Annotated in this window: 46 protein-coding genes, 8 tRNA genes, 1 rRNA gene and 1 pseudogene (1 of these 56 running past the window's edge); 42 read left to right on the top strand and 14 right to left on the bottom strand. The window is 37.6% G+C overall.

What is annotated here, in order from left to right; translation table 11 throughout:
- The first annotated feature begins 70 nt into the window (after positions 1 to 70).
- The 3 genes from rrf (at position 71) to GHC26_RS11440 (ending at position 620) form a co-directional block, all read left to right on the top strand.
- Positions 71 to 186 (top strand): 5S ribosomal RNA (gene rrf / locus GHC26_RS11430).
- A gap of 279 nt (positions 187 to 465) precedes the next feature.
- Positions 466 to 540, top strand: a tRNA-Asn gene (locus GHC26_RS11435).
- A 7-nt stretch (positions 541 to 547) separates the two neighbouring features.
- A tRNA-Thr gene (locus GHC26_RS11440) sits at positions 548 to 620 on the top strand.
- Positions 621 to 863: 243 nt separating this feature from the next.
- On the opposite strand, the gene GHC26_RS11445 is transcribed toward GHC26_RS11440, so the two are convergent.
- Positions 864 to 1,580: a YwaF family protein gene (locus GHC26_RS11445; RefSeq protein ID WP_163971412.1), complete on the bottom strand. Its 717-nt coding sequence runs from the start codon at positions 1,578 to 1,580 to the stop codon at positions 864 to 866.
- A gap of 322 nt (positions 1,581 to 1,902) precedes the next feature.
- Positions 1,903 to 2,676, bottom strand: a complete 774-nt coding sequence (fabI, locus tag GHC26_RS11450) for an enoyl-ACP reductase FabI (RefSeq protein WP_163971413.1) — start codon at positions 2,674 to 2,676, stop codon at positions 1,903 to 1,905.
- Between the two features lie 219 nt (positions 2,677 to 2,895).
- Here fabI and GHC26_RS11455 point away from each other — a divergent pair.
- The 11 genes from GHC26_RS11455 (at position 2,896) to rocF (ending at position 10,350) form a co-directional block, all read left to right on the top strand.
- A tRNA-Glu gene (locus tag GHC26_RS11455) sits at positions 2,896 to 2,970 on the top strand.
- Positions 2,971 to 2,973: 3 nt separating this feature from the next.
- Positions 2,974 to 3,049 (top strand) — tRNA-Val (locus GHC26_RS11460).
- 219 nt (positions 3,050 to 3,268) lie between these two features.
- Positions 3,269 to 3,344: transfer RNA gene (locus tag GHC26_RS11465), tRNA-Thr, on the top strand.
- Between the two features lie 41 nt (positions 3,345 to 3,385).
- Positions 3,386 to 3,470: transfer RNA gene (locus GHC26_RS11470), tRNA-Tyr, on the top strand.
- 79 nt (positions 3,471 to 3,549) lie between these two features.
- A tRNA-Gln gene (locus tag GHC26_RS11475) sits at positions 3,550 to 3,624 on the top strand.
- Positions 3,625 to 4,089: 465 nt separating this feature from the next.
- Positions 4,090 to 4,162 (top strand) — tRNA-Lys (locus tag GHC26_RS11480).
- Positions 4,163 to 4,560: 398 nt separating this feature from the next.
- Positions 4,561 to 5,850 (top strand): hydroxymethylglutaryl-CoA reductase, degradative, encoded by a 1,290-nt coding sequence (locus GHC26_RS11485; RefSeq protein ID WP_163971414.1) that lies wholly within the window; start codon positions 4,561 to 4,563, stop codon positions 5,848 to 5,850.
- Positions 5,847 to 6,809 (top strand): mevalonate kinase, encoded by a 963-nt coding sequence (mvk, locus tag GHC26_RS11490; RefSeq protein ID WP_163971415.1) that lies wholly within the window; start codon positions 5,847 to 5,849, stop codon positions 6,807 to 6,809. The genes GHC26_RS11485 and mvk overlap by 4 nt, the downstream gene beginning before the upstream one ends.
- 41 nt (positions 6,810 to 6,850) lie before the next feature.
- Entirely contained in the window at positions 6,851 to 7,828 is a 978-nt protein-coding gene (gene mvaD, locus GHC26_RS11495; RefSeq protein WP_163971416.1) for a diphosphomevalonate decarboxylase, read from the top strand.
- Positions 7,829 to 7,840: 12 nt separating this feature from the next.
- Positions 7,841 to 8,941 (top strand): phosphomevalonate kinase, encoded by a 1,101-nt coding sequence (locus GHC26_RS11500; protein WP_163971417.1) that lies wholly within the window; start codon positions 7,841 to 7,843, stop codon positions 8,939 to 8,941.
- 506 nt (positions 8,942 to 9,447) lie between these two features.
- Complete coding sequence (gene rocF / locus GHC26_RS11505) at positions 9,448 to 10,350, top strand: arginase (protein WP_163971418.1); 903 nt, start codon at positions 9,448 to 9,450, stop codon at positions 10,348 to 10,350.
- Between the two features lie 546 nt (positions 10,351 to 10,896).
- Here the strand turns inward: rocF and GHC26_RS11510 are convergent.
- Positions 10,897 to 11,052, bottom strand: coding sequence for an aspartyl-phosphate phosphatase Spo0E family protein (locus GHC26_RS11510; protein WP_163971419.1), 156 nt, complete (start codon positions 11,050 to 11,052; stop codon positions 10,897 to 10,899).
- Between the two features lie 148 nt (positions 11,053 to 11,200).
- Between GHC26_RS11510 and sigW the strand changes: the two genes are divergently transcribed.
- The 6 genes from sigW (at position 11,201) to GHC26_RS11540 (ending at position 19,562) form a co-directional block, all read left to right on the top strand.
- Positions 11,201 to 11,764, top strand: coding sequence for an RNA polymerase sigma factor SigW (sigW, locus tag GHC26_RS11515; protein ID WP_163971420.1), 564 nt, complete (start codon positions 11,201 to 11,203; stop codon positions 11,762 to 11,764).
- A gap of 14 nt (positions 11,765 to 11,778) precedes the next feature.
- Entirely contained in the window at positions 11,779 to 12,417 is a 639-nt protein-coding gene (locus GHC26_RS11520; RefSeq protein ID WP_163971421.1) for a zf-HC2 domain-containing protein, read from the top strand.
- 1,201 nt (positions 12,418 to 13,618) lie between these two features.
- Entirely contained in the window at positions 13,619 to 14,440 is an 822-nt protein-coding gene (cdaA, locus tag GHC26_RS11525; RefSeq protein ID WP_163971422.1) for a diadenylate cyclase CdaA, read from the top strand.
- On the top strand, positions 14,433 to 15,656 hold the full coding sequence (locus GHC26_RS11530; RefSeq protein WP_163971423.1) for a CdaR family protein: 1,224 nt from the start codon (positions 14,433 to 14,435) through the stop codon (positions 15,654 to 15,656). The genes cdaA and GHC26_RS11530 overlap by 8 nt, the downstream gene beginning before the upstream one ends.
- Positions 15,657 to 15,744: 88 nt before the next feature.
- Positions 15,745 to 17,091, top strand: coding sequence for a phosphoglucosamine mutase (gene glmM / locus GHC26_RS11535; protein WP_163971424.1), 1,347 nt, complete (start codon positions 15,745 to 15,747; stop codon positions 17,089 to 17,091).
- A 680-nt stretch (positions 17,092 to 17,771) separates the two neighbouring features.
- Positions 17,772 to 19,562, top strand: a complete 1,791-nt coding sequence (locus GHC26_RS11540; protein ID WP_163971425.1) for a S9 family peptidase — start codon at positions 17,772 to 17,774, stop codon at positions 19,560 to 19,562.
- 46 nt (positions 19,563 to 19,608) lie between these two features.
- On the opposite strand, the gene GHC26_RS11545 is transcribed toward GHC26_RS11540, so the two are convergent.
- Entirely contained in the window at positions 19,609 to 21,261 is a 1,653-nt protein-coding gene (locus tag GHC26_RS11545; RefSeq protein WP_163971426.1) for a M4 family metallopeptidase, read from the bottom strand.
- Between the two features lie 678 nt (positions 21,262 to 21,939).
- On the opposite strand from GHC26_RS11545, the gene glmS reads away from it, so the two are divergent.
- Both glmS and GHC26_RS11555 read left to right on the top strand, forming a co-directional pair.
- Positions 21,940 to 23,742: a glutamine--fructose-6-phosphate transaminase (isomerizing) gene (glmS, locus tag GHC26_RS11550; RefSeq protein WP_163971427.1), complete on the top strand. Its 1,803-nt coding sequence runs from the start codon at positions 21,940 to 21,942 to the stop codon at positions 23,740 to 23,742.
- A gap of 250 nt (positions 23,743 to 23,992) precedes the next feature.
- Positions 23,993 to 24,136 (top strand): hypothetical protein, encoded by a 144-nt coding sequence (locus tag GHC26_RS11555; RefSeq protein WP_163971428.1) that lies wholly within the window; start codon positions 23,993 to 23,995, stop codon positions 24,134 to 24,136.
- A 53-nt stretch (positions 24,137 to 24,189) separates the two neighbouring features.
- On the opposite strand, the gene GHC26_RS11560 is transcribed toward GHC26_RS11555, so the two are convergent.
- The gene (locus GHC26_RS11560) at positions 24,190 to 24,399 is read right to left on the bottom strand and encodes a hypothetical protein (protein WP_163971429.1); all 210 of its coding nucleotides are present in this window, start codon (positions 24,397 to 24,399) and stop codon (positions 24,190 to 24,192) included.
- Between the two features lie 173 nt (positions 24,400 to 24,572).
- On the opposite strand from GHC26_RS11560, the gene GHC26_RS11565 reads away from it, so the two are divergent.
- The 4 genes from GHC26_RS11565 (at position 24,573) to GHC26_RS11580 (ending at position 28,466) form a co-directional block, all read left to right on the top strand.
- The gene (locus tag GHC26_RS11565; RefSeq protein ID WP_163971430.1) at positions 24,573 to 24,875 is read left to right on the top strand and encodes a phasin family protein; all 303 of its coding nucleotides are present in this window, start codon (positions 24,573 to 24,575) and stop codon (positions 24,873 to 24,875) included.
- Positions 24,876 to 24,977: 102 nt separating this feature from the next.
- Positions 24,978 to 26,657, top strand: a complete 1,680-nt coding sequence (locus GHC26_RS11570; protein ID WP_205599220.1) for an AarF/UbiB family protein — start codon at positions 24,978 to 24,980, stop codon at positions 26,655 to 26,657.
- A 460-nt stretch (positions 26,658 to 27,117) separates the two neighbouring features.
- Entirely contained in the window at positions 27,118 to 27,801 is a 684-nt protein-coding gene (locus tag GHC26_RS11575) for an RluA family pseudouridine synthase (RefSeq protein ID WP_163971432.1), read from the top strand.
- Between the two features lie 35 nt (positions 27,802 to 27,836).
- Complete coding sequence (locus GHC26_RS11580; RefSeq protein ID WP_163971433.1) at positions 27,837 to 28,466, top strand: NUDIX hydrolase; 630 nt, start codon at positions 27,837 to 27,839, stop codon at positions 28,464 to 28,466.
- Positions 28,467 to 28,742: 276 nt separating this feature from the next.
- On the opposite strand, the gene GHC26_RS11585 is transcribed toward GHC26_RS11580, so the two are convergent.
- The gene (locus tag GHC26_RS11585) at positions 28,743 to 29,903 is read right to left on the bottom strand and encodes an MFS transporter (RefSeq protein WP_163971434.1); all 1,161 of its coding nucleotides are present in this window, start codon (positions 29,901 to 29,903) and stop codon (positions 28,743 to 28,745) included.
- Positions 29,904 to 30,071: 168 nt separating this feature from the next.
- Between GHC26_RS11585 and ytxJ the strand changes: the two genes are divergently transcribed.
- Together ytxJ and GHC26_RS11595 are read left to right on the top strand one after the other, a co-directional pair.
- On the top strand, positions 30,072 to 30,416 hold the full coding sequence (gene ytxJ / locus GHC26_RS11590) for a bacillithiol system redox-active protein YtxJ (RefSeq protein ID WP_163971435.1): 345 nt from the start codon (positions 30,072 to 30,074) through the stop codon (positions 30,414 to 30,416).
- A gap of 12 nt (positions 30,417 to 30,428) precedes the next feature.
- A complete protein-coding gene (locus GHC26_RS11595) occupies positions 30,429 to 30,836 on the top strand; it encodes a secondary thiamine-phosphate synthase enzyme YjbQ (RefSeq protein ID WP_163971436.1) in 408 nt (135 codons plus the stop codon).
- A 298-nt stretch (positions 30,837 to 31,134) separates the two neighbouring features.
- Here the strand turns inward: GHC26_RS11595 and GHC26_RS11600 are convergent, their stop codons facing one another.
- Genes GHC26_RS11600 through GHC26_RS11610 form a run of 3 tightly spaced genes read right to left on the bottom strand, consistent with a single transcriptional unit; the run spans position 31,135 to position 34,275 of the window.
- On the bottom strand, positions 31,135 to 32,181 hold the full coding sequence (locus tag GHC26_RS11600) for an ABC transporter permease (protein ID WP_163971437.1): 1,047 nt from the start codon (positions 32,179 to 32,181) through the stop codon (positions 31,135 to 31,137).
- Positions 32,168 to 33,121, bottom strand: coding sequence for an ABC transporter ATP-binding protein (locus GHC26_RS11605; RefSeq protein WP_226376924.1), 954 nt, complete (start codon positions 33,119 to 33,121; stop codon positions 32,168 to 32,170). Before GHC26_RS11605 ends, GHC26_RS11600 begins: the two co-directional genes overlap by 14 nt.
- Before the next feature lie 2 nt (positions 33,122 to 33,123).
- Positions 33,124 to 34,275 (bottom strand): COG1470 family protein, encoded by a 1,152-nt coding sequence (locus GHC26_RS11610; RefSeq protein WP_226376925.1) that lies wholly within the window; start codon positions 34,273 to 34,275, stop codon positions 33,124 to 33,126.
- 273 nt (positions 34,276 to 34,548) lie between these two features.
- On the opposite strand from GHC26_RS11610, the gene GHC26_RS11615 reads away from it, so the two are divergent.
- The 5 genes from GHC26_RS11615 to helD all read left to right on the top strand — a co-directional run bounded on the left by GHC26_RS11615 (position 34,549) and on the right by helD (position 41,869).
- Positions 34,549 to 35,124, top strand: coding sequence for an RNA polymerase sigma factor (locus tag GHC26_RS11615; RefSeq protein ID WP_163971439.1), 576 nt, complete (start codon positions 34,549 to 34,551; stop codon positions 35,122 to 35,124).
- The gene (locus GHC26_RS11620; RefSeq protein WP_163971440.1) at positions 35,121 to 35,852 is read left to right on the top strand and encodes an anti-sigma factor domain-containing protein; all 732 of its coding nucleotides are present in this window, start codon (positions 35,121 to 35,123) and stop codon (positions 35,850 to 35,852) included. Before GHC26_RS11615 ends, GHC26_RS11620 begins: the two co-directional genes overlap by 4 nt.
- Positions 35,853 to 37,288: 1,436 nt before the next feature.
- Complete coding sequence (locus tag GHC26_RS11625; RefSeq protein WP_163971441.1) at positions 37,289 to 38,341, top strand: 2,3-butanediol dehydrogenase; 1,053 nt, start codon at positions 37,289 to 37,291, stop codon at positions 38,339 to 38,341.
- A gap of 308 nt (positions 38,342 to 38,649) precedes the next feature.
- Positions 38,650 to 38,976 carry a DUF3817 domain-containing protein gene (locus tag GHC26_RS11630; RefSeq protein ID WP_163971442.1) on the top strand — a complete coding sequence of 109 codons (327 nt, stop codon included), beginning with the start codon at positions 38,650 to 38,652 and terminating at the stop codon, positions 38,974 to 38,976.
- A gap of 604 nt (positions 38,977 to 39,580) precedes the next feature.
- Positions 39,581 to 41,869, top strand: a complete 2,289-nt coding sequence (helD, locus tag GHC26_RS11635) for an RNA polymerase recycling motor HelD (protein WP_163971443.1) — start codon at positions 39,581 to 39,583, stop codon at positions 41,867 to 41,869.
- Positions 41,870 to 42,842: 973 nt separating this feature from the next.
- Here helD and GHC26_RS11640 read toward each other — a convergent pair.
- Together GHC26_RS11640 and GHC26_RS11645 are read right to left on the bottom strand one after the other, a co-directional pair.
- Positions 42,843 to 43,805 carry an AEC family transporter gene (locus GHC26_RS11640; protein ID WP_226376928.1) on the bottom strand — a complete coding sequence of 321 codons (963 nt, stop codon included), beginning with the start codon at positions 43,803 to 43,805 and terminating at the stop codon, positions 42,843 to 42,845.
- 94 nt (positions 43,806 to 43,899) lie between these two features.
- On the bottom strand, positions 43,900 to 44,901 hold the full coding sequence (locus tag GHC26_RS11645; RefSeq protein WP_163971445.1) for an LLM class flavin-dependent oxidoreductase: 1,002 nt from the start codon (positions 44,899 to 44,901) through the stop codon (positions 43,900 to 43,902).
- Between the two features lie 130 nt (positions 44,902 to 45,031).
- On the opposite strand from GHC26_RS11645, the gene GHC26_RS11650 reads away from it, so the two are divergent.
- The 5 genes from GHC26_RS11650 (at position 45,032) to GHC26_RS11670 (ending at position 50,515) form a co-directional block, all read left to right on the top strand.
- Positions 45,032 to 45,679, top strand: coding sequence for a TetR/AcrR family transcriptional regulator (locus GHC26_RS11650; RefSeq protein WP_226376926.1), 648 nt, complete (start codon positions 45,032 to 45,034; stop codon positions 45,677 to 45,679).
- Between the two features lie 21 nt (positions 45,680 to 45,700).
- A complete protein-coding gene (locus GHC26_RS11655) occupies positions 45,701 to 46,621 on the top strand; it encodes an ABC transporter ATP-binding protein (RefSeq protein ID WP_163971446.1) in 921 nt (306 codons plus the stop codon).
- Positions 46,614 to 48,215: an ABC transporter permease gene (locus tag GHC26_RS11660; protein WP_163971447.1), complete on the top strand. Its 1,602-nt coding sequence runs from the start codon at positions 46,614 to 46,616 to the stop codon at positions 48,213 to 48,215. Before GHC26_RS11655 ends, GHC26_RS11660 begins: the two co-directional genes overlap by 8 nt.
- Before the next feature lie 594 nt (positions 48,216 to 48,809).
- Positions 48,810 to 49,613, top strand: coding sequence for a DUF6612 family protein (locus GHC26_RS11665; protein ID WP_163971448.1), 804 nt, complete (start codon positions 48,810 to 48,812; stop codon positions 49,611 to 49,613).
- Between the two features lie 179 nt (positions 49,614 to 49,792).
- On the top strand, positions 49,793 to 50,515 hold the full coding sequence (locus GHC26_RS11670; protein WP_163971449.1) for an EcsC family protein: 723 nt from the start codon (positions 49,793 to 49,795) through the stop codon (positions 50,513 to 50,515).
- 163 nt (positions 50,516 to 50,678) lie between these two features.
- On the opposite strand, the gene GHC26_RS11675 is transcribed toward GHC26_RS11670, so the two are convergent.
- Positions 50,679 to 51,446 carry a DUF3891 family protein gene (locus GHC26_RS11675; protein WP_163971450.1) on the bottom strand — a complete coding sequence of 256 codons (768 nt, stop codon included), beginning with the start codon at positions 51,444 to 51,446 and terminating at the stop codon, positions 50,679 to 50,681.
- Positions 51,447 to 51,587: 141 nt separating this feature from the next.
- On the opposite strand from GHC26_RS11675, the gene GHC26_RS11680 reads away from it, so the two are divergent.
- From GHC26_RS11680 to GHC26_RS11690, 3 genes are all read left to right on the top strand, one after another.
- On the top strand, positions 51,588 to 52,679 hold the full coding sequence (locus GHC26_RS11680) for a mechanosensitive ion channel family protein (RefSeq protein WP_163971451.1): 1,092 nt from the start codon (positions 51,588 to 51,590) through the stop codon (positions 52,677 to 52,679).
- A 15-nt stretch (positions 52,680 to 52,694) separates the two neighbouring features.
- Entirely contained in the window at positions 52,695 to 52,982 is a 288-nt protein-coding gene (locus GHC26_RS11685; RefSeq protein ID WP_404821791.1) for a DUF3219 family protein, read from the top strand.
- Between the two features lie 399 nt (positions 52,983 to 53,381).
- Positions 53,382 to 54,230 (top strand): VOC family protein, encoded by an 849-nt coding sequence (locus tag GHC26_RS11690; RefSeq protein WP_163971453.1) that lies wholly within the window; start codon positions 53,382 to 53,384, stop codon positions 54,228 to 54,230.
- Positions 54,231 to 54,378: 148 nt separating this feature from the next.
- On the opposite strand, the pseudogene GHC26_RS11695 reads toward GHC26_RS11690, so the two are convergent.
- Positions 54,379 to 55,312, bottom strand: a pseudogene (locus GHC26_RS11695) (aldo/keto reductase).
- Between the two features lie 64 nt (positions 55,313 to 55,376).
- The gene (locus GHC26_RS11700; protein WP_163971454.1) at positions 55,377 to 56,516 is read right to left on the bottom strand and encodes a conserved virulence factor C family protein; all 1,140 of its coding nucleotides are present in this window, start codon (positions 56,514 to 56,516) and stop codon (positions 55,377 to 55,379) included.
- Between the two features lie 174 nt (positions 56,517 to 56,690).
- Between GHC26_RS11700 and GHC26_RS11705 the strand changes: the two genes are divergently transcribed.
- Positions 56,691 to 57,671, top strand: partial view of a cytochrome P450 gene (locus tag GHC26_RS11705; RefSeq protein WP_163971455.1) — the 5' portion only. 282 nt of this gene lie beyond the right edge of the window; 981 of the gene's 1,263 nt are visible here — the first part of the coding sequence; it begins with the start codon at positions 56,691 to 56,693; its stop codon lies off the right edge, out of view.

Raw genomic sequence — 57,671 nt, forward strand, 5'->3', positions numbered from 1 at the left:
GCCCTTGCATTTCTATCAAAAAATAAATATAATATATCTTGTCTTTGAAAAAAGTAAAGATGTATAAATGTCTGGTAGCAATAGCGGAGAGGTCACACCTGTTCCCATTCCGAACACAGAAGTTAAGCTCTCCAGCGCCGATGGTAGTTGGGGCTTTGCCCCTGCGAGAGTAGGACGCCGCCAGGCTTTTATCTAATTAAGTTTCTGAAAAAATACAATGTATTTGTATATAATATTAAACACATAGCAATACTAAATATAGATATTGGTTCTGAATAAAATTACGATATAATAATAATTACTTGAAATACTCATTATGATTATTCCACAGTAGCTAGCCGCAAGCATCGGCGAGTAAACTACTATGTGTAGGCTTGTGAGGAGTGCAATAACACTGTAAAGCATGCAACACGACGAACACAACAACATTAGATTATAATGCAATGAAATACTCATTATGATTATTCCACAGTAGCTCAGTGGTAGAGCAATCGGCTGTTAACCGATCGGTCGTAGGTTCGAATCCTACCTGTGGAGCCATTTTTATGCTTCCATAGCTCAGTCGGTAGAGCACTACCATGGTAAGGTAGGGGTCAGCGGTTCAAGTCCGCTTGGAAGCTCTTCGTAAAACGCTTGTCTCATATGGGATTAAGCGTTTTTTTAGGCTCTTTTCGTATGCTTTGTTGATTTACTGCCATCGGAGTTGGTATAAAATTTGGCATATTTGCCATGTTGATTTCCGCTTCAAGCTGTCGCTTTTTTAGGGGAGAACCCTTCAGTTTCCCGTGGGATCTTTAGCTGTTGAATCCCCCTGTTATTACACATCAAGTCATCATTTGTCGTGGGCCAATTAAGATAATTTATTATTTCCGAGAAAATATCTTATGAAATACAACAAGTAAACTGAAAAGTATAAGTGCGAGAAGACAAAGATTAGCATAATAGAAAATTCCATCTCCTAGTAAAGTGAGCAGTGTATGTCCAGTTGGAGACTCATTAAGAAATAAATAATTTGCATTTAACATAGGATTAAGAAGGAAACCAATAACCGCTGCATATCCTATTAGATACCCATAAGAATGAAACATATCACGCCAGCTGATTTTTAATGGAATTGTTATGATTAAAAAAATTGCGGACCAAGATATGGCCATATGATGAATGAAAAACTTCCAGTAGCGAAAATGAGGATAATCATATGGTAAAACTGGTGTTAACAATGCTAAAAGTGGAGGAATAAAACCAATGAAATAGGTTAGTAAAATTAATTTTTTGTTATTCGTTACTAAAGCAACAGCAGCGGTAATTCCCGCAATACCACATAAATGAAGCGGTATGAACTCTTGTGGATTCCAAATGTTATTCTTAAGTGCCCATAGTTGATAAACTAATTCAGCTGTAATTAGAATAATAAAAAGAGAGTATCGGATGGCTTGGTATAAAAAAAGATTTGTACGTATATTTTTTCTAAAATTAATAATTAATAATATTCCGATAAAAGAGACGGTTATTGCTAAAAGATGACTGGTACCGAAAGTATTAAATGGTTCTCCTCCTACAGTTGTAAACCATTCTTTCATCGAATATCCTCCTCGGTAATTGGGGTTTATACCAGATTATATGCAACTAAACAAAAAATAAAAATTACTGTAACATTTTAATGCAGAAAATCAAGGCTATTTCAAGAGGATCGTTGCTTGTTTAGAAACTAATGATGATTATGGATATTTACAGTAGCTATTTCATTATGATAAGTTAATGTGTTCTATGAAAATGAAGTAATAAATAAAATGCTTGTACATAAAAGTTATTAAAATAAACGAACTATCACAAGTGAAGGCAAAATACGATAAAACGCTTGAACTGCTATATTTTAGTTCAAGCGTTTTAAGATTAATTTCATTATCCACCAATTATGTGAAAACCAGAATCAACATGAAGCACATCTCCAGAAACTCCTCTGGAAAGATCGCTTACAAAGAAAAGTGTCGCATCCCCGACCTGATCTTGGTCAACATTCTGCCGTAATGGTGCCTTTTCTTCTATGACAGAGAACTTTTCGTTAAAGCCAGATACTCCTTTTGCAGATAATGTACGAATTGGCCCTGCTGATACGGCGTTTACACGTATTCCGTATTTCCCAACATCTTCTGCCAAGTAGCGTACACTAGCCTCTAAGGATGCTTTTGCTACCCCCATGACATTGTAGTCTTTTATAACGCGTTCTGCCCCTAAGTATGTTTGGGTAACAATACTACCACCTTCTGTCATAACTTCTTTAGCTGCTCTTGTTACCGCAACCAATGAGTAAGCACTGATTTCCTGTGCTAATAAAAAGCCCTCTCTGGAAGTATCTGCATATTCACCCTGTAATTCCTCTCTATTAGCAAATGCAACAGAGTGTACTACGCCATGAATAACACCTACTTTTTCTTTTATTTTTTGGAATGCTGCTTGGATGCTATCATCACTAGCAACATCACATGTAACCATTAAGGTAGGTTCTATATTATGTTTCTCTAGTAGCTTTGTTAATTTTCGGTAAGAACGTTCTTGTCTATTTGTAAAAATCAAATTTGCTCCTGCATTATGTAATGATTTTGTTATCCCCCAAGCTATACTACGCTCATTTGCTACACCCATTATCAAAATAGTTTTACCCTTAAGTAATGACATTTTTAGCACCTCCAATTAGTAGTTGCTCTTATATTATAACCTAACTTGTCTACTATGAGAAACAACTTTATTATATTGGACTACAAGACTTACACTGCTGTGTAAATAAACATAAAAAGACAAGATGAATTTTAAAAAAAGTTTTGATTATCTCTTTACAAATTGAATGTAACTGTATATAATAAATTTTGTCGGTTTGAGAAAAATGACATATAGTTTGGCCCGTTGGTCAAGTGGTTAAGACACCGCCCTTTCACGGCGGTAACACGGGTTCGAATCCCGTACGGGTCACCAAATGGAGGATTAGCTCAGCTGGGAGAGCACTTGCCTTACAAGCAAGGGGTCGCAGGTTCGAGCCCTGCATCCTCCACCATAGAATCAATTTAAATAAATAAAGAGAATAAGAACTCCATAAATGAAGTAGAATTCATATTAAATGCTGGCTCAACTTAATTGGTAGAGACAACGAACAGATCTTCACCGAATAGACTTACTAGTTGCCAGGAGTGAGACACCACTAAGTGACCTTACAACACGACGAAAATACAAAGAATAAAAAGTGAATATAATGAAATACAATTATATTAAAAATGCCGGCCTAGCTCAATTGGTAGAGCAACTGACTTGTAATCAGTAGGTTGGGGGTTCAAGTCCTCTGGCCGGCACCATTTTTTATGAATAAAAAGTTTAATTAGGTTAAAATTATGATGGAGGGGTAGCGAAGTGGCTAAACGCGGCGGACTGTAAATCCGCTCCCTCAGGGTTCGGGAGTTCGAATCTCTCCCCCTCCACCATTAATTTTTTATTTAGTGTATAAATAAAAGAATTGTTGTCCATATTATTGGATGGACAAGATAATAATATAAATCATGTTGGGCTATAGCCAAGCGGTAAGGCATCGGGTTTTGATCCCGTGTACCCCAGGTTCGAATCCTGGTAGCCCAGCCATTTTTATGTCTTATACATACTTAGATAATGGTGTAGCAAGATTAAATGAGCCATTAGCTAGCCGCCCGCATCATCGAAAAGCCAACTAAGTACAGGCTTGCGAGGAATGCGACTTCATCAAAACAAACATGCAACATGACGAGCACCAATGAACACTCACCATCCAATAAGAAAGTATATTTTAAATGAGCCATTAGCTAGCCGCCCGCATCATCGAAAAGCCAACTAAGTGCAGGCTTGCGAGGAATGCACTTCATCGAAACAAACATGTAACATGACGAGCACCAATGAACGCTCGCCATCCAATAAGAAAGTATATTTTAAATGAGCCATTAGCTAGCCGCCCGCATCATCGAAAAGCCAACTAAGTGCAGGCTTGCGAGGAATGCGACTTCATCGAAACAAACATGCAACATGACGAGCACCAATGAACGCTCGCCATCCAATAAGAAAGTATATTTAAATGAGCCATTAGCTCAGTTGGTAGAGCATCTGACTTTTAATCAGAGGGTCGGAGGTTCGAATCCTCCATGGCTCATCACAGAAGAAAACGGTCGGATTCTCACCTCCGGTTCCCCTTGCTCCCGATTAGGAAGCAAGGACTAGCTAAAGCGTCGGAATCCTCCATGGCTCATCACAGAAGATATGACTGGGACGCTATGTTTATTAAGGAAGTTTTCCGCGTTTTATCATTGAGGTAATTAGTTTTGTTTAGGTGTTGATATATCATAAATATTTCATTTTTTTAAACAAGGTTCTTATGACTGTAAACAACCTTGTTTATTTGCATTTTAAGGCGTTTTTTTACATAATAGATACAGTAATTTTTATTTATAATCGTTATATATGTGTAACCTTTAGTTTTTAAGAGGTATATCTATTTATACTAGTTTGGTCTCGGTCGATCCTATATTCGAATATAAAGGGTGAAATGGCATGAAGTCTTCTAGAATTCCAGGCTTTTACAAAATGGCAGTTGAGGAAAGACGTGAGCTACTTCAAAATATGGAATGGATTTCTGATGATGAAACGGAGTATTTATTTTCAAAGGAACCATTGCAGGTTGAAACAGCTGATAAAATGATTGAAAATGTAATCGGTACATTCCCATTACCATTAGGGCTAGGATTGAATTTTCTTATTAATGAAAAAGAATACGTTGTACCAATGGCTATTGAAGAACCATCAGTAGTTGCATCAGCAAGTCATATTGCTAAAATTGTTAGGGATGCAGGAGGATTTTCGACAGAAGCAACAGAAAGAGATATGATAGGGCAAATTCAAGTTGTTGGCTGTTCTGACTACCGTGCTGCCAAACAGGTATTATTAGATGCAAAAGAAACCTTGATTAAGGAAGCGAATGCTGCATACCCTAGTATAGTAGCTAGAGGTGGAGGAGCAAAAGATATTGACGTACGTATACTAAATGAAGAAGCAGATTCTCTTTATAATCAAATGCTTGTTTTTCATTTATATATCAATACATGTGATGCCATGGGTGCGAATATTATTAATACAATGGCAGAATCATTGGCACCAACTATAGAAGAATTAACAGGTGGTAAAGTATATTTACGGATCCTCTCCAACTATGCAGATCGTTGTTTAGCAAAAGCAAGATGTGTGATACCGCCTAAGCTATTGGCAACAGGTGATTTCACTGGTGAAGAAGTGCGAGATGGTGTCATCCATGCATATGAGTTCGCTGCGTCAGACCCATATCGTGCAGTGACACATAATAAAGGAATTATGAACGGGATTGACCCTGTTGTTATTGCTACAGGTAATGACTGGCGTGCGGTAGAGGCAGGTGCACATGCATATGCTGTTCGTCATGGACAGTATAGTTCGATGACAACATGGAAAGCCGATGAGAATGGAAATTTAGTAGGAGAACTTGAATTACCGATGTCAATCGGAACGGTGGGTGGAGCCATTCGGGTTCATCCTATTTCACAAATGGCTCATAAATTATTAGATATACACTCTGCTCAGGAATTATCACAAGTTATTGTGGCGGTTGGCTTAGCGCAAAATCTCGGGGCATTAAAAGCATTGGTTACAGATGGTATTCAAAAGGGCCATATGGCTTTACATTCTCGATCTGTTGCAATCGCAGCAGGTGCCACAGGGGAGATGATTGATATCATTGCAGAACGTTTAAGAGATGAAAAAGAAATCCGTGTTGGAAAAGCTAAAGAATTGGTGGAAGAATATAAAAAATGAATTTAGAAAAAGCAACTACATCAGAACAAACAGCTATTGGTATAGCTCATAGTAAATTAATCTTGATTGGGGAGCATGCAGTTGTACACGGACAACCTGCAATAGCCATCCCATTTCCGTTAGTAGGAATTGAGGCAGAAGTAGAACACGTGCCTGGTACAATTAAGTTAGACAGTACATTCTACCACGGCCCATTAGAATTAGCCCCTGAGACACTAAGTGGATTAGTCAATTGTGTAAAAGCAACAATAGATCATCTAGATATGCCCAATAAAGATCTGTTGATTCGTATAAAGTCCTCTATTCCTCCAGGGAAAGGATTGGGTTCTAGTGCCTCTGTTGCTATAGCGGTTATTCGTTCATTATTTGCCTATGTCAATTACCATTATACAGATGATGAGTTACTAAAATTGGCTAACATAGCAGAAACGTATGCACATGGGGCACCGAGTGGAATTGATACATTAACTATTACGTCAGAGTCACCAATTTGGTATGAGAAAGAAAAACCGATGGAATTAATTAAGCCATCAAATGATTTTCACTTTGTCGTAGCAGATTCAGGTAGAATGGGGGATACGAAGCTAGCTGTTGATTCTGTTGCTGGATTACTTAGATCAGCACCTAAGAGAATTCAATCACGTCTTGAACGAATTGGGGAGCTCACCCATCAAGCAAAAGAAGCACTTGAAAAGGCTAGTAAACAGTTACTCGGTAATATGTTAAATGAAGCACAAAAGGAGTTAGAAGCACTAGGTGTAAGTGATGCAGGATTAAATCGCTTAATTTACTTTGCAAGACAGGAAGGTGCATTAGGAGCGAAATTAACTGGTGGTGGTAATGGTGGATGCATCATTGCATTAGCTCGTAATGAAATCCATTCCAGACAGCTTTCCGAAAAGCTAAAGAATTTTGGAGCACATGCAGTCTGGTCTTTTGTATTACGTAAACAAGACTAAACGTTTTAAAAGAAGTATATTATAGATAAAGGGGATTCACGATGAAGGCAACAGCAAAAGCACATACGAACATCGCGTTAATAAAGTATTGGGGGAAGCGTGATGAATCATTGATATTGCCAATGAATAATAGCCTTTCCCTTACGTTGGATGGTTTTTATACAACTACAACGGTAGAGTTTAGGGATAATTTAAAAGCAGATCAGTTTTATTTAAATGATAAGCCCATAACAGGTCCAGAATATACCCGTGTTACAAAATTTATGGATCTCATTCGAGGTTATGCGGAAAAGCCATCTATCTATGCTGTTATTCAATCTATAAATCACGTCCCTACTGCTGCTGGATTTGCCTCATCTGCCTCTGGATTTGCTGCATTAGCTGCAGCTGCAACACGCGCATTAGAAATGGATTTATCTAATCAAGCATTATCACGTATTACCCGACAAGGCTCAGGATCTGCCTGCCGGTCTATATTAGGTGGTTTTGTGGAGTGGGAGCAAGGTGAAAAGGAAGACGGATCAGACTCTTACGCTGTTCAAGTTGCACCACCTGATCATTGGGATATTCGGGTTGCAGCAGTTGTCCTCTCTTCGAAAATGAAAAAGGTTTCCAGTAGAAAGGGAATGAAACGTACTGTAGAGACTTCGCCATTTTACTCGAGTTGGGTAGATAGTATTCCACATGACTTGAAGCAAATAAAAGAAGCCATACATGTTCGTGATTTTGAGACAGTCGGCAGGATTGCAGAAGCAAATTGCTTACGAATGCATGCAACGACATTAGGTGCCAATCCACCATTTACTTATTGGCACGATACAACAATGGCGGTTATGCAAACAGTTAAGGATATGCGTGATAAAGGGATACCTGCCTATTTTACAATTGATGCTGGTCCGAATGTAAAAGTAATTTATTTACCAGAAAATGAGGCAGAAGTAGAAAAAACACTCCGTACCATACCTGGTGTAACGGATGTTAGACTAAGTCGATCAGGTCAAGGAGTAACCTACCTATAGGGGTTGAACATTTTGTCACATACACCTTTAACAATAAAAGTTCCAGGAAAATTGATGCTGGCAGGTGAATTCGCTGTACTAGAAGCGTATCATCAATCGGTAGTAATGGCGGTTGATCGATTTGTCTACGCAACAATTGAAGAAGAAGAGAAGAATGCAATAACATTAGAGAACTTTAACTTAGTAGCATTAGATTGGGAATTTGCGAATCAAGATGTCACGATTAATACAAATGATTCCCGAACTCACTTTGCTGAAAAAGCAATGACGGTTGCTCTTACATATGTACAGGAATGTGGAATTTCATTAGGAAGTTTTCACTTAACAATTAGAAGTGAATTAGATGATCAATCTGGTGTAAAGTATGGCCTAGGTTCTAGTGCAGCTGTGGTCACCTCTGTCATTGCAGCTATACTACATTACTATCCGTCAACAAAACCTTCTGCAGAGCTCATTTATAAATTAGCTGCTATTACACATGTGAAAACACAAGGAAATGGTTCGGGAGCAGATGTAGCTGCCTCCTCTTATGGTGGCATATTGCAATATACATCCTTTCAGGCGGATTGGTTAAGAAACGCATATACAAATGCAGACCGATTAAGTGACCTTATAGATGAAGATTGGATTTATTTTACGGCTACACCTCTAGCGTTACCAGACTCTATTCATATTTGTATTGGTTGGACTGGAAAACCAGCATCTACAGGAAAGTTAGTGGATCAAATTGGTCAATTGAAAGCTATTAAACCAGACTTATATGAACAATTTCTTTCAGATAGTGAAAATGCTATTAATCAATTCTTGGGTGGTATAGCAAAAGAAGATAAAGCATTGTTATTAAATGGGATACGACAAAATAGACATGCGTTATCCACTTTAGGAGATCATGCAAATGTATCAATAGAAACACCTAGCTTAAGTACTTTATGTGATTTAGCAGAAAGGTATGGTGGTGCAGGGAAACCATCTGGAGCTGGTGGTGGAGACTGTGGTGTTGCATTTATGCCATCACAAGAGAAAGCTGATGCATTACGAAATGCTTGGGAACAACATGGTATCAAACCGCTGGATATTCAAGTGTCTTCATTTGGAGCAAAACCATTATTGTAAGATTAGGTTGCTTGTTAGATACATAAGAAATAATCGTTTTAATTCGTTTTAACTGAGCTTAGGGAAAAATTCTCTAAGCCTTTAATTTGGCTACTTTCGTATTCGTTTTTGTTTCTAACGTTGCATCTCTAGCCTTATTAAATTGATACTCGAAAAATGTTTGTCTTCCAATTGGCTTGATGAAGTTCCTATAAATATATGGATTTTTTCACTATTAACAGAATGAGGAATCGCCTAATTTATTGATGCTTTATTATTACGCTTTCTCCTGCAAGTTCGGTTTGGCACCCCCTTCCAATTATATATTTAAGCAGAAATCAATTTTAACGACGCAGAATACATCAACTATGTATGCTTTAGTATTTTTACTTGAAAAAGCAACAATCTTTTAGAAAACAGCCTAATTTTTAAAACTACATTAGCTTTTGCATATATATACATTTATGTGTCAAGTTGAGTCATTCCTATTATTTTGGCTAAAATAAAGGGATAGGGAGGTTGATGAAATGAATAAGAAAATGTCAATTATTGGAGTTCCAATGGATCTTGGTCAAAACCGTCGCGGTGTTGATATGGGACCCAGTGCGATGCGTTATGCAGGAATAATTGAAACATTACAACGTTTAGACTACAATACACACGATTTAGGCGATATTTCCATTAATCGTCCTGATAGTAAATATTCAAAGCAAGAAGATAATTTACGTAATTTACATCAAGTAGCTGAGGGAAATGACACCCTAGCCAAAATGGTCAAAGAGGAAGTAGGAAAGAATCGCTTTCCCTTAATTCTTGGTGGTGACCATAGTATTGCAATAGGAAGTTTAGCAGGTATTTCTCAAAACTATGATAATTTAGGCGTTATTTGGTATGATGCTCATGGAGATTTAAATACAGCAGATACCTCTCCATCAGGAAATATTCATGGGATGCCACTTGCAGTTAGCCTAGGATTAGGTCATGACAAACTGACCAATATTTTAGAATACCAACCAAAAGTAAAACCAGAAAATATAGTAATAATAGGTGCACGTATGCTTGATCCCGAAGAAAAAGAACTAATTCAAGAAATGGGTATCAAAGTATACTCAATGCATGAAATCGACCGTATGGGGATGTCAGCTGCAATGACAGAGGCCATTGATTACCTAAAAGAGAAGACAGATGGGGTACATTTAAGTTTAGACCTTGATGGTTTAGACCCTGCTGAGGCACCTGGTGTGGGAACACCAGTACTAGGTGGACTATCTTACCGAGAAAGTCATTTAGCAATGGAGATGCTTGCAGAAGCAGAAATAATCACCTCTGCAGAATTTGTGGAAGTGAATCCGATTTTAGATGAGAAGAATAAAACAGCAACAATGGCTGTTGGATTAGTTGGCTCATTATTCGGTGAAAAACTTAAATAGTTTCAGTAGAAAAAAGACATTAAGTTTTGCCAATACCAAAATTTAATGTCTTTTTTAAAAGATAAGAATGTATAAAAAGTTGGCTTTATTTTGTTCATATACAGGAACAGCCACGTCCAGCTTCGAGCGATTGACGTCCTAGTGCCGATAGACCTAAGGACGCACGAGTTTTCATCGGCCAGCGCCTACCCCCTCGAGGTCATAAGCCAATCCACATTACGCACAAAAAGTGCCACGTCGAGGCTTGGCTTATGCTTGGCAGATAAGAAACAAAACGTTCTTACTGCATAAGTGCAACTAAGGCTTTCGCCATAAGAACTTGGCGAAAAGCCTAGTTTTCTAATAGGGGGTGATCAAGGCGCTTCTAGCTTTTGTTCCACGTTAGGAAAGTATAAAGTTTTAGCAAAGAAGTGGACTCGACGTGCTAAAATTTTAATGTCCCAAGTATAGAAAAGCTAACACCTTCGCTAAAAGACGAGCGAATGCGAGTTTTTCTAATATGATTTAGGTCTTTTAGATCTTTCTTACGCTTAAGTGTTTGTTATACTATCTGTCTGTATTGTTTTGATATTCATTTATTAAGGCATCTAATTTTTTACTAGATTGAACGACAATCTCGGATGTCATTTCATAGGAACTACTTAACATGATCATTTCTTTCCGGCAATCTTCAATTTTTTGTAATAAACCAGCGTTTCCCACAAAAATGTCCTCCCATCTAGTATACTATACTAAGAAAATACCCAATTTTTTGCAATACATAAAGGAATTTTTCAAATAAAGTTCAAAATGAAACCTTTTACTAGACCTATTCGTAATTGAAATACCGCAATAAGCGGAGGTAGCTAATATGGAACAACTGATAAAGGATAAAATAATACAGGTAAAAAGAGGTAACCGCGCCGCTTTTGAAGAAGTGGTCGCTTTTTTCCAAGACCGAATTTATCACCATTGTCTTCGTATGATTGGAAATGCACACGAGGCGGAGGATATCGCACAAGAGGTGTTTATTCGTGCATACGTTAATATCCATTCATTTGATGAGCGTCGAAAATTCTCAACGTGGTTATATCGGATTGCAACAAACTTGACGATTGATCGAATCCGAAAACGAAAACCAGACTATTATCTTGATGCAGAGATTAAAGGAACGGATGGATTGGATATGTATTCACAGCTAGCATCTGATCATCGACAGCCAGACGAAGAAGTAGAAGGCCTTGAATTAAAACAGTTTATTCATAATGAAATAGCAAATCTTCCTGCAAAATATCGAAGTATCATTATGCTTCGATACATAGAGGAGTTTTCACTTAATGAAATAAGTGAAATTATGGATATGCCACTAGGAACTGTTAAAACACGAATTCATCGAGGTAGAGAGGCCTTGCGGAAAAAACTTCGTCACGTGTAAGGAGTGAGGTTGACGTGAAATGTAAAAAAGAAGCTATTGAATTAATGCATCGATATTTAGATGGAGATATTTTAAAGGAAGAAGAGACTACTTTACGAAAACACCTTGAGGAATGTGAAACCTGTCAACAACATTTTCATGAGTTGAAACGAACGGTTACACTTCTTCAAAGTACGGAAAATATTCAAGCACCAGATCATTTTACAGCTAGTGTCATGGCAAAATTGCCTCCAGAGAAAAAACATGTGAAATATATAAAATGGTTCAAATTACATCCAGTGTTAACGGCTGCAGCGATCTTTTTCATTTTCATGTTTGGTGGTGTTTTAACATCTTGGAATCAGGATAATCAATTAGTGGTTTCCAAGCAAGAGGATTTAATTATTGATGGAGAGACGGTTATTGTTCCACATGATGTTACGGTAGAAGGGGACCTTGTTGTAAAAAACGGTAATCTCATTATTGAAGGGACAGTGGATGGAAATGTGACCATTATTAATGGCCAATTAATAGATGAACAACCATTTGACCAAGAGGGCTTAATGGCATCTGTTGGAGAAGTGAATGGCGAATTGACCCATGTGGATCAAGTATTTGAATGGATGTTATATCATATTAAGTCCTTTTTCAAAAATGTCTTTGCCGTTGATTAATGGTTTACCACGGCTTTTTCCACATTCATTGTTGTTTTCTACTGCGTATAATCTATAGTATGAGCAGTAACTTGAGGTGATGGTTGGAGCATTTACCCGCTCCGGAAATACACTTCGCTTTCACCAGGGGCATAAGTGCGACATCTGTTCAAACTTTACGTTTTCACAGTGTCTACTTTACCGCGGGTGGCTGTTGAGCCTCCTCAACTCGTTCCTCGTTTGCGGGGTCTCACCTAGGCCTTTCCTCTCGCAGGAGTCTACGTGTATTTCCTCCACTGATAGGATCAACACTTCTTATTATATATTATGTTTTTATGATAGTTGATTGGAGTGTAGGACAGTCGACTCCTGCGGAAAAAACAACAGCTGAAGATCCCACCGGAAGCGGTTTTTGCTTCCGGTGTCTAGCTCCAGCGCCTACCCCCTCGAGGTCTTAAGTCAATCCTCTTTGTGGCAAAAACCGCCACACTGAGGCTTGGCTTAAGCTTGGCAGATAAGAAAAACATTCTTACTGCATAAGTGCAACTAAGGCTTTTGCCACTTGGCGAAAAGCCAAGTTTTCTAATCGGGTGTGACCAAGGCGCTTCCGCTTTCTATAGAGGAAGCTAAAAGCGTCTGTCCGTGGTAAAGAAGACACTGTGAAAACGAACAGAGAGAGTTTGAACAGATGTCGCACTTATGCCCGTGGTGAAAGCGACTGTCCGGAGCGGAAATCAACAGCACTATTTTATTGCGCATAATACATCTTATACGCAAGATGTTTCATTCTGAAAGTAACAATTTTTTAGAAAAAAACAGCCTTCACTAAGAACTTGGAAGTGTAAAAGCATTTCCGAGTTTTTAGTTATACATATTCGTTAGAAATCTCGACATCTGTTCAACTATCGTTTTATAGGGTCTTCTTTGCCGCGGACAACGAAGTATTTTTCCGAAGTGGTAATTATAATTCATTTATGCCAAACATTTACGTCGCAATCTATAAAGATCCTGTCACAGTATAGTTCACTGGTAATGTGAGAAAATAGCAAAGCATGCAAAATGAGGCTTATGAAAAACTATAAATTTCACGCTTAATGAATAGCAATTATGGGTAATGTTTATTATTGATTACTTCACATGTTATCGCTTTAAATATGATATACTAATAATGGTATTATATGTATAGATGGGAAGAGAACTATGGATAAAAGGAAGTGTGAACATGCTTGATGGGGGATATGATTTCTTAAACCTGTTACGAATCGGCGTAGACATTGCTCTCGTCTGGTATGTTTTATATAAATTAATAATGCTAATTAGAGGTACCAAAGCAATTCAGTTATTAAAGGGAATAATTGTCGTATTTATTGTTCGGTTATTAAGTAGTGTATTTAATTTACAAACGATACAATGGATCACAGACCAAGCAATATCTTGGGGTTTATTAGTTATCATTATCCTTTTTCAACCAGAACTACGTCGAGCTTTAGAACAGCTTGGAAGAGGTAATTTATTCTCAAGAAGTACAAGGTCGGAAGAGGAACAGCTAGATCAAACCATTGAGGCGATTATTCAATCATGTAATTATATGGCAAAACGTCGTATTGGTGCACTAATTACCATAGAACGAGAAACAGGTATAGGAGATTATGCAGAAACAGGAATACAAATAAGTGGAAAATTAACACATCAATTATTAACAAATATCTTTACACCGAATACGCCGCTACATGATGGTGCCGTTATTATGAAGGGTAATGAAATTGTGGCAGCGGCATGTTATTTACCTTTATCCGAAAGTCCGTTTATATCTAAGGAATTAGGTACAAGGCATCGAGCAGCAATGGGGATCAGTGAGGTTACAGACGCCCTAACGATTGTAGTCTCCGAGGAAACGGGTAGTATTTCGTGTACGAAAAATGGTGAATTGCATAGGGAGTTAGACCAGGACACATTACGTAAATTTTTAAGAGAAAATTTATCTGTTAGTTTAAGAACCCCTGAGTCAAGAACATGGAATTGGAGGGGGAAAAAGGATGGATAATTGGTTTAATAGTAAATGGTTTGTACGTGTTATTTCATTAGCGTTTGCTATCTTGCTTTACGTAGTTGTTTATGTTGACATCAATGAGACACAATCCGATTCCCGCATTCCAGATGGAAGTGGTGAAATCCAAACACTTGATGATGTTCCAGTAGGGATCGTGATTGATGAAGAAAAGTATGTTGTTCGTGGAGTACCTGAATATGTTAGTGTCACTTTGGAAGGACCGCAAAGTACTCTAACGTTAACCACAACACAACGAAATTTTAATGTCTTCGTTGACTTAGAAGGATTAGGGGAAGGCGAACATACAGTAGATATCCAGCATGAAAATATATCAAATGATTTAGGCGTTTATATCGAACCGAAGACGATCGATGTAACGATTGAAGAACGAGCTACACAATCCTTTGATGTGAGCGTTGACTTTGTTAATACAAACCAGCTTCCAGAAGGATATGAACTTGGTGATGTTGAAGTGAATCCTGATACTATAACGATCACTAGCTCAAAAAGTACTATTGAACAAATTGCTCTTGTAAAAGTATTCGTAGATGTAGCTGGTGCAACAGAATCCATAAATAACCGGGAAGTACCAGTAAATGTATATGATAGCCAAGGTAATGAACTCGGTGTTCGAGTTGAGCCTGCTAGTGTAAATGTATCGGTGGAAGTGGATAACCCAAGTAAAATCGTTCCTGTGAGTGTAGAAACAACAGGTGATTTACCTGATGGTTATTCCCTTCTATCGGTAACTCCACATTTAGAAGAGGTTGAAGTTTTTGCAACGAGTGATGTTTTAGAAGGCATTGAGGGAATCACTACAGAAGAAATAAACCTAGAAGAGTTAACAAGCTCACAAACTATTAATGCTAGTTTAGTGTTACCAAGTGGCGCAAGTGTCCCTAATGGTGATACAATACAGGTTGATGTAAAGTTAGAACAAACAAGGACCATTGAAGATGTATTGGTAGATGTGGAAAATGTTCCAGATGGACAAGAAGTCACATTTGTACAACCTGATGAAGACAGAATGGGAATTACGATTGTTGGGAATGAAGAAGATGTAGGCGATTTATCAAGTGAAGATTTCCGATTAGTAGCAGATGTATCTGGATTAGGAGAAGGAGAACATCAAATTCCTGTCACTGTAGAAGGACCAGATGATATTTCAACCGAGTTAGAATTTGAAGAAATAACAATCGATCTTTCGTAAAGTAGAAAACGATAAATAGAGAGAACCTTGGGTAGAGGAAACATGTTTAGAAGTATGGTTTAAATGGGGAATAAAGGAGAGGTACTACATGGGAAAATACTTTGGAACAGATGGTGTTAGAGGAATAGCGAACCAAGAACTAACACCTGAGTTAGCATTTAAGTTAGGCCGTTTTGGAGGCTATGTGTTAACGAATGGTACAGATAAACCAAAAGTATTAATTGGTAGAGATACTCGAATTTCAGGACATATGCTAGAAGGTGCTTTGGTTGCTGGATTATTATCCATTGGTGCGGAAGTTATGCGTTTAGGTGTTATTTCTACACCAGGTGTTGCCTACTTAACAAAAGCAACAAGCTCACAAGCAGGTGTGATGATTTCTGCGTCACATAATCCTGTAGAAGATAATGGTATTAAATTTTTTGGTTCTGATGGTTTTAAATTAAACGATGCAACAGAAGCGGAAATTGAACGATTAATGGAAGAAGGCGATGATCTTCCAAGGCCAACAGGAGCAAATATAGGTCTCGTCAATGATTACTTTGAAGGCGGACAGAAATATCTTTCTTTCTTAAAAGAGACGATCGATAATGACTTTGAAGGAATGCAAATTGCATTAGACTGTGCGCACGGATCAACCTCCAGTTTAGCAACCCATTTATTTGCCGATTTAGAAGCAGATATTTATTCAATTGGGAGCTCACCAGATGGGCTAAACATTAATGATGGGGTAGGTTCCACTCATCCAGAAGCGTTACAGGAATTTGTGAAGGAAAAACAAGCAGATATAGGTCTTGCCTTTGACGGGGATGGGGATCGTCTTATTGCTGTCGATGAAAACGGCGAAATTGTAGATGGCGACAAAATCATGTATATCTGTGGAAAATATATGAATGAAAAAGGGTTCTTACGAAAAAGTACCGTTGTTTCCACTGTTATGAGTAATTTAGGCTTTTATAAAGCATTAGAGGAAAATGGAATGCGTAGTGATAAAACAGCCGTAGGTGACCGTTACGTTATGGAAGAAATGCGTAAAGGTGGTTATAATCTTGGAGGAGAGCAATCCGGACACATTATCTTCCTAGACTACAATACAACAGGAGATGGGATGTTATCTGCCTTACAATTGGTTAATGTGTTGAAAGAGACCGGGAAGCCACTTTCTGAATTAGCCAGTGAAATGACGGTTTTTCCACAAGTATTAAAAAATGTCAAAGTAACCGATAAACATGAGGCATTAAATCATCCAACCATCAAACAAGAAATTGATGCTGTGGAAAAAGCAATGGGAGAAGAGGGACGTGTTCTTGTACGTCCATCTGGTACAGAGCCACTAGTTCGTGTCATGGTGGAAGCACCAACAAAAGAAGACTGTGAACGTTATGTCAATCAAGTCGTCAAGGTTATTGAGGAATTAATGGGAAGAAACGACTAAAATAATTTGCAAAACTGCTTTCTTTATGGAGAGCAGTTTTTTATTTTAGTTACAACAGCCATTGATAATTTCTTCTGCAATCTAACACATAGTCAACGAATATTGTATTATCTCTAATCTGATAAATAAGCATGAAACGCTTCTTAACTATCATTTTACGATATTTATTTGCTGGGAGTGCTGTATCAGACATCCATGGATTTCTTTCAGGAAAACATTGCAATGATAATACCTATACTTAATGTCTCTACGGAAAACCCATCCACTAATTCCCTTGTTAGTAAGAGAATCGTTAATCGAACAAGAGTAGTGAAGACACTTCCAATTAACCCAATAGTTAGGGCAAGCTTAGGGATTTTTGTTGATACAATTAATAAAATAAATGGTTTGAGACTAGTTTGTTATTTTTCCATTTCGTTTCTCCAATTTTAATTGATTATTTTAATTTTATTTTCCTCATTATGTAATTAACTAATTTATGGGGTTGCTATTCTCCAATCTAAAAGTATAGCGGTAGTAGATGAATAGGAAGTGCAGGTAAATATTTGTAAACGTCAATCGAAGCATCGAACAACTATCTTTTTCTATGACAGTAAGGTTAATTACGTTATAATAGAATTAATTTAGACATAAGTAAAACTTTTCTTACTATATTTCAAAGTAATTCAAGGGGGTCCATTATGATTGAATTTCCAAAACCAACAGTAGATCAATTTTTTCGTACATATGTTATTACTAATTTTGCGGTGAGCAGTGATGAGGAACGTCTCATTTTTTCCTCGAATTTAAATGGAAAGATGAATTTGTGGGCAATGAACTTACCAGACACATTCCCATATCTTTTTGCGCAAAAGGATGAGTCCTGTAGTTTTATCAAATTTGATCCCCAAAATCGTTATGTATTAGCGGGATTTGACCAAGATGGTGATGAAAACCATCATATATATGCAATCCCTAATGAAGGGGGAATCCCACAAGCCCTTATCTCAGGTGATGCAGCTGAAAAGTACTTTTTCACTGATGTAAGTAATGATGGGGAACGAATCTATTATATGACATCAGAAGAAAATCCTTCATTTTTAAATACACGAGTTCGAAACTTAGCTAATGGCACCGATACGCTACTCAATACTGGGGAAGTGTCGCCAACAGAGTTAGCGGCTGTGTCAAATAAAGAAGATGCTTTTGTGTATATACGAGCGTTTGCGAATACATATGTTATAGGTTTTGTGAAAACAGGAGATGAACAACATAGTTTAACCCCTGACCCAGATGAAGTACATATAACATTTGATCCTATTTTTATAGACGATAACACGATTTATTTTATCACTGATTATGAAAGTGAATATAGTTATATCGCGAAATTCGACTTGGCGTCAAAACAATTCTCACCTGTTGTGAACGTTAATGACGAGAGTATTCAATCCTTAAAATGGAATAAAGAGAAGAACGCTTTTTATTTCATTACAGAAGATGGTGTGCAGGATAAATTATACCAGTATGATTTAGCTTCTCAGGACATTCAAGAACTTTCTGCACCTGTAGATGTCATTGACCAAATTCAGGTAGCGAATTCTGGAAACCTATATGTACTCGGAAGAAGTGCTACTATTCCACATAATATTTTTCAGTCTTCTGATGGGGTGGAATGGAAGCAATTAACGAATAATCGCGTATTAGGGTTGACGAAAGAGGATATGGTAGAACCTGATGTTATTTCATATCAATCTTTTGATGGTATGGAGATGGAAGCATTATTATTTAGAGCCAAACCGGAAAATGATAATGGGTATACAATCTTTTGGCCTCATGGTGGACCACAAGCATCTGAACGGAAGATGTTCCGTGCCATGTTTCAATGCTTCTTAAATCGTGGGTACACTATTTTTGCACCTAACTTCCGTGGCTCAACAGGGTACGGGTCATCTTTTGTAAAACTAGTAGAACAAGACTGGGGAGAAGGACCTCGGCTGGATTGCGTCGCTGGTATTGAGTGGTTATTTGAAAACCACATAACAGATCGTGAGAAGTTATTTTTAGTCGGTGGCAGCTATGGTGGATACATGGCATTATTATTACATGGTCGACATTCCGACTATTTTAAAGCCGTTGTTGATATTTTTGGCCCTTCTGATTTATTTACGTTTGTTAACTCAGTGCCACCTCATTGGAAACCTATCATGGAACGCTGGTTAGGAGATCCAGAACGTGATAAGGAGCGCTTTATAAAAGATTCACCTGTAACGTACTTAGATGGAATGGTTAAACCAATGCTCGTTATCCAGGGTGCAAAGGATCCTCGTGTTGTAAAAGAAGAATCAGATCAAATTGTCGCTAAGCTTAATGATGAAGGTCGTGATGTCGAGTATCTTGTCTTGGAGGATGAGGGACACGGGTTCTCGAAAAAAGAAAACGAAATAAAGGTATACACCAGAATGCTTGACTTTTTAGAAAAACACCAAGCATAACTGAAAAAACTTGTAGGGAATGGACCCCTACAAGTTTTTTTGATTTTTATTCATAAATTCCTACTTGATCAAAGCCATCAGCTGCTGCTAATGCTTCTTCACTCCCTTCACCATAAATATCCTCAGCAGATTGAATAATAGCATTGCGTGCATCACTAAAGTTAGAATTAGCTGTTAAATAAGTGACAAGTGCACGATAATAGATCTGACCAAGTTTTTCTTTTCCAATTTGTTCTCCTGTAATGAAGGCTGCATGGTTAATAATAGATGAATTAATATGCACGCCACCATTATCAAGGTCAGTTGGTAATTCATAAAATTCATCCATGTGTGAAGGATACATTCCACCATTGTTACTATAAGGAACATAGTCTTCATTTACAGGGAATTTGCTAGGGTCACTTAAGCTGCGTAATGCAGTTCTGCCATCTGCTTTGGCATCAGGACCCATAATATCTTCACCAACTTCCCAGTCATCTTCATCGACTAATGCACCAAAAATATCAGCAAATGCTTCGTTCAAAGCACCGGATTGTCCGCGGTAAACTAAATTTGCAGAATTGGTAATTACTCCGTGTGTCATCTCATGTGCTGCGACATCCAATCCTGCTGATAGTGGAACCATAAACGATCCATCACCATTTCCATATGTCATTTGCCGACCATCCCAAAATGCATTATTGTAATTATCTCCATAATTCACTCGAGAAACAATTGCCATTCCTTCATCATCAAGGGAATTACGATCATGCTCATTTAAATAGTATTCATATACTTTTTCCGAATTGTAATGTGCATCTACTGCAGGACGATGATACTCGTCTTTCCATGAGGCACTATTATTTGTAGCAATTTCTCCTGTATTTACATCATACGTGTAAATACCTTCTAAGCCTTCATGTGAATTATCCGATAATGTAAATTGTGTTCCTGACTTTGGTTCTTTTACTTTTGTGGTATGGATTTTACGATGGTCACCAAGGACACCTGTCCCAACACTTTTGTGAAGTTCTCCATGTTTCGCATGGGAAATTGTATTATATTGATCGATTACAGTACCATCATTAGCATCTACAAAAACAAACCAATTACCTGGTTCATCTGTTGTAAAGGTGAGATTAACTTTAAATGTTACATAATGTTCCTCTTGAAACGGGTAAATAACTAATTCTGAAGTTGGTTCATAATCTAACTGATCAGGTGCGTTTACAGCTGTCTTTGCAAGATCTATTGCTTTCTCTTTACTGATGTCAGGAGTTGTATCTAAGGTTGTGGAATCTATCTCAGGATTGTGGTGACCATTTACAGAAACAAGTTCATCATTTTCATTGTAATGGACAATAACTTCAGAACCTTCTACAGGAATACCATCTTTTGTTTGAATTAATCGCACGTGTGTCATACCAAGTTCATCTGTTTGTACGTCTTTTACATCTAAATTTTCTTCGGCATTTTCAATTCCATATGTTTGCTTGTTATTCTGTAAATGTGCTTTCGCTTTCGAGGCCTTGTTCGTTGTGTGTTTTTCTGCAAATTTTTCTTTGACGAAGATTGGAACATTTGCATTTTCATTCCATTCTTTTTGGGCTTGTACATTAGCTGTTTCAGGTACATTTACAGCTAGAACACTGCTTGCTGTAAATGAGCTTACAATGAGTGCTGATGACAAAACTGCTGGAACTACATATTTTTTCTTCAAAAAACCCCTCCTAAAAATAGTATGGTTCTAGTATATAGGGCCAGACTCTACATTTGTATAATCAATTAGGATTATTTTAAATATTTAAAATTATAATTCGAAAGAACGAGTTAATAGAGTTTGCTAGGTATAACCTATGATACTTTTTTAATTTCCTAGTAAATAAGTGTTAATGAATTTGGATTAGGATATGAACACAAAAAAGCATGTGGCATACAATATCTAGCGTAATGGATTTATATTTATCCAGCTTTAACGTCCTGTCGCATTGTTGGCACTAGTACGCCTTCTGCATCGAAACCCTGCTGACTAAAAATCACTTTATATTGACGGAACAATTCTCTGTCGGGTAAAATTAAATGTATGCTTAATGAATTATTTTCATTGAGCTATTCAAAAATAGAAAGGAGTTTCGTTTTATTTTAAAAACAACTTAAAAGCGCCAGGGCTATTTTCGGACGGGAAAGGAAATAGTTGACGAGGCGGGGGTTTATCGAATACATCGGCGGATACCTCCCGATTGTGCATCTCAGTCGTGATGCTTTTTCCAAAACAATAAGGTGACTTATTGGACAAAAGAAAAGGCAAGATGCATTCATAACACGAGAAGGGGGCAACAAAACGCCCCATCGTAAAATCGGTCGTTTGTTGTCCTTTTCACCAAGGAGGAACAACGATATGTGTGGAATTGTAGGATATATTGGACAGCAGGATACAAAGGAACTTTTATTAAATGGACTTGAAAAGTTAGAATACCGAGGATATGACTCTGCTGGGATTGCAATGTTAAATGACAGTGGATTGAATCTTTTCAAGGTAAAAGGACGAATTGCAAGACTTCGGGAAAAAGTAGATATGAACGTTCAGGCAACAATGGGAATTGGTCATACCCGCTGGGCAACACATGGAGTGCCAAGTGAAGATAATGCACATCCACATCAAAGCGCGTCTGGTCGATTTACTATTGTTCATAATGGTGTGATCGAAAATTACCAAGCATTAAAGAATGAGTATCTACAGGATGTATCATTTGGCAGTCAGACAGATACCGAAGTCATTGTGCAATTAATCGAAAAGCTATCAGAAGAATATGATACGACAGAGCAGGCTTTTCGAAAAGCAATGGATATGTTAAAAGGGTCATATGCGATTGCATTAATTGACGAAAAGGATAATGAGACGTTATATGTTGCGAAAAACAAGAGTCCATTACTAGTAGGCATTGGGGATGGCTTTAATGTTGTAGCAAGTGATGCGATGGCAACACTAAAAGTAACGGATCAGTATGTTGAAATCCAAGATAAGGAAGTAGTATTAGTAAAACGTGATCAAGTAGAAATACAAAAACTAGATGGAACGACTGTTGAACGAGAACCTTATACAGCACAAATTGATGTGAGTGATACAGAAAAGGGTACGTACCCACACTTTATGCTGAAGGAAATCGATGAGCAGCCACTAGTCATGCGTAAAATCATAAAAGAATACCAAAATGGTGATAATGAATTAAAATTAGATTCAGCAATTCGTGATGCCATGAAAGCTTGTGACCGAATTTACATCATAGCTGCTGGAACTAGCTATCATGCTGGTTTGGTGGGAAAACAATTAATTGAAAATATCGCAACTATTCCTGTTGAAGTTCATGTAGCAAGTGAATTCTCCTATAATATGCCATTACTATCTGAAAAACCATTATTTATCTTCATCTCACAAAGTGGTGAAACAGCAGATAGTCGTGCAGTGTTAGTAAAAGTAAAAGAATTGGGTCATCCAGCATTAACGATTACCAATGTGCCAGGATCCACCCTTTCTCGTGAAGCAGATTATACGTTACATTTGTATGCTGGTCCAGAAATTGCAGTAGCATCTACGAAAGCGTACACAGCACAAATAGCTGTATTAGCAATCTTAGCTGTTGATACAGCGCAGGCAAAAGGAAATAATTTAGATTTTGACCCAATGCAAGAGTTGGGAATTGTTGCAAGTGCAATGGAAGCATTAACCGATCAAAAGGAAGCAATTGAAGCGTTAGCGAGAGATTACTTAAGCACGACACGAAATGCATTCTTTATTGGTCGTAGTACGGATTATAATGTTTCGATGGAAGGTTCATTAAAACTAAAAGAAATTTCCTATATCCAAGCAGAAGGGTTTGCTGGAGGGGAATTGAAACATGGAACAATCGCTTTAATTGAAGATGGAACCCCTGTTATTGCACTTTCAACACAGGAAAATGTAAACTATTCTATTCGTGGTAATGTGCAGGAAGTAGTGGCAAGAGGTGCAAATGCCATGGTAATTAGTATGAAAGGTCTAGAGCAAGATGACGATGCATTTGTTCTTCCACAAGTGCATGAATTATTGACTCCGTTAGTAAGCGTTGTTCCTTTACAACTATTAGCATATTATGCAGCATTACACCGTGACCGCGATGTTGATAAGCCACGTAACCTTGCAAAAAGTGTTACTGTTGAGTAATTGAGGGCAAGATTGCTGAATTCCTTGTAGCACATGGAGAGAAGAATAGGTTTTTGTAATAGTATAAAAGAACCGGGAGTATGTTATTAATACATCTTTCCGGTTCTTTTTTTTATCACGTGTTAACTGGCAGTAAGACCCCACTGAATGAGTTGTCTTTATACTAGAAAGCAACAATACTTTAAACATAGCCTTCTGATAAAAGCATTATATTTTGCAAAAAATAGTTATATGGAAAGGAGGTCATGATATGGATCAAAAAAATAAGCAAAAGTATAAAATAGTAACGGGAAAATATCAATCAAAAGCAGGGGATTTAGAGTTTGGTTATGAATATACAACGGGAAATCGTTTGAGTAGAAAAGGTAGAAAAGATACAAAACAGAATAATTAAATCGATATAGGAAACTCTGATGCAAATGTCACATCAGAGTTTCTCCAATAGCGCTATGAGTTATTATATACTTGAGAAATTTCTTTTTTCGCAATTTGTTCATTTGCCGCTTCCAATTCTTTATGCTCATCAACCGAATCACCAGCATAGTTATCCTCTTCCTGTAACGGGTTGTTAGTATTCAACCCATTATGAACATTTAGTTCACCATCCATATTGGAAATAGTGGGACGTTCGAATTTCTTTTTTGGTTTTTGTGTCATTTCTGTTTCACCTCCCGCCTATTTTTTGATAAATTCATGTCACTATACGTCTTTCTTTCGGTCGCATGGTTGAAAGATGCTATAATAGAAATGTAAAGCATAAGTATAGAAGAGATACCATTGTTACCGTCACCGAACCAAGTGTTAAATTTTTTCAAAAGGAGAGGGATATAATGAGAAGTACCATTCGAAAAGGGTTAGCTTTAGGATTAGGGCTTGCTGTAACAAGTAAAGAGCAAGCACAAAAAGTTGTAGATGAATTAGTGGAACGTGGGGAATTAAGTAAACAAGAATCCAAAGAATTTTTTAATGAACTACTAGAAAAAGGCAAGGAAACACAAAAACAAGTTGATGAAAAGATACAACATAAACTAAACCAGTTGCTAGATGAAGCAAATCTTGCAACAAAAGAAGAAGTGGATGCATTGAAAGAGCGCGTGGAAGAACTTGAAAAGCAATTAGAACAAACAAAATAAACAAAAGGTTTTGAAGCTTATTGTATCGCCAATAAGAAAAGGGACGGCATTCGCTATAAAATTATGGCGATTGCCGTGTTTTTCTAAAAAGGAGGGGTTTCTATTTTTGAAAAGCGGATTCGCCAACTTCAACGTTACCGGGATATTGTTATTGCATTTTCTCATTATGGATTTGGTTATATTGCGATGGAGTTAGGTCTACATGATTTGTTATCGCTGCCAAAACGATTATTTGTAAAAGGCTATAAAGAAACACGAACAAAAACGACTGGAGAACGTGTCCGTTTGTTTTTGGAGGAATTAGGTCCTACGTTTGTAAAATTAGGCCAATTTGCCAGTACCCGTTCCGATGTCTTACCTCCAGATATCATACTGGAATTAGAGAAGTTGCAAAATCATGTACCACCATTTGCCTTTGAAGATGTAAAGGATACGATTGAAGGGGAATTGGGTGGCCAATTAAAGGATTACTATACTACATTTCAGGAAACCCCTCTAGCGGCTGCTTCAATTGGACAAGTACATTATGCCACACTTCATTCCGGTGAAGCAGTAGCAGTTAAAGTACAGCGACCAAATATTACTAGTACGATTAAAACCGATTTAGAAATTCTTGAAGACTTGGCAATGATAGCAGAGTCTCGATTGGAATGGGCAGCACGCTATAAAGTGCAGGAGATTATACAGGAATTTTCCAAATCATTACAAGCAGAGTTGAATTATGCTTTTGAAGGGCGAAGTGCAGTTAGGATAGCCAATCAGTTTAAAGAAGATGAACATATTCATATCCCAAAGGTGTATTGGGACTACACAACAAAAAAAGTATTAACGATGGAATATGTCCAAGGAATAAAATTAAATGATGATGAACAGCTAAATAAGGTTGGTGCTGACCGCAAACTGTTAGCGGAACGGGTTGTTCGAGCATTATTTCATCAGGTTTTTATTGAGGGTTTTTTCCATGGTGATCCACATCCTGGGAACATTGTTGCAAAGTCAGGTAATAGTATTATTTTTATGGATTTTGGGTTAGTAGGACGGATTACACCGGATATGAAAAAGCAGTTATCTGATTTGGTTATCGCATTGATGCGCCAAGATACAGATGGTATGATAAAGGTTATTACCCGTATGGGAGTTGTACCAGAAGATGTAAATTACCGACAGCTGCGAAAAGACTTGGATCAATTACGAGATAAGTATTACGATCTTCCGTTCAGTCAAGTTAGTATAGGAGAAGCCGTTAATGATCTGTTTTCAATCGCTTACCAGCATCAAATACGTATTCCAGCTGATTTAACCCTATTAGGCAAAACGTTATTGACAATCGAGGGCATGGTGGAGAAGTTGGATCCAGATCTTAGTATCATTAAAATGGCAGAACCATTTGGAAAACAATTATTGAAGGAACGGTATCATCCGAAACGTGTGGCAGGAAGTATATGGCAAGATTTAGCGGAATACGGGGAAGTTATTTCCGAATTGCCGAAGAACATCCAAGATTTAAAAGCGGTTGTGCAAAAGGGAAAAATCAGAATGGAAATTTCCATGCCAGAACTAGATCAGTCTTTAAAAAAATTAGATCGTATTAGTAACAGGCTTTCCTTCAGTATTGTATTGTTATCCTTTAGTATCATTATGGTAGGCTTAATCGTTGGATCTGCATTAATGAGACAATCCACTTTATTATGGGACATTCCTGTAATTGAAGTTGGCTTTATTATCGCTATATTGATGTTTTTATGGATTCTATTTGCCATTTTTAAATCTGGCAGGTTTTGACGGAAGTGCCGTCACTCCCCCTTTTCTCTAAATTTATCCCGCATGTAACGGGCAGTAAGACCCCCACTTCAAGATTTCTTAGGAGATCCAAGAAAGATAAGTGGGGGATCAAACTGCCCGTAAATGTCCGATTCGTTCAACTAACAATCAGTGGGGGAGGAAACGAAACCTCCACTAATTGAAGTTTCACTTTATTTTTAGGCTCTTTTCTAAAAGCTTGTTGTTTTTCAAGTAGTATTTATCTTAATGAAAAGTTGATAAATTATGCGTCCTAAAATTGCACCATTGATTTCCGCTTCGGACAGTCGCTTTTATGTCTCTGGTGAAAGCGAAGTATATTTCCGAAGCGGGTTAAAGAACCAACTGACAGCTTAAGTTAAGACACATCATATAGAAGTTGTAACGTTAAAAAACAACAAAGAATACAAAATGAGCATATCTAAAAAAGGAGTATCAACCAATGAACATACCAGTCTTGTATGAAGACAATCATTTGCTTGTAGTAGAAAAGCCAGTGAACATACCAGTACAAGAAGATATAACAAAGGATCCAGATTTATTATCGATCCTTAAAGAAGATATAAAAAAACGCTATCAAAAGCCAGGAAATGTTTTCTTGGCACTTGTACATCGGTTGGATCGTCCTGTTGGGGGTGCTATGGTGTTTGCAAAGACATCCAAGGCGGCATCCCGTTTATCAGACTCCATGAGAAGAGGGAAATTTGATAAAAGTTATATGGCTGTTGTAAGAGGAGAGCCCCAGGCTGAACAAGCGACTTTAGAACATTATTTATGGAAAGATAGATCAAAAAATAAGGTATATGCTGTTTCACCACAATACAAACAAGCAAAGAAAGCAAAACTAGCATATAAGGTTGTAGATCAAACAAAACAATTTAGTTTACTAGAAATTCAGCTTTATACAGGAAGGCCACACCAAATCCGAGTACAATTATCCGAAACAGGGTGTCCTTTATACGGCGATCAAAAGTATGGACAAGGCCTAAATAAACATGGTCAGCAAATTGCGTTATGGGCAAACGAACTATCATTTGAACACCCTACGAAAAAGGATATTATTACGGTTCATTCCACTCCACCAAGTGAATATCCTTGGGAACAATTTGATGTATTGGATGGATGAGGTTAAATTTAGTAGATAAGCATGGAGGTGATTAGTTGGATACACAGCATATTATTCAAAAGGTCAAAAAGCGTCAACCATCGATAATGGGGTATAAGCATTTTCGGAAATCTGCTGTTTTAATACCACTTATAGAGGTAGAAGGCGAAACTCACATTTTATTTGAAGTAAGATCAATGGCGTTACGTAGTCAGCCTGGCGATATATGTTTTCCAGGTGGCCGGATTGACAAGGAGGATGAGAGTCCAAGAGATTGTGCAATTCGCGAAACATCAGAAGAGTTAGGAATTCTAAAAACTGGGATTCAAGACGTAACTCCACTTGACTACGTCGTTTCTGATTTTGGCAGAATCATTTACCCTTATATTGGTACCATCACCAAGGAACATGACATCACACCAAACCCTTCCGAAGTAGCACAGGTTTTTACAGTACCATTAGCATACTTTCTTCATACATCTCCTGAGATTTACAAAGTTAAACTTAATGTAGTGCCAGAAGCGGATTTTCCTTTTGATTCAATCGTAGGTGGGGAAAACTATAATTGGCAATTACGTCATATTGATGAGTTTTTTTATCGATATGAGGATAAAGTCATTTGGGGATTAACCGCTAAGATCTTGCATCATTTCATCACTGTTGTTCAACAGGAGGAAATACAATAAAAACGTCCATCAGCTTTCATTCAGAAGCTGTTGGACGTTTATTTTTTGAAAGGTAGGAAAGTATAAAAAGTTGCTGTCATTACTGCCTTGGATGGGAAAGGCTACGTCCAGCTTCAGCGCCTACCCCCTCGAGGTCATAAGTCAATCCACATTACGCGCAAAAAGCACCACGTCGAGGCTTGGCTTATGCTTGGCAGATAAGAAACTACTTACTGCATAAGTGCAACTAAGGCTTTCGCCACTTGGCGACAAGCCAAGTTTTCTAATCGGGGGTAATCAAGGCACTTGCGCTTTTGTTCGGGACTTCGAAATAAATGCTGCAAACGCTGTGCCAAGGGAGAGGAGGATAAATAATGATCCAACCATGGCATTGTCTTCTACTGTCGTTCTTTCAATAATAATTCCGCCAATGAAGGAACCGAATGCAATTCCAAAATGCAAGGCAGAGTTATTTAAGCTTTGCTGAATATCCGCATTTTGTGGAGACTTTTGAATAAGATAGCTTTGCACAGCTGGAGTAATTGCCCAACTTAATATTCCCCATATAATGACACCACCAAGAAATACTGGTAAAGCAAAGGTTGTATATGGAATCGAAAATACGGTGATAACAAACAGAATGATACCAATAACAGCTGTTCGTCTGCTTCCATATAAATCCGCAAGTGTACCACCAATGCCACCACCACTTACTGCAGCTACACCGAATACAAAGAATACAATACTAACTAGGGTACCTTGAATGCCCATTGTTTCATTTAGAAAAGGGACAAGATAGGCATATAAAACAGTGTGTCCTGTCATATAGAGAAAGGTGGTTGTTTGTGCAAATAGGATTTTTTTCTGTTTTAATGTTTGTAGTTGCTCCTTTAGTCCGATAGCTGGTTTGGGTGCGACTCGATCCATGAGATAATATACACCGATTATAGAAAGTATTGTTAAAATCGTAATCATAAGAAATGGAGCACGCCATCCAAATGTATTTCCTAACACTAAACCAATTGGAACACCTAACACAAGAGAGCCACTAACCCCCATAGATACAATTCCAATTGCTCTTCCTCTATATTGAGGACGTACAAGTGTTGGTGCCATGACAAGACATAATATAATGAGTAAGGCACCACTTGTTGCTGAAATAACTCTTCCTAGAAATAAAATACTATATGTTGGACTAAAAAGTGTCACAATATTTCCAATGAGGAAAATACATAGTGAAATAAGTGTTAATCGTTTTCGTTCTATATTAGACGTTAAAAATAATAATATTGGTGAGGCAATTGCAAAAATAAGAGAAAAAATAGTAATTAGAAAGCCAGCCTGTCCAAGCGTGACATTCATATCTTCTGCAATAAGATCAAGTAGTCCACTAATAATTAATTCAACCATTCCAATTACAAAAGAGACAATCATTAAGAAATATACTCGTTTATCCATGTTATGACGCCTTTCTATAGAAGTTCCGGCTTTAATCGTACGCTCTTTTACAGGAAAAGACAAGAAGAGTTATCAATCCTATTATTGAAATTAACCATGATTGTTTGTCGCATGCACTCTAGATCAGGTAAAATGAAGGAAACTAAATGACCTAAAGGAGGAATTGCAATGGCAACATTACAGGAATTACATAACAATTCGGATTGGGACTATCTTCTAGAGATATCTGCGGAAAAACCAGTTCTCCTTTTTAAGCATAGTACTACCTGTCCAATCAGTGCAGGTGCATTTGATCAGTACCAATCGTTTCTAGCAAATGGTGAACATGTACCTCAAAGCTATATGGTGAAGGTAATCGAGAGTCGTACAGTTTCAAACCAAGTGGAAAGAGATACAGGAGTGAAGCATGAATCACCACAAATCTTTCTAATACGTGATAAAGAGGTAGTATGGCATACCTCGCATGGAAACATTACAGCAGAGTCCATCAAAGAAGCACTTAACCAGAAATAGGAAGTGACAGGAATGGGACGTAATGTTTATCAATTTACTATTTCAACTAAGGAAAAACAGTCGTTTACCAATCTAGACACCTATTTGAAAAGAGCATTATCTGATAGTGGAGTGAACGATGGCATTATGGTAGTATATTGTCCACATACAACGGGAGCTATTACGATTAATGAGAACGCTGATCCCGACGTAAAAATAGATTCACATCTGGGATTAAATGAGACATTTCCTAATAAAACTGAATATATCTATATGGAAGGGAACTCAGACGGCCATATGAAATCATCGGTAATTGGTGCAAGTGAAACATTGATTATAGAAGATGGGAGTATCCTATTAGGGACATGGCAAAGTGTCTATTTTACAGAATTTGATGGTCCAAGAACACGAACTATTTATCCCGCATGTAACGGGCAGTAAGCCCCCCACTTCAAGAGTTCGAGGAGACCCAGAAAGATAAGTGGGGGATCAAACTGCCCGTAAATGTCCGATTCGTTCAACTAACTAACAATCAGTGGGGGGAGGAAAGGAAACCCCCACTTATTGAAGTTTCACTATATGTAAAAGTAATGGAGGGTTAAACCCCCTCCACTTATGCGTTTTACCCCAACTTTTCCTGCTATATATGATGAAATTCTTGCACCTTCATGAGTCTTCTATATCAATCCTAATATTTAGAAAAGCACCCGATTGTAGTAAAACGAGTGATTTCTATTATTTAGTTAGTTCGAATTTCTTGTCGCATAAATAAAATATAGGCAATGGCAAAGCAGATCATGGTCGCGGCAATTAATCCAGTTAATTGTGGCCATATGAGCAATAGGCTTTGACTTAACGGCAATGGGCTTACGACTGCACCAGCTGTTTGTTCCATTGTTAATGGTCCTAGACTTCTAACAGTTGGTGACAATAAGATCGTTGTTGATTCATTAAACAAATGGTTTGGTGAAAGTCGCATTAAATTCAGGATTGTTTCTTGGTGATCAACAACTTGTGTTGGATCCGTTATAGACTCTGGGTTAAGGAGTGAATTTGAAAATAAGCGAACAATGATAGAGTAAAACACATTAAAGAATAACCATACAGCAATTCCAGACAGTGCTGCTGTTGCAGAGTTCTTAAAGACGGTTGAGAATAGGATCGCCAAGTTTAACCAAAATGCAATATAGACAATACATAATAGGAGAAAACATACGATTCTTGTAAACTCTTCCCCTGTTGGAGGGATACCTAATAATAGAATACCCAATGCTGTCACAAGGAACCCGAGTGAGAAAAACAAAATGGTGTTTAATAATAATGCCGAAACAAACTTTGCATTTAATACAGAATCCCTTGGGATGGGATGGGCCATTAACCGACTTAATGTCCCTCGACTTCTTTCGGAACTAATGGCATCAAACCCAAGAGCAATCCCAAAAAGTGGACCAAGAAACCCAACAAATGTAATGAAAGATGGTAGTGTTCCATCTGATGTTGTAAAAATTGTCAAAAATAAATAAGACTGGCCAATTTGATCTACTTCTTCCGCATTCTCTAATGTGTCCGAAATGGTAGTAACGGCTGTATATAAAGAGCCAAAAGATGTTAGTAAGATAATAAGAAGCAGGATAATAATACGCCAACTTCTTAAGTTATCAGTAAATTCTTTACGAACGATTGCCCAAAATGCTTGTGTGTTTGTATTAGTAGCAGCAGACCCACTAGGTTTTACTAGTCCCGAGAAGAAGTCTTTCACTTGTTCTTTTTTATTAGCGAGATCCATGTTGCTCACGCCCTTCAAAATAACGATGATAAATTTCGTCTAACCCAAAATGCTTATTCGTCAATTGATATAATTTAGCACCAGACTTAATAATGAGTTGGCTGATAACAGATGATATATCTTGTTTACTGTACACTTCTAGTTCGTTACCGTTCTTTTTTACATTTGTTACATAGTCGGTTTGCCGTATTTTTTTCATTAGTTCTTCCTTAAGAGGGGACGCTTGGACCACTGTGACAAAGGTATCTTGTTTAAATAACTGTCTTGCTAATTCGGTAATATTTCCTTCGGCTAATAATTTCCCCTCAACAAAAACTCCTACTCGATCACAAATTTGTTGAACTTGGTGTAGCTGATGGGAGGATAGCAATACCGTAATTCCCTCTTCTTTGTTTAACGTCTTGATCAGATGTAATAATTCGCGAACCCCTTCTGGATCTATTCCCAATGTTGGTTCATCCAAAATAATAATTTCAGGGTTTTTGATTAACACATCAGCTAAACCAAGTCGTTGTTTCATCCCTCTTGAATATTTGCCTGTTTTTTTATGTGCTGATTCGCTTAAATTTACTTTTTCTAATAAGTCGTAAGCTCGTTTTTCCGCAATCTCTCTCGATATGTTATTTAATTCTGCCGTATATAGAAGGTTTTCAAAGCCTGTCATATGATGATAAAACCCTAAGTTATCAGGAAGGTACCCTACTCTTCGTTTGACATCAATTGGGTTACGAATAGAGTCAAATCCACAGACATGAATACTTCCGTTAGTTGGTTCTATGAGACCTAATAACATTAAAATGGTAGTTGTTTTTCCAGCTCCATTTGGTCCTAATAAACCAAATATTTCTCCTCTAGGAATGGAGAGGGATAATTGGTTTACAGCATATTGCTCATCATATTGCTTTGTTACGTCATTAATTTCGATGATCGATGCTGTCACGCTTATCTCCTCCCATATTTGCGATAAATATAGTACAGTCCACCAAGAACTCCAACAATGATGAGGACACCGATAATGCCCCATAATGTCGATGTTTGAACAGATACACGAAAGTCTGCTTCAGCTGAAGCCTCTGTGGCGGATGCAGAAATGGTAGTGACATAGTCCCCCGCTAATGCATCATCTCCTGCAGTAAGTGTTGCTTTGACAGTTTTAGACTCACCAGCCTCTATTTCTGTAATGGTACTTTTGTCAAATTCAGATTCCCAATTTGGAGGGGTTGTAGCAGATAATTCAATATTGGTAAGTTTTGCTGTTCCCGTATTTTCAACAACTATATCTATTACACGACTGTCTCCTGCAGTAATATCAGTACTTAAATTCCCTGTAGGTGTTGTGACATTAAGATCATAGGTCCCTGTAATAACAGCTTCTAATGTTTCCTCGGCTGATGTACCGCTTCCCGCAACTTGAATTGGTATTTCATACGTATCAGCAGTCGCATTTTCAGGTGGTGTTACATCAATTGTAACGGATGTTTCACTATTCGCATCAACCGTTACAGATGTTACATTATCTCCATCTGCTTTATACTGGACTGCCCATCCTTCAGGTGCACTTGAAGTTAGTGCATAGTTTTGCTCTTCGGCTGTTCTATTTTGGATGGTAGCAGAATAGGAAAAGCTTGACCCCGTGTCTCCTTCTAAATTCGGCTGATCTACTGATAGTTCCGTTTTAAATGTTCCTTCTTCGGTTACAGTTGTTAAAAAAGGTAAAGAAGATTGATTTCCATTCTCATCAGTTGCAACAAGATTAAAGGAATAATCATCCTTTTCAATTTCAAGTGGCACGGATACTTCTAAACCGATGGTTTGTTCACTATTTCCTAAAATAGATAATTGTTGAATATCGTTCCCGTCTGCAGTAATGCTGTAGGACCAATCCTCTGGTAATCCATCGACATCAAATGTAACATTCTGGATATTTGATTCGTTGTTGATGATATCAACGGAATAATTAATAGATTCCCCTGGTGTTACCGAAAGTCCTGTATAAGGAGTAAATAAAGATACCTCCGCAAATGCCTTACTGTTACTAAGTGTAAGTGATGTGAGAAGCATTACCATAAGTAATGAAATAAGCTTTTTGTACACCTTTAAAACCCCCTAATGAATTTTTCATAGATGATACGCATAAATGAAACAAAGGGATTTATTTTTTTAAAAAAAAGTTGTAAAATTTATCCCACATGTAACGGGCAGTAAGACCCCCACTTCAAGATTTCGAGGAGACCCTGAAAGATAAGTGGGGGGTCAAACTGCCCGTATATGTCCGATTCGTTCAACTAACAATCGGTGGGGGAGGAAAGGAAACCCCCACTGATTGAAGTTTCACTTTATCAAAAAAGTAGTGGTGAGGGGGATATTATGGATGATAATCAGGAAAGTATCCAATTACTAAAGCAAATTGCCGCAGGGTCCCGACACTCATTTGATAGGTTTTATGAAAAACATATAGAATTTATCTTCCGTATTGCCTTCCAATTAGTTAAAGATAAAGCGGAAGCGGAAGATATTTGCCATGAAGTATTCTTGGAAGTGTTTCAAAAGTATCATCAATATAATTCACGAAAAGGTAGTGTAAAAGCATGGTTAGCTGTCAAAACAAGAAGTAGATCACTCGACCGTTTACGGAAAAAGAAACCATTATTAATTCACAAGCTAGAACGTATCGTTGTACAGGAGGAAATAGGTGCAGAAGTACAATTTCTTTCCCAGTTAGAGAGAAAAGTATTAATGGAGGCGTTGAGTCATATTCCAAATGATCAGAGGGAAGCCATTTATAATGCTTATTTCAAAGAAAGGACTCAAAAAGAAATAGCACAGATCATGGATAAACCATTGGGCACTGTTAAGTCACTGATTCGTTATGGAATCCAAAACCTTCGTAAACAAAAGTCAATTCTTCAGTGGGTGGAGTCTAACGGGGGTGGTGAGAAATGACGTTTGGTCAACATATTGAAGAACAACAGGTTATTGATTATGTCTTAGGCAATTTGTCAGAACAACAAGAGATAAACATTACCGAACATACAGAACAATGCTCGAAGTGCCAAGCTATGTTAGCGGATTGGTCTCAAGTCTTACAACCAGAATCAGAAATAGATGTAAAACCATCACCATCTTTAAAAGAAAAAATTTGGGAGGAAAAAGAAAGGAAACAGATACCAAAGCAGAAGATTAAGCGACATCCGAGGCTTTTATGGGTGATGGGAAGTGTTGCTGTTCTATTGTTTTTATTAGTTGAGCTGCTTCCAAAAACAACGGTTCCAAATTATACGGCTAATTCATCTTTTGAAGTCATGCATAATGGAGAAATATCAGATGATTCTATTCAAACAAATCCACAAACAAAGCAGCTAGAAATAGAATCAATCGCTGACTTTGATGATGTATCTGGGGATATATGGGTAAATGATCGGTATGAAGAACTATTAGTTGAAGTAGAAGGCTTGCTAAATAGACAGGATAAAGATTACCAATTATGGCTCATCTATCCGAATAATACGATGAAGGGTGAACTACTATCGATAGAAAACGGTTCATCCCGTGTTTTAATAAAAGGAAAAGATGTAAGTGAATTTGAATTAATTAAAGCTAGTCTAGAGCCAGTTGGTGGTAGTAAGAAACCAAGTGGTCCAGATAGTTTTATTGTTGAATTAGGAGATTAAAAGGATTATGGTTGGGAGGATTTAGAGTCTAAATCATATGAATTAATTTATACGGAATTAAGCTTTATTATGGGTCACAAAACTGGTGGCCAACTGAAACGAGCTTTGAAATGATGGTTGGTTGGCACCATACTCGTTCGAAATACGAGTTGGCTTAATGTAGAATTAGCTTTAGACATATGTAAGGGTTGGCTGTTTTATAAAAGATTGCTGCTTTTTCAAGCATTAATCTTAATGTATAGTTGATGTATTATGCGCAGTAACTTACCGTTCCAGCAGAACATTTCGCTTTCACCAGGGGCACAAGTGTGTCATCTGTTCAAACTTGTTTTCACAGTGTCTTCGTAGCCAGGGACCCGGCCTCAGCCTCCAGTGACGCACAGAACTTCTTTTAGGGGTCTTCGGACACGTGTTGTTTCCATAGGAGAGTCTCCGTGTTCTGCCTACACTTTAAGTGCGTGTTCAAAAAGGAGGATTAAAAGGGCCGAGTCGGCTAAGGTCTCAGGCGTCCTGTTACAACGCCGACACTAGTACGTCCTGTACGTCGGAAGTTCGAGGCAGCGTAGCTTTGAGTAACGGACTTCCACAGGATGTGGTGACTTCTACGTTGGTCACAGGACGTGGACGATTTTAGTAGAAGTTCCTTAGTTCGTTTAATACATGAGTAACGGAAAAGCAAGCTAACGAATAAATTCGATGTATCATTTTCACCGGACTTTTTGAACAACCTCTTTAAGTACTTTAAGAATGAACAATAGCATAATGAAGGTTGTGAGTATCAACTAGCGCATGAAAAACATGAAGACTCCTGGTTCATCGGCTAAGAACGGGTCACGTCGTGTTCGTCGAAACGAGCCTAAAAGACCCCGCAGTGTGGGTTTTCACGAGGAGGCTCGTGGGGAGTCCACGGAAAGCGATGTGTTTTCCGTAGCAGTAATTATATTTGAAACTTTACGACGCATTATATGGAAGATGCAATGCAGAAAATAACATGGAATGAATAAAGAGCCTAAAGATTAGATGAATCCATTTATCATGGAAAGGTTTTCTTTATTACATTAGCTAAAACCTTATCCGTTCCAGTAGCTTCTATCAAGTGAAGGCAATGCGTATCAATGCATTTCTCGCATGGTATAAACAGTATAACTATGACGTAAACAATGTGAAGAAACATAACTCTACATTAATACGATAACAATTACTAAATACACATGGCATTGGCTCTGAAACGGCTGATGTCATGTTACTTTATGCTTTTGAAGTACCAGTATTTCTTGTGAAGGTGTATACAAGAAGAATCTATCAACTATAGGCTTTGATATGCCAAAATTGTATGATGCCTTAAGAATTCTATTAGTTGATACTTATCCTAATAAGCAAGATAATATTAGTGGAGCTAGTTTTCTAGTTTCACTATTATTATGGAGGGGATTTAGATGAGAGCAGCAGTTTGGCACGGCTTAAGAGATATTCGGGTAGAGACTAAAGAAGTCCCTAAAGTTTCTAGTAATCAAGTAAAAGTAAAAGTAGCTTGGGCTGGGATATGTGGTAGTGACTTACATGAATACACAACAGGCCCCGTTACATTGCCAGCAGACAACCCTGACCCATTAACCGGTGTACAAGCACCACTTACAATGGGACACGAATTTTCTGGTGTTGTGGAAGAAGTAGGACAAGATGTTAGTGATATCAAAGTTGGAGATAAAGTAGCGATTAACCCATTAATCATTAGCGGAAATCACGAGGATCCATTAGTGGATATGTTTAATGGATTTGGTTTTGTTGGGTTAAATAGTGATGGCGGATTTGCAGATTTTGTCGTAGTAGATGACAAACATGCTATAAAACTTCCAGATGCGATGTCTTTGGAGAATGGAGCATTAGTAGAACCTGCAGCGGTTTCCGTTCAGGCAATTAAAGAATCTGGTTTGCAATTTGGAGAAAAAGTTGCTGTTTTTGGTGTAGGACCAATCGGATTATTAACGATTATTGCAGCAAAAGCTGCGGGTGCGAAAGAGATTTTTGCATTTGACCTTTCTGAAACACGATTAGCAAAAGCGAAAGAAGTTGGCGCAACACATGCGATTAACTCTGGCGAGAAAAATCCTGTAGAATATGTGCATTCGATTTATCCAGTTGGTGTAGATCGAACATTTGAAGTAGCAGGTGTGGCACCTACCTTTAATCAAGCAATTTCTGTGACACGTCCGCGTGGAGTTATGACCATTGTATCCATATTCGAAAAGCCTGTAGAATTTAACCCAATGCAACTAACGGCAAGTGGTGTTCGTATTGCTTCTTCACTTGCTTATGAACCAGATGTATTTAAAACAACAGTGGAACTAATTGGAACAGGTCAACTTGATGTATCCCCTGTTATAACAGACCGTATTGAATTAGAAGAAATCGTTGATAAAGGCTTTGAATCATTAATCAATGATAAATCACAAGCGAAAATCCTTGTTAAACTTAGTGGCGAAAACTAAATTACAAACTCTTTAAAATAGATCAGCAAGCAAAAGGTAGGTTATAGCACCTTGCTTGCTGATTTTTTTACACGTTAGGAAAGTATAAAATTTTAGCCAAGAAGTGGACTTGACGTAGCTAAAATTTTAATGTCCCAAGTATAGGAAAAACTAACACCTTCGCTAAAAGACGAGCGAATGCGAGTTTTTCTAATGGCTCAAACAATACATAGTCCAAGATTTTCTTATAATTAGAGATTCTGTACAGTATGGACAATCCTACTATATAATAGATAACGTAACTTATTTTTAGGAGGATACAATAGCATATGCTAAAACATGCATTTAACCAATTCCGATTTATGGGGATTTTAGACGGTACATCCCTTGTGGTGTTATTATTTATTGCCATGCCATTAAAATATATTTGGAATTTACCTGAAGTAGTAAGTGTAGTAGGTGCGCTACATGGTGGAATCTTTACGATTTACTGTGTTGCGATTATATATGCTACGATTTTCGTGAAATGGCCATTTCGTTTCACAATTGGCGGCTTTCTAGTAGCATTCATTCCATTTGGAAACTTCGTATTAGATAGCAGACTGAAAAAATGGAAACAACAGCAACTTACTACAACGGTTGCCACATATAATTAATAATAGAAGGGGGAAGGAATTAGAAAACTTCCCCCTTTTCATAAGATAAGGAAATAAAAAGGACCAATATTGCGCAGTAGATGGATTATGCGCAGCAAATTAAAGCCGTTGATTTCCACTTCGGACAGTCACTTTCACCACGGGCATAAGTGCGACATCTGTTCAAACTTTACGTTTTCACAGTGTCTTCTTTACCGCAGGCACGGCCTCAGCCTCTTCGGAAGAAAACCACTTCCTGTGGGGTCTTCGGACACGTGCTTTTACTGCAGGAGTCGACTGTCCTACTCTCCAATCAACTATTGTATTAGCATCAATGATGATATTAATAAGAAATTGAACATGAGCTAGCGGAGGAAATACACGGAGACTCCTGCGGGAAGAGAGGCATAGGTGAGATCCCAGAGTGCGTAGCACGAGGAGGCTCAACAGCCGCCCGCGGAAAGCGAAGTGTATTTCCGTAGCGGTTTTTTAGATAAAACTACTGCGCATAATATAGAAATTATTCATTAGGGTTCATACTGGAATAAGCAACAAACAGTCTTCATAAATACAACCGATTCATACATACTAATAAACGGGCAATGGAAAGATTGGAGATGATTGGATGAGCAATGATGAGCGTGTTGCTGAACAAGATCGTGTCAATAGGGTTGTGAAAGAAATTGATCAGAAGGCAGAAGCTCTGATTGAAAAGTCAAAAGGGTTTAAAGAAAGCGTTATTGACCTTCGTAAAACGTTCTGGGATGATGTCACGGTAAACCTGGATGAACCAGATGATGTCATTGAAACACAGGCTAGTATTAAACAACAAGCTGAATTATTAATACAACAAGAGACTGTTCACGGAAAAATAGATCAGCAATTAAAAACATTGAAGCGATTAAAGGACTCTCCTTATTTTGGCCGGATAGATTTTCGAGAAAATGGCGAAGAAAACGCAGAGAAGATATATATTGGCATTGCGTCGTTAATGGACCAACAAGAAGAAAACTTTCTTATTTATGATTGGCGTGCACCGATATCTAGTCTTTATTATGATTATCCTCCAGGTGAAGCAATGTATGAAACGGTTGGTGGGAAAATTACTGGTGAGATATCGCTAAAGCGCCAATTTATTATACGTCAAAGTAACATTATGGGGATGTTTGACACTGGAGTTACGATTGGAGATGAAATGCTTCAACAGGCACTTGGAAATAACGCTAGTACAACAATGAAAAATATAGTGGCAACTATCCAACAGGAACAGAATAAAATCATTCGGAATGAACGTAGTCATATACTATTTGTACAGGGTGTAGCTGGTAGTGGTAAAACGTCAGCAGCCTTACAGCGAATAGCTTACTTAATGTATCGTTATCGAGATACCTTACATCCCGAAAACGTTGTATTATTTTCACCAAATCCGTTATTTTCTAGTTATATATCGAATGTGCTTCCAGAGTTAGGAGAAGCAAATGTAAGACAAAATACGTTCCTAGATTATTTAAAAGAAAAAGTTGGTACGAGTCTAACCATTGAGTCCCCTTTTGAACAGCTGGAATATGTTTTAACGAATGAAGAAGCGGATCCAATACGAATGGAAAACATGAATTATAAATCAAGTTTGGCATTCAAACAGTTAGTAGATGCATATATTGATACATTGCAAGAAGATGGGATGCGCTTTAAAAATGTTGTCTTTCGAAAGCAAGTTCTCATCTCAGGAGAAGAAATTCATGATTACTTTTATCAGTTAGATCGATCCATTCCAATATTTAATAAACTCGAGATGGTTGCAAAATGGATCATACGGAAACTACGACAATTTCAAAAGAAAGAAAAAGATAAAGATTGGGTAATGGCAGAAGTTGAGCTATTAGATAAAGAGGATTATGCAAAAGCCTACCAAGAAACGCAGACAGTTGAAGATGGAGAATATACGGATTTAGAGGAAGACATCCTGCGAAAGTGGGTTGTTCAAAAGTATGTTTCTCGGTTAATAAAACGAATCAAACGGTTTGAATTTGTTCATATTGTCGCAACTTATCATGATATGTTTACAAGGTGGGAGCCAACGTTAGAAACACCAACAAATTGGGGGGGAATTACAGAAATCACTACCAAGCATTTAAAAGATCGGTTTTTAACGTGGGAGGATGCAGCACCATTTGCGTATTTCCAAGACCGGATAATGGGTGACAATGAAGACCGCTCTGTGAGACATTTATTTATTGATGAAGTACAAGATTACTCAGAATTTCAATTTGCTTATATTCGGTATTTGTTTCCCTATACGCGAATGACATTGTTAGGGGATGTAAATCAAGCAATTTACACGTATGCGACAAAGGAAAATCCATTGAATCGAGATAGGTTGCAACAGAATCATGAACGAATTACTCTCTCAAAGAGTTACCGTTCCACAAAGCAAATTGTAAATTTTACGAAGTATTTTGCACCAGGGAATGAAGAAATAATTCCGTTTAATCGGGAAGGGAATAAGCCAAGAATAATTCAAACAGACCATCATACAATAGAACCCCTACTTGAACGTATACACAACCTTCAAGAAAAAGGGAATGAGACGATTGCTATTATTACGAAAACCTTACAAGAGAGTAAAGAGATTTATAATCGAATAAAAGAGAAAATAGCTATCCACATCATTGATGAAGAAACATACGCTTTTCATAAAGGTGTACTTGTACTGCCAGTTTATTTAGCTAAAGGAATTGAGTTTGATACTGTCATCATTCCAGATGCTTCAAATGGACATTATGCAAAAGAAGCAGATCGCAGCCTTTTTTATACAGCCTGTACACGTGCCATGCATGAATTAGTGTTACTAACATCTGATCAACCTACATTTTTTATTCAAGAAGCACCTGATAACACGTATGAAATGCTTTAGTGGTAAAATTGATTTACCAAAGACCAGACATCTATGCAAAAGGCTCTTTTCGCATACGTTGTTGTTTTCTACGTCGCATAATCTATATTATGCGCAGTAACTATAATATACACATTGCTCCGCTTCGGAAAAAACACTACGCTTTCACCAGGGGCATAAGTGTGACATCTGTTCAAACTATTCGTTTTCACAGTGTCTACTTTACCGCAGGCGGCTGTTGAGCCTCCTCGTGCTACTCGTCTTTAGGGGTCTCACCTAGGCCTCTTCGACGAACAGGACGTTCTAGTGTCGGCGTTGGTCACAGGACGTGACCGACGTTAGCCGACGAACTGCAGGAGTCTCCATGTTTTTCCTCCGCTAGATTGAGGTGTTCTAATTTTCTTCATTACAATTGACAATGCGTAATTGATTCAAGCGAATAATAGAAAATTTAGCTACAGAACCTAATTACTTGTTAGTAAAACAATTCCAAGCAGCGGAAAATGCGAGACTCCTACGGGAAAAGGAACAGTCTGAAGACCCCACAGCGAGCGCTTTTTACTCGCGATGTCTAACTTCAGCGCCTACACCCTCGAGGTCTTAAGTCAATCCTCTTTGTGGCAAAAACCGCCACACTGAGGCTTGGCTTAAGCTTGTCGGGTGTGACCAAGGCGCTTACGTTTTTCTATGAGGAGGCTGAAGCGTTCCCCGAGGGAAAGAAAACACTGTGAAAACGACCGTTGGGAGTTTGAACAGATGTTGCCCTTGTACCCATGGTGAAAGCGAGTGTTTTCCGCTGCGATGGTTGACCACTCATCCTATAAAGGATGTAAGGAAACATGTTAAAACTATTGCGCATAATACATCTTATCTGCACGACGTTTTATACTAGAAAGCAACAATGATTTAGAAAACAGCCATGAAAAAGACCCTATAAAGGAAACTTTGGAGAAGCGTCCTTTTATAGGGTCTTTTATGTATGGAATAACACCTTTTAACTAGAAAGAAATACAAGAAAAATCGAGATGGTAAATATAGAAATAACCGTTGTGGTTAATACTAATAATGGAACCTGCTTTTGTAATGTTTGGTATTTCTCTGCAAAAACGTAAACAAGTGCACCTGTCGGTAAAGCCGATAAGATTACAAGTGATGTAGTCCATAAGTCATCTTCAATAGGGAAAATATAGTGAATGATAACGAATGCTAAAATCGGCAACATAATTAATTTTAAAACGATTAGTGTTATTGATTCTTTTAGTTCAATCTCTTTATTCTTCCATACGGAACGCTCACTGGCTAATCCCAATCCAAGTGAAAAGAGTGCAGTAGGTCCTGCAGCAGGTCCAAGTACCTCTGCAAAAACATAAACAGACTGGGGAATTGAGATCTCTAGGAGGACAACCGTAATACCTATTATTAAGGATAGATTGATTGGATTTAATAGAATTGCTTTACCAATTGACCCTAACATTGGGACAAGCTGTCGTTGATCAGTTTGTTTTGATTTAGTTGCTTTGGAAATTTCGAATGAAATAATGACAAACGAGATAACTACTACATCATAGATAAAAGTGGTAATAGCTGCAGGAATGGCAGCTTCTTGGCCAAATGCTGCAGTTAAGAGCGGAATACCTAAAAATCCAGTATTTCCATAAGATGTAATCATTCCATATAAACTGACATCGGGAAATTTCTTTTTAAAAACAATCGTAAAGATTAGGATTGTAACAATAAAGCAACATAGAATAATAAGTAAGTTTGCTAGAATAAAATTGGTATTTGTTAGTTGTTCTGTGGATGCTGTGGATAATGAATAAAATAAAAGTGCTGGCAGTGCAAAATAGTAAACAAAGAAATTTAACGTTGTTGTACCATTAGATGGTAATAGAGAAAATCGTCCAGCTAAAAATCCGCATACAATTATGGCGAATATTGGAATGACGACTTGAAACATAACCCCCAACTGGATTCCCCCCCTCCATATAAACAGCTGATTTAAACACCTATTTGTACACTTTACCATAACCTTCCTTATATGTCATGAACTTTTAAAATAATGAAAAAGCATTTGCTAAACGTTCAATTCCTTTCATTCGATTCTTTGTACCATACACATTTGGGATGATGGTGACTTCATCTGTATGATAGCGTTCTACTATGTTTTCGATCTGTGCTTTTACGGTTTGTGGATTCCCAACTACCATCCGTTTTCGATTACGTAAAACTTTTTCTAATTCGATGGAACTAAAACCGCGATTAATGGCAGTTTCAATCGAAGGATAATATGGTGTTAGTTGATTGGATTCAACCGATAACAACCATAAATCTAATGCTTTTGCAATTTCTTCGGCTTCCTCATTTGTCTCACCAACAACCGCAAAAACAGCAATATTCGTAATGGGTTTATGGTTAATGGGAGAGGCTTGGAATTGGGACTGATAATGCTTCACTGTATCAATTCCTTCTTTAGTAGGCTTGGCGAAGTGGGCATATGCATAAGCCGTTCCATTTCTTGCAGCAAGTTTCGCACTGCCTTTACTACTTCCTAACAACCAGACTTCAGGTTTCGTCGGGATAATGGGTGTAGCACGAAGGTCTTGAAAACGGTGCTCATATGATACGTTATCTGTAAAATATTTCATGATGTCCTTAATTTGTTGTTCATAGTCTACTCGTTTTTCTTTTCCTTCATTTAATGCTCGGTTTACCATTCGAAAGCTTGGAGACCTACCAATTCCGAGATCAATACGATTAGGGTGAAGTGCTTCTAACATACGGAAATTTTCTGCAACTTTATAGGAACTATAATGTGGTAGCATAACACCACCAGATCCTATTCGAATAGAGGAGGTTGAAGTGGCTAAATGCATCATTAGCATTTCAGGTGTACTGCCAGCTACTGAGGATACGTTATGGTGTTCAGAAACCCAAAACCGTTTATAGCCAAGTGCTTCTGCATGTTTTGCTAATTCAGTTGTTTGTAGCAAAGCCTCTCGTGATGTTGCTCCTTCGTCAATGGGGGAGTAGTCTAAAATATTTATCGGAATCATTTAATATCTCCTTTCAAAATAAATTTCCCCTTTATTGTAGAAGAAAAATTAACGATATTTCAACAACTAAAGACCTCTTATTGACCATAGTGGTCTAAGGTGTTACACTGAAATCGACCGGTTTGGTCTATTGATTGAAGAGGGGGTGGTTTCCATTACGGAAACGTTTGAAAACCTTGATTATGAGAAACGAAAGCGGATATTGAATGCAGCCTTAAAGGAGTTTGCTGATAATGGATATGACAGAGCTTCTACCAATCAAATAGTCAAAAATGCAGGAATAGGAAAGGGGATGCTCTTTTATTATTTTAAGAATAAAAGAGAACTCTACTATTACCTTGCTAACTACAGTATGGACATTACGATCAAAGATTATTTTGCGAAGTTTAATGAAAATGAACCAGACTTTATAGAACGTCTTAAACAATCATCAAAAATAAAAATGCACTTTTTTGCAGAACACCCCAATGTGTTTCAGTTTTTAGGAACATTTTTTTTAATAGCTGACGATCAATTACCAGAAGATTTAAAAGAAAAATATCATAAACTAACAGAGATCGGATATAAAAAATTGTATCAAGATATTGATTACTCTTTGTTTCGTGAAGGTATTGATGTAGAAAAAGCATTTCAGCTAATTCAATGGGCAATAGAAGGCTATCAGCAGGATTTGAAAAAACGTTTACAAGGGAAAGTGTTTTCGACAATAGATCTAAAACCATATTGGGATGAGTTCTATGAATACTTGGATGTATTGAAAAAAAGCTTTTACAAGTAATGATTACAAGGGGGATGTGTCATGTCGGCAGTGGTGGAAACGAGAAATTTAACGAAAATGTTTGGGAAGTTTAAAGCATTAGATGGTGTGGATATTACCGTGAATAAGGGAGAGGTGTATGGCTTTATTGGGCCAAATGGAGCTGGAAAGTCAACAACGATTCGAGTTTTATTGGGAATCTTAAAGGCGACAGCTGGCGATGCGACAATATTTGAAAAAGATGTATGGGGTGATGCGGTTGAAATTCATAAGCGAGTTGCCTACGTTCCAGGCGATGTAAATCTTTGGCCCAATTTAACAGGTGGGGAAGTGATCGATTTATTTTTGAAGTTTCGTGGAGCCGATATCAATACAAAAAGGCGAGAAGAATTAATTCATAAATTTAAGCTGGATCCAACAAAGAAGTGTCGTACCTATTCAAAAGGGAATCGGCAGAAGGTAGCATTAGTTGCTGCATTTGCTGCAGATGCTGATCTTTATATTTTAGATGAGCCAACCTCTGGCCTTGATCCATTGATGGAACAGATCTTCCAAGAGTATGTATTTGAGGCGAAAAAAGAAGGAAAAAGTATCCTGTTATCTAGTCATATTTTATCAGAGGTTGAAAAGTTATGTGATCGAGTAGGAATTATTCGGGAAGGAAAAATAATTGAAACTGGTACATTAACTGAACTTCGACACTTAACACGGACAAATTTACTAGTCGCAACAAGATCCCCTATTTCTGATCTAAATAACCTAAAAGGTGTGCATGCACTTAAACAACAAGAGGATGCTGTGTCGTTTCAAGTTGATACAGAGGAATTAGATTCTGTTATCAAACATATCAGTTCCTTTGGTATAGAAAAGTTAGAGAGTGCACCACCTACATTAGAAGATCTCTTTATGCGTCATTATGAAGGGGAGGAATCTGGTGATAAAGGTGGTGCAGCGAATGGCTGATACAGTCTACCATCAAACGGGTCGCTTAGCACAGTTTGTTCTAAGACGTGATCGGATACGTATTCCGATTTGGCTGTTTGGATTTCTGTTCTTTACGTTAATTGTACCAATCGCGTTTCTTGGGTTATATGGTTCACAAGAAGACCGTGACATAATGGCAAACACGATGGAAAATCCTGCTATGGTTGCCATGGTAGGACCAGCTGATTTAACTAATTATACAATTGGTGTCATGACAGGTCATCAGATGCTACTATTAACAGCAGTAGTGGTAGGACTGATGAATATTCTACTCGTCACTCGGCATACAAGGGGAGATGAGGAAAGTGGACGTATTGAGCTTATTCGCTCCTTACCTGCTGGACGATTGGCGAATTTAACAGCAACTGTTTCCGTATATAGTGGTATTAATCTAGTTCTGGCGTTGTTAATTGGGGTTGGGTTGTATTTATTAAATATTGAAAGTATGGACCTTGAGGGTTCTCTACTATATGGTGCAGCACTGGGAGGGACAGGGATTTTTTTTACAGGTGTTACAGCACTGTTTGCGCAATTATCGGAGAGTTCTCGTGGAACAATTGGATTTTCCATTGGTGTATTATTAATAGCTTACCTGGTTCGTGGTGTAACAGATGTGAGTATTGAAGCATTAAGTTGGATTTCCCCACTTGGATGGGTAACAAAGACAGAGGTATATGGGGCAAATAATTGGATTCCGATTGTACTACTATTAATTGGATCTATAATTCTATTTGCGATTGCAAACTATTTAAATGCTATTCGTGACTTAGAGGCCGGATTTTTCTCGGCAAAGTCAGGTAAAAGATATGCCTCACGTTTTTTACAAACACCACTTGGCCTTGCATTAAGATTACAGCGTACAGGGATAATTGCTTGGGCGATAGGGTTATTTGTTATTGGTGTTTCATATGGCTCCGTGTTGGGAGATTTAGACTCCTTTTTTGAAGGAAATGAAATGATGATGCAAATGTTAGATGCTTCTGGTGGTCATTCCTTTACAGAGCAGTTTATTCCAATGTTAATGGTCGTTATGGCAATTTTGGCAACCATTCCACCAGTAATGGCGATGAATAAATTATATGGTGAAGAGAAAAAAGGCCGTATCGAGCATTTTTTAGCTAGGTCTGTTTCACGCACAAAATTAATGGCTAGCTTTCTAATCATTGCGGTTATTAACGGGTTTGTGATGGTATCCTTAGCAGGAATAGGCTTATGGGTGGCTAGTGCAGCAGTAATGGAAGATCCATTTACATTCGGTACATTATTTGTTGCGGCCATTGTATATTATCCAGCTATTCTCATAATGATTAGTGTATCGCTAGTCTTAATTGGATTAAAACCAAATTTTAGTAGTATTGTTTGGTTTTATCTATTTTACTCTTTTATGGTTCTATATTTTGGAGGATTATTTGACATGCCAACATGGCTTGAAAAAATATCCCCGTTTGGTTATATTCCTGGGCTTCCTATTGATAATATGGAAATAACACCAATAATTATATTAACAGGATTAGCTTTTATCATGATGCTTATAGGCTTTATCGGCTACCGAAAACGTGATATAGAAGTATAATACACGATCCTTTAGGCCTACCACTTAACTTCATGAATCGACATTCCGTTATTTGCAAAAAAAAACCCACATTTGGGAGCTGATTTGTAATCCTCGTTCCGTTATTTGGCCATTTTCCCCTCATAGTTCCATGATTTAATGCGATTAGCGGAACGACGATTACATTTGATTCTAAAAACAGCACTTTTCTCGTCAATAGCGGAATGAGGATCCGCCTTCCTTTAACGAATGAATCGTCATTCCGTTATTTACCGAAAAACCCATGTTTGGTGAATAATTTGTAATTCACATTCCGTTAATTGGGCTTTTCTGCCTCAAAATAACATGATTTAACGATGGATAGCAAAACGAGGATTCCACTTGACCTTTGAAATAGTGTTTTTTTATGATTAGCGGAAGAGAAGAGCCACTAAGTTTCCTATTGATTGATTATCAGTAAAAATTGTGTTTAATTCTAATAAACTAGGTATAATGTATATCATGTTTCACTATTCATTAACATATGGTAGCTATTGGTTTATTTTTTCTATATTATGAAACATTTAAAATGGTGAAACGTACTTAAGGTATTATGTTAAATTTAGGGGGATACGTATGAAAAAGTGGATGTTATTGGTATTAACAACATCAATGATGATGCTAGTGGCATGTAATGAAACGAGTGATGCTAGCTTAAATGCAGAAGAAATTTATACAGAAGCCTTAGAAGCTTCTGAGGCAATGAATAGTGCTGAAGTAACGATCGATATGAAACAAGAGATTGGTGCTGCTGGTGAGTCAACTATGATGGAAATGGAGACAAACCTAGAGTCAGAAATGATATTGGAACCATTAGCAATTCACCAAAAGGGAACATTGAAGATGGTCATGGGTGAAGAAGAGCAAGAAACTGAAATGGAACAATATATGTTAAATGATGAAATGTATATGTATGAAGGGTTTACAGGATCATGGATGAAGATGGACAGTGAAATGGTGCCACTTGACATGATGGAAGAACAACAACAAGATCCTGCTGAACAGTTAAAAATGATGGAACAGTTTATAGAAGATGTATCAGTTGAGCAGGCAAATGGTCACATTACCTTAAAATTAGCAGCAGATGGGGAAAAATTTAAGGATTTAGCTGAAGACATGATGTCACAAGACATGATGAGTGAACTAGGGGATTTAGGAACGAATGTATTTGAAAATATGAGTATTAATGATTTATATTATGAAATACAATTAGACGAAGAAACATATGAAATGAATTCCGTTGATATGGATATTGACATGACAATGTCCATGGGGTCAGAAGAGATGGATTTAGTACAAAGTGTACAATCAACCTACAAGAATATAAATAACATTGATGCGATTGACGTACCAGAAGAAGTAAAGAATGCAGTAAATTAAGTATTTGGTAAGTGTTGAATGTGAGGTATCTGTAGTGTATGTATGCTATAGATACCTTTTTTCAACATTAGGAAAATGTTAGCTGGAAAGTGGCTTCGACATGTCCCGTATAAATGAACACATTTGATAAGGACGTTCTAAGATAGAATAATAGCTAACTGAGAAAAAGGATGATTAGCATGAATGAATATGAAGAAAAAGTGTATAAGGAACTTAAATTATGGCGTAAAAAGGTGTTAAAGGACGCTAGCATGTTTCAAAAATTATCGAAGAAAGCACAGACAAAAGTAAATGGAATGATTCCAGACAAAGCACATACGATCATTACGGAAGCTATTCGAAATATGGTGAAGATGACCTTAGTTGGTTCTAATCTAACGACAAAAAAACAGCAAGCAATGGGAAAAATTCTTTATGATCGAGATGAATTAGCAAAAGAAAAGTTAACAGCTTACCGTAAGACAGCAACAGTGGAGGGAGCAGGTACAGGGGCGGGAGGTATTTTCCTTGGTCTTGCTGATTTTCCAATGCTATTAACCATTAAAATTAAGTTTCTATTTGAAGTAGCTTCCATTTATGGGTGTGATACTAACCGTTATGAGGAACGACTATTCATTCTTCATGTTTTTCAGCTTGCATTTTCCCCTGATACAAAACGGAAAGAAACATTTTCGATTATCGAAAATTGGGATCACGAGAAAGAACACCTGGTAGAATTAGATTGGCGGGAATTCCAACAAAATTATCGAGATTATATTGATCTGATAAAAATGCTGCAGTTAGTTCCAGGCTTTGGTGCTATAGTTGGTGCTTATGCGAACCATAATCTTCTTGATACATTAGGGGAAACGGCTATGAATGCATATCGAATGCGTTATTTTAATAGCATTTTGGATAAGTGAGTGATTTATCCCGCATGTAACGGACAGTAAGACCCCCACTTCAAGATTTCTTAGGAGATCAAAGAAAGATAAAGTGGGGGATCAAACTGCCCGTAAATGTCCGATTCGTTCAACTAACAATCAGTGGGGGAGGAAAGGAAACCCCACTGATTGAAATTTCACTTTATGCTGGCACCAACGAAACGTTCATTATTTGAGTAGGCGTTTCCTGGTATGTGTTTAGGAACCCTTTCTCTTGAATCTTGTGTTTATGAATTTTCTTTTGTTTGATCGGAATTGTAATGGGATGTTGAAAGACAAACTGATCCATTATAATCGTTTGAAGGTCTTTCCATTCTGGTTGCAGTTTTGTTTGTTTCAAGGTGTCAAGAGCAGGGGGAATGGGAACTCCATTGCGAAAAAAGGAGTGTTCCTTATCTTTTGGGACACCTGGATCATTTAAACATATGTAAAGGGATAAATTATCGCACAATTGCAAAAATCCATAGTGTGCATCAAACAAGGCTGAATCAAAGTTTGGAACTTTTTTCTTTAATTGAGCTTGTCGCCTTTCTTCATAGCGAATAAATTCATGGACTTCACTTGTCTCATCATTGATAAGGAATTGAACATAGTGCCTGCTGCATAAAAGGCCTGCATAAGCATCGTGCCTGGCTACTTGATCGATTCCATACCGATAAAAAACAAGCCTTGGTAACAATGGAAAATCCATAAACATGTATGGCATTTGTTTTTTATCATTCCAAAATGGTTGTTCATCAATTGGTTTCCAGCCATAGTCATGATTGGTAACCGCGTATAGGACTGATTCTCGATGTGCTATTCCTGGAAAAATATCTTCCCTCCAATTGAAAGCGATATGACCTGCAATCATTCCGTGGCGATGCTGTTCAATTAGCGTAAATACATCCTCGTTTTCTCTAACAATCATAGTAGGTCCTCCTAAAAACGTTTATCCTTTATTCTATTATAATAAGGTATGGATAGTTCTATGAAGTAATATAAACCAAATAGAAGGTAATTTTCCCGAAAAGTGTTATGCTAGAAATAATATTTATGAGGAGGATGGTAGATGACATGGGAACAGTTCCTTTCATATGATCATTTAATTGTACTTGGAATAGCTATTGGGGTTATTTTATTGTTTTTACTCTTACGAAAGCTATTTACTAAGTATATATTTGCTATGTTAAAAAAACTGGTCAGTAAAGCAAATAATACATTTTTGACTAATATATTAGTTTCTTTTGAAAAGCCAGTACAATGGTTGTTTATCATAATTGGTATCTATTTTGCCGTTCGGTATTATCCACATCTAAGCCATACGCATGAGGTGTTTATTCAATTTAGGCGTGTAGCCATAATATTTTTAGTGAGTTGGGGATTCTTTAACCTTTCCTCTGTATCCTCTTCTATCTTTAAGGAAATTAATAAGAAAACGAATATTCATATTGATGAGATTTTAATACCTTTTTTATCACGAACCTTGCAAGTCATCATTGTGGCAATCAGTATAAGCGTCATCTTACAAGAATTTGATTATGAAATTGGAGGCTTTGTTGCAGGAATAGGTTTAGGAGGTCTAGCGTTTTCTTTAGCGGCTAAAGATGCATTAGCGAATTTATTTGGTGGAATTGTGATCATTACGGAAAAGCCTTTTACAATTGGGGATTGGATCGCAACACCTAATGTTGAGGGGGTTGTCGAGGATATTACATTTCGCAGTACAAGAATTCGAACTTTTGCAGATGCCCTGGTAACCGTTCCAAATGCAACATTAGCAGATTCATTCATTACAAACTGGAGTAAGATGGGAAAAAGGCAAATTACGTTTACGTTGCGATTGGCCTATGATACACCAGCTTCTAAGATTGAAGTAGTCGTTCAAGAGATACAGTCTCTTTTAGAAAATCACCCTGAAGTACATCCAGAGACCATTTTTGTGAATTTCGATCAATACAAGGAATATGGTGTCGATCTATTCTTATATTTTTTTACAAAAACAACCGACTGGGGAGCATATTTAAAAGTAAGAGAAGATATTAATCTTAAAATACTGCAGATATTGGAAAGAGAATCTGTTACCATTGCAATCCCAAGTCAAAAATTATATGTGGACCAGGATCATCATAACGGTGACGTTTCTCTGGGACAGGAGTCATAGATTTAGATAAAGTAGGTGAACAAATTGCGTCAAATAGTTCAATTAAATGATTATGAATTGGAAGTAGAAACAGTAGAGGTAAAAGAAAAGGGGGGAAAGCATCTATTAACGATGACCTTTCCTGTCACGCATCATGATTATCACGATGTCACGACCTTGTTATATGAAAATGATTTTCATGTGAAGGTACCGGAAGAAGATATCTCCTTTTCGGCTACGATAGCTGCTTATTCTACATCAATTACGAACTTGTATGAAAAGGATGCAGTTGGCAAATTCTATTTACAATTACTAGAAAAATAATGAGCATGTAAGGCCAAGTAGCATAATGTTTACTTGGTCTTTTTGTTCAAAGGTAAGAAAGTATAAAAAGTTGGCCTCATTACGTCTTATATAGGAAAGGCCACGTCCAGCTCCAGCGCCTACCCCCTCGAGGTCATAAGTCAATCCACATTACGCGCAAAAAACGCCACGTCGAGGCTTGGCTTATGTTGGCAGATAAGAAATAAAACGTTCTTACTGCATAAGTGCAACTAAGGCTTTCGCCATAATAACTTGGCGAAAAGCCTAGTTTTCTAATCGGGGGTGATCAAGGCGCTTCTAGCTTTTGTTCTGTTATTGACAATTTTGATGGAATCTCCTAAACTTACAATAAGTAACTTACTATTAAAAAATAATAAACGCAAAGGAAAGGACTGTGTCATGGAGAAAGAATTTTTTGAAAAACCGACAGTTTATGTAAAGGATGTCAGTATTAATGTGACAGATATACAAAAATCGGTTGAATTTTATATAGATATAATCGGATTTCAACCTTTATATCAAGAAAGCCGAAAAGCAGTATTAACTGCAGATGGAAAAACGCCATTATTAACATTAGAACAGCCAGATCATGTTCAACCAAAAGAACCACGAACAACAGGTTTATTCCATTTTGCTATTCTCTTGCCTACACGAAGTGATTTATCGGCCTTTTTAAAACATATCATCCAAAAGGGTGTTCAATTAGGTGCATCAGATCATTATGTTAGTGAGGCACTTTATTTAAATGATCCAGATGGAAATGGAATTGAAGTGTACCGGGATCGTCCTTCTTCAGAATGGAACTGGGAAAATGGCAAGGTTGCAATGGCGACAGAGCCTTTAGACGGGGAAGGGTTGTTAAAAGAGAGTGATAAAGAATGGACAGGACTCCCTTCAGAAACAGTGATGGGTCATATTCATTTGCATGTTGCTGATTTACAAATAACAGAGAAGTTTTACGTAGATGGCTTAGGCTTCGACATTGTAACAACCTATCCAGGAGCGCTTTTTGCATCAACTGGTCACTATCATCATCATCTAGGGTTAAACATTTGGAATGGGGAAGGTGCTAAAGCGCCAGCTGAAAATAGTGTTGGGCTAAATTATTTCACCCTACAGTTTCCTGACGAAGAGTATAGGAAACATGTTCGAAATCAATTACAGAAAATCGATGCAACCGACAAAGAAGAAGATGGATATTACTTGGTAGAAGACCCATCAGGAAACTGTATAAAATTAAGTGTGTAAAAACAAAAGGTGCAGGTTGTGATTCCTGCACCCTTCGTTTTCATTAAGAAAGTATCTTTTCTAAAAGATGTTGCTATCTAGTATGAAATGTCCTTCATATAAGATGGATTATGCGTCTTAGAAAACAACAAAGTATGCAAAAAGGTCCTTAAGAAAAGATTTCATCAATTGCTTTTCTATCTTTTTCACTCAGTTGAACATTCAATGTAGCCACATTTTGCTGTATTTGTTCTTCCTTTTTTGCACCTGGTATAACGGTATCAATCGGTTCTTTTGTTAAATACCATGCTAATATAATCTGTGCCACTTCCGCGTTGTTGGCATTAGCGATTTCCCGAACTTGTTCTACTTTTTGTAAGTTTTGTTTAAACACTTCCCCTTGTAAATGTGGCATCTTGCTACGAAAATCGTTAAATACCGTACCTTTTGTATACTTGCCAGCCAGTAATCCTGAAGCAAAAGGGAAAAATGGCACAAAGGATATTTTCTTTTCAGTTGTATATGGGAAATAATCATTCTCCGCATCACGATTTATTAAATTATAGTGTCCCTGATACACATCAACATATCCATCTTGATTCGCCTCTTTTAGTTGGTCTATTGAAAAATTCGATACACCGATAGCTCGTATTTTCCCTTCATCTTTTAATTCTTTCAAAGCACCTACCGCTTCATATTTTGGGGTATATTCCTCAGGTGCATGTATGTAAAACAAATCTATATAATCTGTTTGCAGACGTCTCAGACTATCTTCAACCGTTTGCTTTAAAAAGCCAGGAGAGTTATCAATGACTGTTTCTGTATTCACAAATTTTTGCGCACCCTTAGTTGCAATGGCCACGTCGTTTCGTTTGTTAAGCTTTTTTAATGTCTCCCCGATTAATTCTTCTGATCGGCCATAACCATAACTAAATGCTGTGTCGAAATAATCGATACCAGTATTGATGGTGAGCCTCTACTAGTGCTCTACCTTCATCATCATTCGTATTTGGATATAGATTATGAGCCCCTATGGTGTTTGCGCCAAGTCCAATAGGATTAACATATAAATCTGTATTTCCAATTTGTAATTGTTTTGTCATAGCTGACCCTCCTATTAAGTTGTGGTTAGTGGATTTTTTACAAGAATGTCAGATGAGAAGAAAGTTACCTTTTTTTCGCTGCCTCCGTCATTTGATGCCAAATCGAACCTTTTGCTTCCTCACCGCCCTCAATTCGCGCTAATGCCATCTTTACTTGCATGCGAACTTCAAATTCTGGATCATCTGCTGATTGCTGCAGCGCTGGAATGGCAGTATCATCCCCTACTTCATATAAAAACATGGCAGCTCGCCAGCGCACCAGTCGATTAGGGTCTTGTAATGCATGGATCATTTCTGGGATTGCTTCTTTAAAGCCAAGATCTGATAGGCAATCACCAGCCGTGCGCCGAACATTCACAGCTTTATCTTTTAATGCTTTATATAAATAAGGCAATACTTCTGGTTCTTCAATCATCCCTAGATAGGCAGTTGCAAGGCGTCTAATCGATGCTTTACTATCATCTAATGCTTTATTTAAAATGGGAAGATCTTCTAAAGTAGGTTCCATTCGGTCAAGTGCAGCATAGCGCTCTTTCCAACTCGGACTGTCAAGCATGTCTAATGTAACCTGTTCTCGTGATGGCCTCATGTCTTCTTGGTTTTCATTTTCGAGTGCCATTTGAACAAGCGTATCAATTCTCTTTTCATCATAGCTTGCTTCCAGTTCTTCGACTACTTCTTTTCCGATTTCATCAATATCTCCGTAACGTGGATTTTGTTCCACCCATTTTCGTTCCATTAGCATATTACTCGATGCTTCGGAGGCTTTTAAGGTCGCATTCATGAACCGTTCTGGAAGACCAAATCGTTGTTCATCATCCCCTTCTTGTAATTTTACTTGTACAGGGATGTCCCGAAACATTTGAATAAAAACTTTAATTTCGCCAAATGAGTCATCTACATTCGATTCTATACCGTTATTATCAATTTCTGTAAGGTTTTCAGAAGACCCTAGTACCTGACGTACTTCTGGAAGAATTTCCTCCCATGGGACACGTGGGTTTCGCTCTAGTGCAATAAAGTCAATCACACGATATAACCCTTTTACACCATTAATGTTAAATAAACTAAGAATATAATCAGGGGCACTATCCAAATCATCATCTTGTTTATAATTTTCTGTTTGTCCATCAGGCAAACTTTCGTCTACATTGATCTTCATGGAATGAGGACTGGGTGTAGGCTCGATTGAGACGATTTTCACGTTTATCATCCTTTCCGATAAAAAGTTTTCACTATTATCGTGATGTTAACAAATAATGACGGGTGAATCCATTATCGCGATTGCATTTTATGTCTATGCCATCAATAAATTACAAATAAATTTTGTTATGCACGAGATACTAACAATAGACAACTTTTAAAAGAAGGTGTAAAAATGACATCAAATTACCAAATTCCAGTAGACCATGGCACCGATAATAGTTTGCAATTATTGATGGAGGGGTATCATTATATTCCAAATCGGTGTCGCAAATATAATACGAAAATCTTTGAAACACATATTTTGGGTGGACAAAAGGCGATTTGTATCCAGGGAAAAGAAGCGGCTGAAATTTTTTACGATAATGAACGGTTTCAACGAAAAGGGGCCGCACCTCCACGGATTCAGAAATCCTTATTTGGAGTGAATGCCGTTCAAACGATGGATGGAAAAGCACATCAGCATCGAAAAAAGTTATTTATGTCCCTAATGACACCAGAACGTATTCAATTGCTAAAAGAGATTACCGAACAACAATGGGATATTGCAATTGATAAATGGGAGAATATGGATGGTCGTATCGAATTGTTTACGGAGACTGAAGAAATGATGACACGTATAGCGTGCCAATGGGCTGGTGTTCCGTTACGTGCAAGTGAATTAACAGCAAGAGCAAGTGACTTAGGTGCGTTGATTGATGCATTTGGTGCAGTTGGTCCTAGACATTGGCATGGAAGAATAGCAAGACCAAGAATTGAGGCATGGATTATGAATGTGATAGACCAAGTACGAAACGGCAATTTAAAGCCACCAGAAGATACACCGTTACATGCATTTAGTTGGCACCGTGATTTAAATGGAAATTTGTTAAGTACAAATATGGCAGCTGTTGAGTTAATTAATATTATACGACCAATTGTAGCGATTGGCCGGTATATTACATTTGGTGCATTAGCGTTACATGATTATCCAGAAACAAAAGAAAAGTTACAAGAGGATGATGGAACCTACAGCCAAATGTTTGTCCAAGAGGTTCGCCGCTATTATCCATTTGGTCCGTTTCTTGGTGCACGTGTCAAAAAAGACTTCACATGGAATGGACATGCCTTTAAACAAGGGACGATGGTGTTATTAGATATTTATGGAACCAATCAT

Source organism: Oceanobacillus halotolerans (genome assembly GCF_010993955.1).
Classification (GTDB): Bacteria; Bacillota; Bacilli; order Bacillales; family Amphibacillaceae; genus Oceanibacillus_A; species Oceanibacillus_A halotolerans.

What these genes read in the sequence shown, in the direction of transcription:
- GHC26_RS11640 (WP_226376928.1), bottom strand. Translation starts at nt 43,805, where the DNA reads ATGTTTCAAGTCGTCATTCCAATATTCGCCATAATTGTATGCGGATTT.
- mvaD (WP_163971416.1), top strand. Translation starts at nt 6,851, where the DNA reads ATGAAGGCAACAGCAAAAGCACATACGAACATCGCGTTAATAAAGTAT.
- GHC26_RS11595 (WP_163971436.1), top strand. Translation starts at nt 30,429, where the DNA reads ATGGGACGTAATGTTTATCAATTTACTATTTCAACTAAGGAAAAACAG.
- GHC26_RS11675 (WP_163971450.1), bottom strand. Translation starts at nt 51,446, where the DNA reads ATGATTGTTAGAGAAAACGAGGATGTATTTACGCTAATTGAACAGCAT.
- GHC26_RS11680 (WP_163971451.1), top strand. Translation starts at nt 51,588, where the DNA reads ATGACATGGGAACAGTTCCTTTCATATGATCATTTAATTGTACTTGGA.
- GHC26_RS11690 (WP_163971453.1), top strand. Translation starts at nt 53,382, where the DNA reads ATGGAGAAAGAATTTTTTGAAAAACCGACAGTTTATGTAAAGGATGTC.
- GHC26_RS11660 (WP_163971447.1), top strand. Translation starts at nt 46,614, where the DNA reads ATGGCTGATACAGTCTACCATCAAACGGGTCGCTTAGCACAGTTTGTT.
- GHC26_RS11555 (WP_163971428.1), top strand. Translation starts at nt 23,993, where the DNA reads ATGGATCAAAAAAATAAGCAAAAGTATAAAATAGTAACGGGAAAATAT.
- GHC26_RS11630 (WP_163971442.1), top strand. Translation starts at nt 38,650, where the DNA reads ATGCTAAAACATGCATTTAACCAATTCCGATTTATGGGGATTTTAGAC.
- GHC26_RS11625 (WP_163971441.1), top strand. Translation starts at nt 37,289, where the DNA reads ATGAGAGCAGCAGTTTGGCACGGCTTAAGAGATATTCGGGTAGAGACT.
- GHC26_RS11620 (WP_163971440.1), top strand. Translation starts at nt 35,121, where the DNA reads ATGACGTTTGGTCAACATATTGAAGAACAACAGGTTATTGATTATGTC.
- GHC26_RS11645 (WP_163971445.1), bottom strand. Translation starts at nt 44,901, where the DNA reads ATGATTCCGATAAATATTTTAGACTACTCCCCCATTGACGAAGGAGCA.
- GHC26_RS11565 (WP_163971430.1), top strand. Translation starts at nt 24,573, where the DNA reads ATGAGAAGTACCATTCGAAAAGGGTTAGCTTTAGGATTAGGGCTTGCT.
- sigW (WP_163971420.1), top strand. Translation starts at nt 11,201, where the DNA reads ATGGAACAACTGATAAAGGATAAAATAATACAGGTAAAAAGAGGTAAC.
- GHC26_RS11665 (WP_163971448.1), top strand. Translation starts at nt 48,810, where the DNA reads ATGAAAAAGTGGATGTTATTGGTATTAACAACATCAATGATGATGCTA.
- ytxJ (WP_163971435.1), top strand. Translation starts at nt 30,072, where the DNA reads ATGGCAACATTACAGGAATTACATAACAATTCGGATTGGGACTATCTT.
- GHC26_RS11530 (WP_163971423.1), top strand. Translation starts at nt 14,433, where the DNA reads ATGGATAATTGGTTTAATAGTAAATGGTTTGTACGTGTTATTTCATTA.
- fabI (WP_163971413.1), bottom strand. Translation starts at nt 2,676, where the DNA reads ATGTCATTACTTAAGGGTAAAACTATTTTGATAATGGGTGTAGCAAAT.
- GHC26_RS11600 (WP_163971437.1), bottom strand. Translation starts at nt 32,181, where the DNA reads ATGGATCTCGCTAATAAAAAAGAACAAGTGAAAGACTTCTTCTCGGGA.
- GHC26_RS11585 (WP_163971434.1), bottom strand. Translation starts at nt 29,903, where the DNA reads ATGGATAAACGAGTATATTTCTTAATGATTGTCTCTTTTGTAATTGGA.
- GHC26_RS11670 (WP_163971449.1), top strand. Translation starts at nt 49,793, where the DNA reads ATGAATGAATATGAAGAAAAAGTGTATAAGGAACTTAAATTATGGCGT.
- GHC26_RS11615 (WP_163971439.1), top strand. Translation starts at nt 34,549, where the DNA reads ATGGATGATAATCAGGAAAGTATCCAATTACTAAAGCAAATTGCCGCA.
- GHC26_RS11445 (WP_163971412.1), bottom strand. Translation starts at nt 1,580, where the DNA reads ATGAAAGAATGGTTTACAACTGTAGGAGGAGAACCATTTAATACTTTC.
- GHC26_RS11540 (WP_163971425.1), top strand. Translation starts at nt 17,772, where the DNA reads ATGATTGAATTTCCAAAACCAACAGTAGATCAATTTTTTCGTACATAT.
- helD (WP_163971443.1), top strand. Translation starts at nt 39,581, where the DNA reads ATGAGCAATGATGAGCGTGTTGCTGAACAAGATCGTGTCAATAGGGTT.
- rocF (WP_163971418.1), top strand. Translation starts at nt 9,448, where the DNA reads ATGAATAAGAAAATGTCAATTATTGGAGTTCCAATGGATCTTGGTCAA.
- cdaA (WP_163971422.1), top strand. Translation starts at nt 13,619, where the DNA reads ATGCTTGATGGGGGATATGATTTCTTAAACCTGTTACGAATCGGCGTA.
- mvk (WP_163971415.1), top strand. Translation starts at nt 5,847, where the DNA reads ATGAATTTAGAAAAAGCAACTACATCAGAACAAACAGCTATTGGTATA.
- GHC26_RS11560 (WP_163971429.1), bottom strand. Translation starts at nt 24,399, where the DNA reads ATGACACAAAAACCAAAAAAGAAATTCGAACGTCCCACTATTTCCAAT.
- GHC26_RS11655 (WP_163971446.1), top strand. Translation starts at nt 45,701, where the DNA reads ATGTCGGCAGTGGTGGAAACGAGAAATTTAACGAAAATGTTTGGGAAG.
- GHC26_RS11485 (WP_163971414.1), top strand. Translation starts at nt 4,561, where the DNA reads ATGAAGTCTTCTAGAATTCCAGGCTTTTACAAAATGGCAGTTGAGGAA.
- GHC26_RS11575 (WP_163971432.1), top strand. Translation starts at nt 27,118, where the DNA reads ATGAACATACCAGTCTTGTATGAAGACAATCATTTGCTTGTAGTAGAA.
- glmS (WP_163971427.1), top strand. Translation starts at nt 21,940, where the DNA reads ATGTGTGGAATTGTAGGATATATTGGACAGCAGGATACAAAGGAACTT.
- glmM (WP_163971424.1), top strand. Translation starts at nt 15,745, where the DNA reads ATGGGAAAATACTTTGGAACAGATGGTGTTAGAGGAATAGCGAACCAA.